This is a genomic window from Flavilitoribacter nigricans DSM 23189 = NBRC 102662 (genome assembly GCF_002646595.1).
Lineage (GTDB): Bacteria > Bacteroidota > Bacteroidia > Chitinophagales > Saprospiraceae > Flavilitoribacter > Flavilitoribacter nigricans.
In genome coordinates this window covers 1-57,633 of the sequence record NZ_PDUD01000058.1, presented here as the reverse complement: position 1 = coordinate 57,633, position 57,633 = coordinate 1, and the positions used below count along the sequence as shown (strand labels likewise).

The window sequence follows — 57,633 nt, the reverse complement described above, 5'->3', positions numbered from 1 at the left end:
AAATTATCAAACTCTCAACGCAAAAGATTGGAAAGGATAATTGCTAAAAATGGATTCAAAATTTATAATAAATAAAATTATGCATAACATCCACTAGTCGCTCAGCCTTCTTTGAAGCTTCGGCCGATCGTCTAGCCAACCGTTGTCGGTCATTAGGAATGAAAAATAAAAGAGGCATGTTCAAAGCAAAATTAATTGAAAACAAAAAGTACTACAGGTTAAGAAGTAAACAACTAGTTCTGATGCTCCTCCCCTCCATTCCAATTGGGTTAATTGTAAATTTCTATCAAATCCCGATTTGGGTGACAGTTCTAATGATAGGACTTTATATTGTAGCCATTATTCTAATGGCAAGAAATCAAAAACAGATTACTGCTAATCTTGGAAACAAGATTATAGAAATTGATGAAGAAGCAATAAGAATTAAATCAAAAAAAGGAGTGGAAGATGAGTTAATCAGTTTAAATGAAGTTGAAAAGATAATTTTGAAAGACGAATACTCCATGCCTCAAGGAACGATTAGAGAAGTGGGGCAAGAGTTAACTGGAAAAACAAAACAAAACTATTTGATTATTTACCAAGATAGCCGGAAAAGACAATTGGATTTTGAAGTTGATTCTTATTTTATGGTAAATCAGTTGAACAAATTGATTGAAATCTGGAAAATGAAAGGCTACAACATTGAGCGGGTAAATCAAAAATAAAAACGAAGCTACAACACATCGCTATCCGCCCAGCCTCCGCTGATCGTCTAGCGAAACGTTCAACGTAATTAGAAAAAGAGCATGTATTGGACCAAAGAGCTTTACAGCGTTAATTTAACCGAAGAAGAGTTCGAATCAAGGCTCGAAAAATTGATAGTGCTTCAAGAAAAAAATTCTTTAAAAACGCATGTTTTTACTTCAAAAAGCGGGTCTGATGAGACAGTAAGGGGAGAATTGACAAAAAATGGCTTTACGATTTGGAGAACAAACAGAACTTGGAATGGGATGCTATATCCGATCTTCAAAGGTGGTCGCTTAAAGGTCAATGGAATAAACCTACTAGAGATAAAAGTCCAATTCAATCCTTTCGCAGAAGTTTTGGTAGTCATCTTTGGGATTTTGCTTGCTTACGGGATAACGACCGAAATAGTCATCCAAGAAAACAATGAATTTAAACCTCTTTTTCTGAGAATATTGGTCGGAGTATTCTTGTTTTTTATTTTTCAATCAGTACCGCTAATTAGTTTTTATAATTTGAAAAGACTAACTATGAAAGGGATGAAAGAGTATCTTAACTTGACAAAGGTTGAATTAAAAAAGAGAAAATTACGTTGAACACCACCTATGCGATCAGCCTCCGCTTTGGCTCCGGCCGATCGCATAGCCCACCGTAGCACATTAAAAAAATGACAGAAAGCAAATTCATAGACTATTGGAATAAAGAATTTCCAGAATCGTTACCAATCAATCACGAATTGAAATGGATATATCTCGACAGATGGTTTAGAATTCATAGTTTGCCTGAGTCAAAACGATATGCGGAATCTGCGGACGAGTACAAAATCATACTTGATCGACAAAACCAATTGATAAATGACCTGATTGGAGAAGAATCAGAAATAGCAATTTCTTTCGGACTTTATACAAACGATATAACCAATGACAATTACAAAGAACTAACTGACTTTGGCAAATTTCTAAAAGTCTTAACGATTGACTTACACAAGGAAAGACCTGAAGAATATGAAGATGAAATGTACTTGGATATTTATGTCAAAACTGAAAATTGGAAAAACGGCAACAGAGATGAAATTCTCAAAGCAATTGCTGATGATGAAATAAGAGCAATGTTTGTCAGTCCTTCGAAGAAATGTGTCATAGCACCTTATGACGGTGGAGTTGATGTTATTGTTGACTCGACCGAAAAGAGAGACAGACTTAAAGCTAAATTCAGGGATTGGCTTTCTGACAGAGAAGATGGAATGTAAAAGAAAAAATTAAACGTACTACAACATCGGCTATAGCAAATACGGGCTGATTGCTTTATAATTAAGATATTACAACTAAATAAATTTACGGTAGGCGGACAAGAAAGCGGTTTCAAAATCCCGCACTTACCGTAGCCAGGGCCGTAATCATAGAATAGATGATAGGCATATTAAAAATTGGAAATTGGAAAACTGAAATTGGTAAAATTCAAATTCTACCAATTTTAGACACTCATCTTATAGAAGAAGAGCTGAGATTAATATTCGAAGTCTACAAAGAAGATGAAGATGACTTTGGAATAGATTTTACCCTCAGTCACATTAAAATGCCAAAAGAAATTCACTACCAAAATGATTATGACGGAGAATATGAGTTAAATAAATCAGAAATCGGATTTAATGTAATTTGGTACAATGAGGTTGAATATGAAATCAATGAGTTAAAATTGAGTTTCCAGGCAGATGAAAAAAGGCTAACTGGGACCGGAAGAGCAGAAAACAAAAACGGTGAATTGGACTTTAAATTTGACAGTGAATATGAAATAGAAGAATTGCAAATATGGAAGTTAGACGCTAAGACAAAAAAAGAAAGACAAACCCAAAATTTAGAAAGACTCATTGATTTACTCCAACAGTTGGGTGATGAAAAAAAATGTACTGCTTATAAAAATGCAGTGCCATTTGTTCATATTCCTGAGGAATTGATTGCACAATGGGATGGTTTACATCAACCAGAAAAGAAATATTTTGATGAGTACTATACGAAAAATGAAAAGGAGAAATTAGAAAGATTTAATGACCAAATAAACAACACATATAAATTATTTGGCAGTAATAAATATGTAAGGATAAGGATGTAAAAAATATGGCAACCCGGCGAGGTCATTATTTTTGAAGTGACCAAACTTTAAAAACATGATCTTATGCCCGAGTTGCCAGAGCATAAAGATAGTCAAGAATGGCAAGACTTACTATGGCAAACAGAACCACAAGTGCAAAGACTGCGGTCGCCAGTTTGTGCTCAACAATAATCATAATATTCCAGAAGATCAACGTAAGATGATTCAAAAAGCCCTAAATGAACGGATCAGTTTACTGGGAATATGTCGAGTATTCAACGTCAGCCTACCCTGGCTACTAAATTTTGCCGAATCGGTCTGGAACGCTGTACCGATCAATATTGGGTTGAGTGACTGGTGGCTAAAGCAGCTACGACCTAAAAAAGCACAATTGATTGTTTTACAACTAGATGAAGCCTGGTCTTTTGTCGGTTGTAAAAAACAAAAGCGATGGATCTGGGTAGTATTTGATCCGGTAAATCGCTTAGTAGTTGCCTTCCATATCGGCAATCGAGGCGAAGAAAGTGCCAAGGCTTTGTGGCGTAAAGTTCCGGCCGCCTATAAGGGCAACTGTCTTTTTGCTACCGATTATTGGGATGCCTACAAATCCATCGTTCCAGCCAAAAATCATCTAGAGGGTAAAGAGTTTACCTACATTGTTGAAGGATTTTGGACCGGAATGAGGGCTAGAGTATCCCGGCTAGTTAGAAAAAGTGTGGCTTTCTCAAAAGTAGATCGCAATCATTTTCTGGCCATCCGATATTATTTCTATCAATTTAATTTGGCCAGTTTGGGCCGATTACCAAATCAAGCGGTCATCCTTACAAGTTGATTACCGCCAATTATTTAAAAATAAATTACCTGATGTGCCTGAAATTTTCAAAGTCCAAGAATGGCATATAATAATGGATGAGGCAAATAAATTGTTAAAAGAAATAGAAACTATGTGGAACAAAGTGTAGCTGACCACACTAGCTTGTTACGCGGTCAGGGCGGCAGCTGTACAGGTCGTTAGGCACAAGCAGAAAGAAAGAAAAAATGAAAATCGTAATAGCCACAATACTGATGATAAATTCAGTTTTCCTTTTCGGACAAGAATTGGAAACTGATACCACATGGATAGAATCAGAAGCAAAATCGTTATTTTCAGAAGCGGATGAATTAACTAGCATCGTTTATTATCACTTAGAATTAGATTACCTGATCGAGAATTTAGATACGCTAACCGAAAAGGGGAAAATCAAAAAAGAAGTTTATTTAGAACAAAAAGAGGATTTGTTGAGAAGAGCACTTTTTAATTACGAGCAGATGACTTCCAAATATCCAACCTCTTCTTTATACCACAAAGCACTAAATAACCGAGGAATAATCGAGTTTGAATTTAAGATGTATGAGAGGGCGAAAAAATCGTTTTTGGAGATTTTGAATAGCGATGTTGATGGTAAAGAGGAAGTAAGAGTAGGTTTTGGGTTAATGGCTGAACCATATGCAAATTATCGAAACCGGGCAGCTGAAATGCTTTACGAAATCGAATTTGCTCAGGGGAATTACGAAGAGGCGAAAAAAATTTTAGAAGAGTCCACAAAGTATAAATACTATCATTGGTGCGGGAATGCTCACGAAGAAAAAGAATTTTGGTTAGCCTACCAAAGAAGCAAGATTGAATCAAAGCTTGGAAATTTTGAAGAAGCGAGGAAATTGATGATTCCTCATTTATTCAGTCAGAGAATTATGAAAGACCAAGAATTGGCTCAATACTGCTTGAATTTGCTTTTCCATATATACACTAAGGAAGAATTGATTGACGAATTTAAAACGGGAATCAACAATTATTATTCAAGAAAGATTAGACCTGATTCGGATTATTTAGATTACTTCATTAATTTTTTGGGTGAGGAACTGGAAGTTGATATTTACATGCCTGAAAATAGAGATGAAGAACCTAATATGATTCGGGATAAAGTTGAAAATCAATGGATTTATTATTTAATAAAATCAGAAAACTAAAAGAAGCCTGTGCCTAATCGAGTAGACGTCCCCAGCCATAGTTAACCGGGGTGCGCCTCTCACACTATCGTATTCCGACATTCCATGTACGGGACAGGCAGTACGGATCTCGTATACGGCTGTTCCCGGAACAATTCATCATTTATTGTGGACCTTTTCCTCCGAGGATTTTCCGAATTTGACTTTGAGTTTGTATTCCAGGAATGGAATGTAGCCACGTTCCCGTAGTCGGTCCTTGGTCACGGTAGTACCCATGATTGGGCTACAAGCGATGGACGCAACATAAAATGCCAAAGTCGAGCTGAATAAAAGCCAGAAAAAAGAGAGAGACAAAAAAATCCACCCTTTACCCACCAAAGGATTCCTACTTTTCAATCTACATAAGGTACAATGCCTTCAGCCTTACTTTGTAGGACTTTCCTCTACTCCGAAAACGATAGCCATGCGAACAGTACTGCTATTTCTGGTTTGCACACTATTTTTCGCCCATCAGCTGCCTGGCCAAACCCTGGAGTGGATCGATGGCTTTATAAAAAACGATCCAGCTCCGAAAAACGAAGAAGGTATAGCATTCGGCTATATACAAGTCCCCGAAGATCACGGTCGACCGGATGGAAAAAAATTCAAGCTGGCCTTCGCCGTACTCAGGGCTAAAGCAGCGGACGCCCGACCCGATCCCGTGCTTTACCTTTCCGGTGGCCCCGGTATTGGAGCGCTCCAGAATATTGCCAAATGGGAAAATCATTTTTTGCGCCGGGAGCGCGATATCATTTTGGTCGATTTCCGGGGAATCGGCTATTCCGAACCCAAATTTTGCCCGGAATTGAATGCAAACCTGTGGTTACTATTTGCCGGTAACTACGTTACTCCGGAGATAGAAAGAGCGGTAAAGGCAGGATGGTTTGAAGCATGCTTTGAACGATTGCGGGCTTTGGGATGGGATCTCCACCAATTCCGGTCGGCCGCAGTAGTACAGGATCTGGAATTACTGCGGGAGCAGTTGGGCTACGAGCAGTGGAATGTACTGAGTGTTTCCTACGGGACGCGCACGGCACAAACCTATCTGCGGGACGCCCCGGATGCGCTGAGAGCCGTGATCCTCGATTCTACTTTCCCGATGGGAGATCAGCAATACCATCCATTACGGGGCTATCTGCAGTCCTTGACTGCCTTTTTCGATGCGTGTGCAGGCAATGCAGCCTGCCGGGAGCGATTCCCTGACCTGCAATCGCGGTTCTATACCATCACGGGCAGTTTAAAAGAACAGCCGATCGCTTTGAAAGATCCCGCTTATCCCGGCGGCATGTTCCATGTCAATCTACAAGACATGCATCTCCTATTTTTTCAATTTCTGAAAAACAGCTCCAATTACCCGGCCCTACCCTATCTGATCGAAGCCATGGCCACGGGTAACACCGCAGTCTTCAACAATATGATGACCCTGGCGGCAGGACAGAATAGCCGGGTGTCCATGGCAACGGGGGTTCTGGTCAGCAAAAATGACCAATACTCTCCTCCGCCCCAGCCGACGATCTCCGAAAAAGATCCCTTGAAATATGCCCTGAACTATTTTGACGGAGAGTACGAGGTACTTGAAGGCATGGACTTCCTGGAGTTCGACAGTCTGGAAAGTCTGCCAGTACAAAGTATGGTCAATACCCTGATCCTGGCCGGCGCACTCGACCCGGCTACCCCGGCGATGTACGGGGCATCCGTACACGAGCGACTGGAAAACAGCCAATTCCTCCACTTTCCCGGCATAGGCCATGGCGTATCCCGGGCGGGGGAATGCATCCCCCAATTACTGCTGCAGTTCCTCCAATCGCCGGAGCGGGCGCTGGAGACCAGCTGTCGGGATCAGATAGCGGCCAGGTCTATTCCCTTTATCGGCAACCTCTACGAAAATGTAAAGGTCGGTACCCTTATCCGGCAGGCCGCTATAGAGAAGCGAGTCCAGGTATTGTTGCCGATCGGATTGGTGGTCCTTTGCTGGATCGCCTCCCTATTCCAATGGTGGCGGGAGAGAAAAGCTACTCCCATTAGTCTCAAGCGTTATCAACTGAGTCAGCGGGTAGCTACTACTTTAGGAGTAGTCCTGATAGCGGGCACCGGATGGTTGATCTACCAGACCAGTTCGCTCAGTCAACTCCTGGTCCTATTAGGCCTGGTGGGCGGTGCCCAGTATTTTTACTACCTCTCCTATTTGTTTTTGTTGACTCTAATCTTAAGCCTATTCTACCTGATCAAGAGTTGGAAATACCAGCAAAGCATGCTTACGAAGGCTTTTTCGATCATTTTCATATCGTCTTTAGGAGCCTTTGGGAGCATATTGATCGTGTACGATCTATTCCCAAAGTAAAGTTTGCTTTTCAAAGGAGGAGAAGTGAACTATTCCAACAATAGATCCACTTTGATCTTCCGGATCACCGGATTAAGGATCACCGGGTATTACTTCGGAGCTGATCCAGACAAACGGCTCCGACCAACCTTTGTTAAAAAATAATGATCTAATAATAAAGACGGCCTCCCGGCTTTAAAAAAGAGTTCCTATTTCGCGCTAACTGAAACCTGAATACCTATGAAGCCCTTGCTCTCTGTGATCTGCTGGCTGATCCCACTGGTGCTCTACGCACAAGCCAGCTATACCATCAGCGGCTACGTGGAAGATGCCGAATCCGGTGAAAAGCTGATCGCCGCCAACGTATACGACGAAAAAAGCGGTCAGGGCGTAGTGACCAACACCTACGGATTTTTCAGTCTCACCCTGCCGGCCGACAGTATCACGCTCACCGTTTCCTACATTGGCTATTCCTCCAGGACCATTCCCGTACAGCTGACGGCCAACCGGGAGCTGATCGTAGCACTCTCCCCGAGCGTTTCGCTGGAAGTCGTGGAAGTAAGCTCCGACCGGTTCGAGAAGATCGAAGAGAGCAGTCAGATGAGCCGCATTGAAGTGCCCGTAGAGCAGATCAAGCGGATTCCCGCCCTGCTGGGAGAAGTTGACATACTAAAGACCCTACAATTGTTGCCGGGCGTACAGTCAGGTGGGGAAGGTCAGACCGGTTTGTACGTACGCGGTGGTAGTCCGGACCAGAACCTGATCCTGCTGGACGGCGTACCCATTTACAACGCCAGTCATTTGCTGGGCATTTTCTCCGTCTTCAACGCCGACGCCATCCGCAACGTTACCCTGACCAAAGGCGGCTTTCCAGCGAGGTACGGGGGCCGGCTTTCTTCCGTACTGGAGATCAATATGAAAGAAGGCAACCTGCAGGAGTTCCACGGTGAAGGCTCCATTGGCCTGATCACCTCCAAACTCACGCTGGAAGCTCCCATCGTCAAAGGGAAGACATCCTTTTTGATCTCCGGTAGACGGACCTACGCCGACCTCATCTTTTCGCCCATTATCAAGGCCACAGCCGCCGAAGACCAGGAGGTCAGTCTCCGACTGTTCTTTTACGATCTGAACGCCAAGGTACAGCATAAGATCAACAACAAGCACCGCTTATTCGCCTCTACCTATCTGGGCTCCGACGTATTTAGCAATGACATAGAAGACGAGCTCAACCGCATTACCGGCGGCATTGACTGGGGCAATCTCGTTTCCTCCCTACGCTGGAATTATCAGATCACCCCCAAGCTGTTTGCCAATACGACCCTGACTTACAGCAATTACGAGATCGATATCCTGGCCGGCTACGAATACCTCGATGACGAAGAGCCCGAGCGTTTCGCCGCCAAGTATTTTTCCGGCATTGAAGACGTTGGCACCCGGGTAGACCTGGACTACATTCCCTCGCCCCGTCACTACATTCGTATGGGGGCAAGCGCTACCGCCCACCGCTACCGCCCGGGAGCCTTATCGTTCAAGGCCGACTTTGCCGACGAGTTCAATCTCGATACCCTGATCGGTTCAAAAACGGCCTATTCCACCGAATACTCGGCCTACGTGGAAGACGATCTGCAGCTCGGTGCGCTGAAAGCCAATATTGGTCTGCACGCCTCCGCCTTCAAAGTAGACCGGCAGTGGTACAGCTCCATTCAGCCGCGGCTAAGCCTGCGTTACTTACTGCACGATCATCTTTCCCTCAAAGCATCCTTCAGCACCATGACCCAGTACATCAACCTGTTGACCAGCGAAAGTTTCAGTCTACCCACCGATCTGTGGGTGCCCAGCACCGCCCGAATTCGCCCCCAACAAGCCTGGCAGGCGGCCCTGGGAGCGGCCCGCACCCTGCAGGATAAATTTGAAGTGAGTGTAGAAGCTTACTACAAAAAAATGTCGAATGTACTATCCTACAAAGAAGGTGCTTCCTTTTTATTCGGCTACGACTCCGACTGGCAGGATAAGGTAACCCAGGGGCAGGGAGAGGCTTACGGCTTAGAATTCTTCTTTCAGAAGAAAAAAGGTCGCACTACCGGCTGGTTGGGCTACACCCTGAGCTGGAACCACCGGCAATTTGACGACATCAACAGCGGGCAGTCCTACCCTTTCCGGTACGACCGCCGGCACGACATTTCTTTGGTCGTCAACCACGATCTCTCCGACAAAGTAAAGTTTTCCGCCGCCTGGGTATACGGCACGGGCAATGCCATTTCCCTGAACACCTTCCGCTATCCCCGTCAGGCCAACAAATTCACTTTTGACGGACGGACCTCTGTCTGGTTTCGAGAAATAGAAGCCGGTACCGGAAAAAATGCCTTCCGGATGACCGATTACCACCGGCTCGATCTCAGTGTAGCCTTTCACAAACAAAAGCGACACTGGGAGAGAACCTGGACCATAGGTCTGTACAATGCCTATTATCACCGCAACCCCTATTTTGTGGTGGTCACCGAAGACAGCGGATCCGATCCCTTATCCGAGCTTGAGCGGCGCAAATTCCAGGAGATCAGCATATTGCCCATTATACCTTCCGTATCCTACGGCTTTAAATTTTAAAATACCCTCAGATGAAAAACCGAATCATCCTCTGGTGCTTAATCCTGGTCATCATCAGTCAGTATAGCTGTAAAGACTTCTCACAGATCGTAGAGATCGACATTCCCGAGCACGAGCCCAAACTAGCCACGCTACTGACCGCTACCAGTCTGGACAGCGCGTTGAACGTACTGGTGAGCAATAGTCTGGGCATTCTGGAAAGTCGGGACACCCAGCCCATTAAAGACGCCCGGGTAAGCCTGTTGCGCAACGGCCATCCAATTGCCGAGGGTATATACCGGGAAGGCACCTATTACTACGAGCTGTTCACCAACGCTCCTTTAGGTACCGCTGCAGCCACCTACCGGCTGGAAATGTCCGCTCCGGACTTCCCCCCTATTTACGCCGAGCAGAAAATGCCCGCAGCCGTACCCATACTTTCCGCCCGGATTGAACTGGACGGCACGATAGATGCGGAAGGACGCCGGGCGGACGAAGTGATCCTTGAATTTCAGGACCCCGCAGGCAGCACCGACTACTACGCGGTGGCTATGCAAGGCCTGCGGCGACTGAGTGCAGAAGAAGACAGTTTATATACGGCCGGCACCGTTGCGCTCCATTCCAATGATCCTTCCTATGGATTTGTCCGCAATTTCCCCTACAATCTGATTTTTTCCGATGCCGCTTTCGATGGTCAAAAGGTTCGGATCAGTGTCTATTCTTACGATCATCTGGGGGAGTTTTCCGGGCAGTTGAGACTCTATCATCTCAGTCGGGACGTCTACCTCTATCACCGTTCGCTCGATCTGTACGAAGAAGCTATAGACAACCCTTTTGCCGAGCCGGTGAATGTGCATCGCAATATTGAAAACGGCTATGGGTTGTTTGGTGTATCGTCGGTGAGTGAGGTGGTATTAGAGGAGTGAGGAATCAAAACTATAGATAGAAGATTTGGAAAATATGTAAGGAAGCGCTATCCAAATTTAAAGTGAAGTAAACCGTATATAAGATGAGGCTCTATTTTCTGATAATTTTTATAAAAAAAAATTATCTTTCGCTAACATAAGAATATTTGAAGAAGATATATTAGATCATTTCAAGGACACAATTTCTACTTACAGTAAGGCGTAATCTATACCATAAACAGCGTACAAGTCATTTAATGATTATTTATGAATAAAGCTCTTATGATGAAAAAGAACCATCTAATCCGCCTTAATTTGGTACAAAAACCAAGGACAAAACAAGAAATTGCTCTTATTCTCCAAATTAGTTATTCTACTCTTTCTAGGAGAATTAACAAAGCTGGAGTTCCTCGCCATCCACGCTTACTTTTACCAAAGGAACAAGAGTCCCTACTAGAATTATTTGGATTTAATGTCAACTGGGTAAATCCAGAAAATATCATGCAGTAGTTATTATTCTACTACACAGAATTTTTTCTGGTAAAGCGGTCCAATGCCATGGATTGACCGTACATGAACGAAATTGAACAACAATGAATTACATATTTTATTTATTTTAAATAAAATAAACATATACTTGTAATTCACCGTTTTTAATTTCTTTAAAAAAAAATTTTATGAAAAACTTCTTGAAAGGTTTAGCCTTACTCCTGGTTTTCGCCATGGCTTTGACCCTTAACCACCAAATGGACGTAACCGAAGCTCACGCCAGAATGTGTGATTCTATTGCCGGGGAAGGTTATTATTCAACCGGTGAGCACGAACTGAATGGTTCATGCTACAATGCCTGTGTAGGTATTCAGCCGAATTGTTATATCAGTTGTGATTACAACTATTGGTGCTCTGGTTGCCCTTCTGGCTGCTCGTGATCATCCCGGGTTTAAAGACTTTGAATGATTATTGCTCCTACGAAGACTAGTCAATCTAATCTTCAAAATTGAGTGCATGTTATTGAAAAAAGTAGAGACTCAGGAGTGAATTAAGTTATCTCCTGCAAAAGTTTCTATTACCTGAAACTTAGTCTCTACTTTTTCAAAGAAAGATTTTACACTAACGTTCAAACAGCGTTAGTACGAAAGCAATTTGAGAACACTATACTCAGCACAAAATGCTATGGGGGCTTTCCCAAACCATTCGTAGCATAAAGTTCAAGCATTGGTCTTAACAAAAGAGTTAATAAATATGATTCGACTCCCTAACTTTATTCTTCTGATCGTATTGATCAGCATTTTGGCTTGCCAGTCCGACTCAGCAGTTCCTCAAGGACTTTCTTCTCCAGTCAGAATTGAGATCGATATTCGAGACACTACATCGTATTTTGTACCTAAAACGCACCATTTCATTAAGCTTGAGTCCAACGAAAGTTCATTAATTGAAAATATTCGATTCGTAAAAAAGGAGAACGATCGCATCTGGATCTTGGATGATAAGAGAAGTGCAATCCTAACTTTTGACCATGAGGGGAAATTTCTTTTTCGCATAGAAAGTTTGGGGAAAGGCCCCGGAGAATATTTATATCTTGATGATTTTGATGTTTACGAAGACAAGATCTATTTGCTATCTGGATATCAACGAAAGTTGTTGATCTTCAATGAAGATGGTAACTTCATTTCAGAGCGGTCCATTCCGGAAGAAGGTGATTTCAAAGCAATTGAGGTAATCAATCCGAATAAATTTATTATGACCGGAGGGAATCATAAGGAAGCTGGATATGATCTAATATACATTACAGACAGCACTTTTACAACCTTAAATAGTGGAGTCCCCGCCAATGAATATGGCGTACAGACTGCTTTAAAATCTAATGGAGTTTCTACAGCAGTCGATGGGAAAACTTATTATTTCACTTATGGTGCCGGTCCAATTTATGCAATCGACTTGGTTAGTAATGAAATAAGTCCTGCTTTTGTGCCTGACTTTGGAAAACTAACTTTTACCGAAAACGAAGTGCAAAATCGCACAGGTATGGAGGTAGGGCAACTTTATTTCGAGAGTAAGAAAGTAAGGAATAATCTCTTTTACGAGTTGGATGATTCTTACGTTATGCACTGCTATTTTTACCCATTTCAACCACGGAGTAGTATAGTTGTCATCAACAAGCAGAACCAGCATGAGATTCAGCACAACTCCCTCGGGCTCTTGGTCAATGATTTCCTGTTCCAAGTAGAAAAGCCATTTTCAAAAATAGACCACGAGTTCCTGGTGTATCCTGTAGAATCAACTGATGCTACACTGGCTGATCTTGCATCCTATAAGCAAGGATTGCCATTCGGTAAATCAAATAATATCCAGGATTTTACCCAGAGCCCATCGGACAATCCTACTCTATTGTTTTTTTCTCCATGATTGTTGTTTTTCATCTAGTATTATTTTGGGCGTGTGCTTTGTAATGATGGAGCTGCAAACACCATTATTGGGTTTGTAAACTGGCTGCTTTCCGACTCTTACCTTTCCCGAATAGGGTAGATAAAGGCCCCAAAATTAGCTTTGCTTAAACAAAAACAGACTAGTTTCATCCCGAAGAACAGACTACAACCATACACTAAGTAATCATTTTTTTAGAACACATCGCAATCTTAAGATTGCGTGATAAGCCATTGACAAATGAAAAAATGGGATACAATTTGGCTCGTTGCCTTTATTGTTTTGGGCTTTGTCTCAATACGCAGTGTATTACAGCACCGCAATGTGCAGAAGGCTTTCATACATAACGCTGATCAACTCGAAGAGACAAGAAATGTTTTGGCAGAAATGCAAAAATACTACGAGGGGCTAGCCATCAATCGAACCCGGCTAGAAGGAATAAAGGTTGATGATATACTGTTGTACGATTCCAGTATGATCTCGGTTGATCGAATTAGAGATGGAAAACTCTATTTCTATTATCGAGAGCAAAACTGCGATGATTGTGTGATGAATGCTCAGAATCATATCAACTCCTTACCTGAAGATTATCTAAAGCTGGTAAATGTCATTTATGAAACGGATAATCCAAGAAAATACCTTATCAGTACTTCTGGCTTTGAAAGCCCAAAATACTACACCAATGCAGGCGGAAGGTTTGGTCTGGCCGCTAATGAAGCATTCTTTTTTCAAGTAGACCGCAATGGTGATATCAGTGAAGCATTCTATCCGTCCCGTTTTAACCCAGAATTGTTAGGTCGATATCTTCGAGTTCTCTTTTCCGAAAAGCAAATTGCAAATGCCGGGCCTAATGCGGTATCTTTATAATTCTTCGAAACAGAGATTTATCCGAAGCGGATGAAAATAGGATGGCGGAAGCTTTTCCCTTGATGCTTTTTTCCGGTATAAGTCCAAATGTCCTGCTATCTATTGATTCAGAACGATTGTCACCCAAGACGAAATACAAGTCTGTTGAGTTGTTATTGTTTATTTTTCCATTTTTCTGTTTTTCAGAAATTACAATCGGACCGAAGTTATCTCGCGTCCAATTGGGGTGTAGCGTGCCCGGCCAGCCCTTTGCACCAGGATCGCCAGCATCTATTGAAGGGTGGATCGAATCGCATTCTGCAAGTTCTTGAAAGGTACTAGCCTCAACCGGAGTCAAATTTAATAGAAAGCACTGTCGTTTTTTATCCCAGATTTTCCTTTGATTCTGTAATTCTTGAAAGAGTTTTGATTCCACGCGGCAAAATAGCCTGAAGAAACTTTTACCAGTCTCTGGCATCTGTAGTTTTGATCCATTTACAAATACGGTACCGTCTATCATTTGTAAAGTGTCTCCAGGCAGTCCAATTAACCGTTTCACCAGTAACTCATTCTGTCTTACCGGGTCATCGAAAATGATGATATCCATCCTTTGAATGTTATCGTAGCCAGTGAGCCTGCGGTAAAAAGATCGAGAGTAAAGCGTTGGATTCGTTGCTGTGTTTTTATGGGCATAAGAATCAGGTTGAAGAGCTTGCAGCCAGGGTACATCGGAGATTCCATTAGGTAGCACAGGCCCATACGCTAATTTATTCACGACTATGTAATCGCCCGTCTGCACAGTGTTTTCCATAGAAGCTGTAGGTACACGGCAAATTTCGAAGACAAACATCCGCAGTAAAATGGCAACCATGAATACGTTCAATACCATTAGAATTTGTCGGAATATTTTCAGCCACTTCTGGCTTGCAATTTTTTTTAAATAGACGTAAAATATCCCATGAATTGATAAATAAATAATAAAACCAATCGATAACCACCAAAGTCCAAAGCAGGATGGAAGAAGTGACACAGCGGAGATAAGAACAAGTTTTCCTTTATTAGGCATTTTCGTAGCGTATTTTTTCTATTCAATTTCACTTTTCCTGTATTTCTGCCAAAGGCCGGTCGTGGACAAAATCGTACATACAGAGTCGGCGAATCTGGTAATATCGTTCGATTATATCCAATAGTGCACCATAATAGTCCAGGACGGCCTCTTCACGTTGCTTAGCCGCCAGGCTAATATCAGTGAAGGATGCATTCCCGGCCAGGAACTGAAGTCGGGTAATATTTAGAATTTCAACAGCCGTCCTGCTATTCTCTTCTTGTATTTTCAAAGATTGTTTTAGGAGCGTAAAATCTGTAGCGAGGTCGAATGCTTCTCTACTAAGATCAATGCGTTCTTGTTGTTGTCTCAATTTTTCTTGCTCAAAACCTTCGGTTGCGATCTTCTTTTCCAAGCTATATTTTTTGTATCCGGTAAGCGGCATTCTGACTCTAGCCCGAAAGATTTCCCGATCCAGTAGCGGATCAAAAAGATTGCCTACTGTAGGAGCGGAGCTATTAAGACCTAAGGAAATTTGTAGATCTAAAGTAATATCCTGATTTTTTTGAGCTTTGGCCAGAGTCGCATTAGCCTCAGCTGTTCTTCGTTGAAAATTAGCAGTATAAAAGTCATTCCTCACGACGTACTCCATGGCGTCCGCTACAGAGATAGTGATTTCCTGCAGAGGGCTGGGTTTTTCCAATTTAAGCATATAGTTCTCCCTAGGTAATCCGATAAAGTCGGATAACGCTAACTGAGCTTGGCGCCAAGCTAAGACCATCCGGTTATAGTGAAGGTTATTATTTTTTTGGTTGAGTGAAAGCCGCAGTAACTCCGATTGACTACCCTGGCCAATAGCAAAAAGTCGCTCTTTGATGATCATCAAAGAATCTGTTTCACGCATCTCATTTGAGGCCAGTTGAACTCTCTCCTGAGCCATAAAACAGTTTCTAAAAAGAATTACTGCATTTAGAATAATATCCTCTCGGGTACGAGCATAACGTTCCTGAAATTCTGCATACAACAATGCCAAACGCTCCTTTCGCCATTTTAACTCGTTAAAAGAAAAAAGAGGTTGGGTATAGGTAATAGATACCGGATTGAAAAAATAAGTGCGTTGGTAATCAAATTGGTCGGTTTCAAATACATCGAGGCGCTCGAGATGAGAGCCCAGAGCAAGGGTACCAGCAGTCTTTTCCAACTGGATATTGAGTTCCACCCCAATGCCATTATACATGCTGGATTGATTAACAAAGGCATCAGATCCATCGGGCAAAGGTCTTGCTTCTATTGAGCGATTTAGGTTAGGAAGAGTAGCATTCAAAAACAATTGAGGGCGAAAGGCCATCCTGGAGTGTTCAAAGGCGAACTGTTGTTCGATGGTTTCCGATCTGGCTATTTTCAGATCTATTGCCTGTTCTATCGCCTGCGTAAGGACCCTTTCCAGGTCTAAGTACAAAGTATCCTGGGCTAAAAGGTAAAAGTTTGATGAGGCAATAAAAAAGATCAAAAGTGAGAGAGATTTCATGAGTAGCGCTTTGTAATTGGTTAGAGATGGTCAAATTTTTGAGGCATTTCGATCCACAGATACTCTGATGTCTTTTACTCATCTAATCCTCTGGAGGAAATGCTTTTTTCGAGAGTACTATATCATACAACAGCGGTACCATAAATAGACTTGCCAAAGTGCCTATAATCATTCCTCCGATAAGACCTATGGCCAATGGACGCTGTAACATACTTCCCAAGTCATTTCCAAAAAGAAAAGGGAGCGAAGCCAAGATGGTAGTTAGTGAAGTCATAGTAATAGCATTTATTCTTTTGAGTCCTCCCATATGAATAGCGCTTTTGCTATCCATACCCTGCCGTCGCAAACGATTTATAGTATCTATTTTCACGATGGAATCATTAATAACCACGCCCACAGTGACGATCATTCCGGTCAAAGACATGATATTAATCGATTGCTCAAAGATCCAGAGTAATACAATAGATCCTGCTAAGCCTAATGGAATTTCGGAAAGGACAACTAATGGTTGCAGAAAGGATTCAAACTGGGCCGTCAATAAAAAGTAAAGCAACAATATGCTGAACCCTAAGATAATAGTCAGCTCCCTACGCAGTCCTTGGTTATACTGTTTGTTACTGTAGACTTCAAGTTCAACTCCCGGATATTGATGCGTTAATTCCATTATTTTCTTTTCCACCTGCTCAGGAAAGTCGGTTACAAGCTCCAAGGGCAGGTAGGGGCCTTTTCGAGAAGCAAAATACTTTTGCGGAGAACGTGTTTTTCTGATTCGAATGAGATGGCGCAAAGGTATAGGCAAGCCATTCTGATTCAGGATAGTAGCAGTACTGTTGATCTCATCTATAGAATAGTCTTCGCTTTTTATGACTACTGGTAAAGAATACTGAAAACTTCGGATTTCTGTTAACTGGTAATAATTAAGCAGCCTTGAAAGCTCAGCGCGTAATATCTCGTAATTTACCTGATATTGAATTAGCTTTTCTGGTATAGGTTCAATCAGGTAAGACGGACTATAAAGCATCCCCTTTGCATCATTTACACCAGGTAAGGATTTAATGTTGTTGAATAATCCCTGATAGACATCAGATTGATCCAAATCCTCTACTCCGGGAAAGTAGCATCGTACGGAAAACCCGGTATGGGAAGAAGGAAATAACAGCTCAAAAGCTGTCCTTTCCGCGCTGAAAGTAATAGAAGCTGTTTCATAACGATCTGCCAACTCGCGAGCTAATAAATTTTGGATATCTGATGCTGCTCCATCCGGGGGGAGTTCGATATAAAGCGAGGCACTGTTTAGGCTTCCCTGATACGTCGTATTCAGCAAGAACTGACTTATCCCCAAGTGTGCTTGCCAGTATATATCCAGAGAATCGAATAGGGTTGTTATGCGCTGAGCCGCAACCGCCGGCTGTAAACCGGCGCCCCATTCAATTTCTGCTTCAAATGCTCGTTCGGGTAAAGTAGGAAATCTGGTTTTAGCCAACCCTTGAAATATTATAGCCGATAAGGACAAAAAAAGAACAATGATTACAAAGCTCAATTTTTTATGTTTAAATATGATGCGGAATCCCCGATCATATCCATTGAGTAACATTCGCGACAACGCACTATTTTGTTGAGGAAATGTAATATTCTGGTTTTGCATCAATACATAATACAAAACCGGAAGAAGAATAATCGACACTAAATAAGAGATCAGTAGGCTAATACTTATGGCCAATGCCTGGTCCAAAAAAAGGGCTCCGGTAATCCCGCTTAAGAATATCAATGGAAAAAATATGCTACAAGTAGTTAGCATCGAAGTTAGCAGCGGACGGATCATCTCGTTGGTTCCCTGTACACAGGCTTGAGCTAATGATTGCTCCTGATTCCAACTAAGGCTAATATTGTCCAAGACGATGATACCATTGTCAATCATCAAGCCGAGGCCAAGCAGTAAGCCAGATAGTGATATCATATTTATTGACATGTCTCCGAGCCTGAAAAATAAAAAGGAAAGCAAGAGACTAACCGGGACGACTATACCAATGAGGGTCGGAATCTGCCACCTGGGATAAAATAAAAAGACGATGCCTACTGCTAATACGCAGGCGAGCATCAGGCTACTGGTCAAATTCCATAATGTTGCCTGGAGTAGAGTTGTCTGATCCCGACTAATTCTAAGTTGGAACCTCGACTCCTCCTGCATGATTTGCTCCTGAATGGTCTGTAACCTCTGCTTCAAAGTTTTAAGTGAAGCATTGGGAGATTTTACTACCGCCAAACTGATGGCCCGACGGCCATTTTCGTAAAAGGCGCTGACACTGGTCTGATCTTCTAAGGAGACCTCAGCCACATCATCTATCTTAAATAAGCGATCACCTACCTGGAAGGTTGTGTTCCTTATATCGGCGATCTGAGTTATAGGTTTACCGATCCGCACCTGATATTGATATGCCCTTTCTTTTATGGTAATTGACCCCAGTACAAGGTTATTGGATTCGATAGCTGCCTGCAAGTCCAATTGATTAATTCCAAGGCTAGCCATAACTTCAGGGTACGACTGGATTACCAGATGTTGGTCCGTTAAACCATGCATGTCCAAAAAAGCGATCTCAGGGAGTTGTTCCAAACGGGGACGAAGTACTTTTCTGGCATATTCTGACAACTCAGCTAGCGATCCAGGTTCTTTGCCGGAGTGATAAGCCAGAGAAAGATAAAAAACCGGGAGATCGGTAGCCCGGGTCTTAACCGCTCTAGGTCTGCTGACGGTTGGAGGAAGATCATTCATACTTAGATCGATCAGTTCATTTAGCTCAATAAAGACCTTATCCATATTTAAACCGTAATCAAATCGAAGCCTGATCTCTCCTGATCCCCAACTGGCAGTAGAAGACATGTCTTCCAGGCCGGAGATCGACAGCAAGCCGCTACGTAGAGTAGACAGCACCTGTTGTTCCACTCCAGCCGGGCTTTCATTGGGAACATCGACAAGAATAATTACTTCCGGTATAGCAATATCTGGTAATAAGGAAATTTTCAATTGTCGCAAAGCCAAAATTGCCAGTAAAAGTACTCCCAGAAATAATGCAATAACACTAACCGGGCGGTTTACGAGGAAGCGGATCATAGGCTACTTTTGATTTTGGAGTGCCGCTGAATTTTTGAACTGAAAAACAAAGGCAAGAGCAAGCAAATACCAAAAAGAGAAAAAATAAGCCCTCCAATTGTACAAATTGCTAAAGCGTACCAAAAAGCCTCGTCTCTGTCGAACAATACAAATGGTAAAAGGCCAAGAATGGTAGATACTGCTGTGAGAATTATCGGTATAATCTTGAGGTTAAAAGCTTTAATGTAGGCCCTAGTAGAACCATCCACACTGTTATGTTTTTTTATATTATTGTAGTCGTTAATAATAAATATCGCAGCATTAACGCTTAGTCCTGCAACCAGCAGAAAGGAAGTAAAGCCTCCAAGGTCAAAATTAAAGTCTAGCCAATAGCTTGTTAAAAATATTCCGATAAAGGCAGGAGGGATTGATATGAGCGGAATAAATGCCTGCCGTACCGAATTAAAGAGTATAGCCGAAACAAAAAAGATCATTAACAATGCTCCACCGATCACAAGAGCCAGCTGTTGGTAGTTGTTATTCCACCAATTAGCTGGATTACTATCCTGGAGATAATATCCAGGAGGTAATTTACCCGAAAGGTCATCCAACATGAGCAGCTTAACTAATTCTTCTTGCCGTTTATGCCCAATGAAATCATACTCAATAAAAAGTTGGTATTGCTGATTAATTCGACTAACGCCTAGATTACCTGATCTCTTTTGTAAGTTGGAGAAAATATGCTGTTTGAAATACCGGACACTATCTAGGAAGCGGGGTGCATTTAGCACCTCCCACAGTTGAGTTTTTTGGGGCTCTCGACTTTCCAGTCTAATCGGAATACTTACATGTTGTCCCTGCACATAACCAACTGCTCCCGTTTCCATGTCCGTTTCAAACCATGAGCGACCTAACTTCTTAACTGTTAGGGCGTTTATCATGGGGAACATTTTTTTATTGAAAACTACCTCGTAATATGCGTTCCGCGGGGTATAATCGTTTTTTCGATCATTTATGAACACTTCCTGGATACGCATATTTTCCAGGAGCTCTTCTCTTACCATTTCCGCGATTTGCCAAAGTTGGTTATAATTATAACCCAACAGGCGCAAATGTGTGGAAAGTCTACGATCCTTTAGTTCGTTATTGAATCCCGGGCCGACACCAAAAATTGCGAGATCACCCGCACCGGTACGAATAGCTTTTGTTTCCAGCATTCTTTGTAACTGATAAGGGAAAGCACCTTCTACGTAATTAGGTTTGAAAAAGATTTCTATGGACGCATCGGTAGAATTACCTATTGTTGAATGGAACTTCTCTATTCCCTCGAATTGAATCAAAAAACGCTCAAAATCCCTTATCAGCTCATCCATTTGTTCTAACGTTCCGCCAAATGGTAGCTTTGCACGAACAAAGAGAATAGTTTCTTTCTCTTCTATAGGCATCATCTTAAATCTTTCCCCAGCTTGGAAGAACAATCTCAAAGCGCCCCCAAAGTAGAGGGAAAGATTCGGATGAATTTTCTTACCATAATACCCATCCATTACTTTGTTATAGAGTGCTGGAATGTTTCCCTGAGCTTCCCAACGTACGGGCAATAAAAATAGTGGCACCCCAAAACTTAACACCATGATGACCATTGGAAGCCAACGATATCTGGAGATCCAAACGATATACCTTTCTAAAAGCCCATTCCACCTTACAATCCTTCTTAGATTTTTGATTGAATAAGGGAAAACCAGGCGGGATCTTATAATAGCAGGAATAAAAAACAGTGCCACCAGCAAGGAGACACCAATATTGATAAAAAATACCCAGGCAAAATCAGTCAAATGTTCCCTATATTCAGGAGAAATGAAAAATACTATAGACAGAGCCCCCACGGTTGTTAAGGTAGCAGCTAGTAAAGCCAAAAATATACGCTCTCCCTTTTGATTATAGAGGTGATCTGTAGCGATGATTAGGTTATCTAAAACAATTCCCAGAGATAAAGTCAAGCCGGCCAACGAATATAGATGCAACTCCAATCCAACTAGATGATAGAGCAAAACAGCCACTAATAGTGTCACTGTAAATCCCGCCCAAACCGGCATCCATATCTTCGATTTACGGTAAATGATGACCATGCATATCAGCAGAATAAATAATGCAAATGCTATTCTTTTCAGAATGGTCGCCAATTGTTTTTGTAAGAAATTACTTCGATCCGTTGATAATATCAGTTCCACCTGCCCTGCCAGTGCCTTCTCAGCGATAGTCATTTTTTGTTTTACCTTTCGGGCCAATTCGATCTGGTTACCCTGAGCAGCCGAATGGATGACAAGATTTACACTGTTTTCCCCGTTAATTCTATACTGATAGTTACTTTTTTGCGGACGTAAATGAATCTCTCCCAAGTCCTTAAGCAGCACTACCCTTCCATTTGAAAGACGGAACTTTAGCTGTTTTAGTTGTTCTATATAGTTAAGCGGATCCCCTCTAACCCCTACTCTAATTGCAATCAACTGATGACTTTCCGGGTCGGTAGTCATGCCAAGATCAAAGCTTGAATTCCAACTTTGAATATTTTGCCTGATAATATCATAATCGAGATCATAGATACTCAGCAGGTTATCTTCCAACTCGATCACTATTTCATTGCTTAACAGTCCAGAGATACTCACATTTCGAATATCCTCGATTCCTGCTAATTCCTGTGTGATTTTCCGATCAATAATCGACTTTAGTAATTCTGGTGGTAAATCACTTATTAGATTATAAACTAACAGAACCGGATCTGAATTATATTGGCTTAAGTACGAAATACGAGGATAGGTTACTGCGTCAGGAAAGGTTGCTTGAAGCTGGCGGACAGTAGTAGCAATTTGCAATCGCATATCCTCCATACTAACGGATCGATCGAACACCACCGACACTTGCCCAGCTCCATTGCGAGAATAAGATTCAAGCTCTATTATGTTTTCCAGACGGCTGAACGCGCTTTCTAAAACTGACGTAACTTCTCTTTCCACCAATTCTGAGCTAGCTCCTCTATAGTTGAAAGAAACAGATAGACTTTGAGTAATAGGAGAAGGATAAAGTTTGAGTTTTAATTGGCAAATCAGTAATAGCCCTGTCAGTGAGGCAAGAACGAATAAAATACGCATTTGAAAAGGAGCATACCTCATTGGATGTCAGCTGAAATTTTAGCTTTTCAGAAAAATAAAACGGTCACACGGTTTCTATTAAGATGGAAAGAAGCTGTATTCCTTATGAAAATTACTCCACTGCCAACGGCAGTTCCGGCAATAATCCAGTAGAAATAGAATCCAGAGATACGGATTCCAGATTAGCCAGATCAAATGTATTACTGATGATGATTGTATCGCCGGTATTTAGTTCAGATTCACCGATTGCATATTCAGTAGTATTTTCGTGGGCTATTTGTACATAATTCCAATGAGCTTTACCATTCTTGTAGAGAAAGGCAGCCAGTTTCCCCTGGCGGTCCACAACCGCTGTTTTAGGTATGATGAAAAAGTTTGGCAGATTTTGTGCTAACTGAATCCTTATTTTCATACCATTCAAAAGACCGCGGAATGATCCATTTAGTTCCGCCCTAACCCGGATCATTCCATTTGCGTCCACTTTGGGATTTATACTCTTTACTACCCCGTTTATTTTTCGTTCAGGATCAGATAGAGGAAATGCCGTAATACTACTTCCGATCTTGGCAGATGCCAGTTCTGTTTCCAGAATAGGAAATTGTACTTCCAACTTATGGTCATCGATAATGGTACAAAGCTTGCCGAAATTGGTAGTAGGATTACCGGCCTGAGCTTCAAGGTCTGCTACGACGCCGGATAATGGTGCACGAATGCTCATTCTGCTAAGTTGGTGTTCAGCCATCTGCAGTTGGAGCTTCAGGTTAGGAAGATTACTTTCAATTTGAATATTCCTCCATAGTTTCTGGTCAATGGTAAGACTATCTTCAAGTTTATACCCTAGAGACAGCATTTTTGCCTCGAGTTGTATACGAGCTTTTAGAATCTGTTGTTGGAGTAGATCCCTTTCATTCTGAAATTTGAAGCTATCTAATTGGGCTAGCAGGCTGCCACGTTTAACCCTTTGACCAGTTTGGATCAAAATCTTTTCAATTATTCCATCCACTGGAAATACTACTTCCGATTGGGCAACAGCCTTCACGATACCTTGACTGATTATCTCTTTTTTGAATATCCCCTTTGTAAGGATCATTCCCGATACAGGAGTAGGTTGTTCGGTTGTAGCGGTTATTGATTGGATTGGATTTACTGCTTCGTCTGTGCTACTACTTTTTTTACAAGCGTAAAAGAATAGCAGCGGTAGCATTGAAAGCAAGAATCTACAGATCTTACTTGAATTTTCTTTTAACATCATCGAGAGGAACATTTGGTTCAGCGGATACAGAGTTAGAGGAGCTATCAGTTATTGCTTTCGAGTAAATTTATTTAACAGAACATTTTAAATATACAGTTTTTACAGTGATTAAATAAATCTTATAAATAAATTATTATTCTTGACCAGGAATATACGGCAGTTCAGCTATTCCAACATGAATGGAATGTCTTTTCCCCCACTATAATGTTTCTCTATTTCACGGATGACCGCTTTGACACGTTCTATCTATCAAGTAGACAGCCCCAGCCGGCGATCTCCGAAAAAGATCCCTTGAAATATGCCTTGAACTATTTTGACGGGGAGTACGAGATACTCGCAAGCATGGACTTCCTGGAGTTCGACAGTCTGGAAAGTCAGCCAGTACACAGCACCGTCAATACCCTGATCCTGGCCGGCGCGCTCGACCCGGCCACCCCGTCGATGTACGGGGCATCCGTACACGAGCGACTGGGAAACAGCCAATTCTTCCACTTTCCCGGCATAGGCCATGGCGTATCCCGGGCGGGGGAACGCATCCCCGAATTACTGCTGCAGTTCCTCCAATCGCCGGAGGGGGCGCTGGAGACCAGCTGTCGGGATCAGATAGCGGCCAGAGCTATTCCCTTTATCGGCAACCTCTACGAAAATGTAAAGGTCGGCATCCTTATCCGGCAGGCCGCTATAGAGAATCGAGTCCGGGTATTGTTGCCAATCGGATTGCTGGTCCTTTGCTGGATCGCCTCCCTATTCCAATGGTGGCGGAGGAGAAAAGCTACCCCCATTAGCCTCAAGCGTTATCAACTGAGTCAGCGGGTAGCTTCCACCTTAGGAGTAGTCCTGATAGCGGGCACCGGATGGTTAATCTACCAAACCAGTTCGCTCAGTCAACTCCTGGTCCTGTTAGGCCTGGTGGGAGGTGCCCAGTATTTTTACTACCTCTCCTATTTATTTTTGTTGATTCTAATCTTAAGTCTATTCTACCTGATCAAGAGTTGGAAATACCAGCAAAGCATGCTTACGAAGGCTTTTTCGATCATTTTCATATCGTCTTTAGGAGCCTTTGGGAGCATATTGCTCGTGTTCGATCTTTTTCCCAATTGAGTGCTCCAATTTGGGAAACTTTAGCAGGATAGCTGTTGAGATCCCCCTCAACACCTTCTCAACAGTCACCCAACAATAGTAATTGGTGAAGCAGACCTCATTGGATGAAGAGAATAACCAAGCAAAATTTTGAATTGGTGTATAGCCATCATTACAACGGTCTGGTTCCTAAGCATCCTTTTACCGTGACGGTAAACGTATACCGTAATATTGAAAACGGCTATGGGCTGTTTGGTGTATCGTCGGTGAGTGAGGTGGTATTAGAGGAGTGAGGAACCGGGATCTGAGCGGCAGCCTGGAAACTATGTAGATAAAGACTATAAAGATCATCAATAAATGGAGCCTTGTGAAGTTTCCAGGTGCTGAGATATCGATGTGGACAGCAGATTCATTGAATTCACAATCAGCTCATTAAATTTTAGTTGGACACTGTAATGCCCCCACATGAAAGTTTATTCTCCTTCACTTTCTTTTTCCTCTATTTCGCGGATGATCGATTCGACGCGTTCTATGGGCATATCGGCAAGTTCGGCGATCTCCTCTATGGGAAAGCCCTTTGCCCAAGCCCGGGTGACGACCTTGCGTTCCTTTTGCTCGATACCTTGCTCAATGCCCCTTTCTAAACCTTGTTCGATGCCTTGTTCGATGCCTTGTTCGAAACCTTGTTCTTTAGCGTCATTGATTATAGCCTCTCTGATACCCATAGTTGTCCTTGATTTTGTAATCTGTTGAATTTCCTTTTCAAATTTATGCAAAAAATCGCTTTTTTCAAATGGTAGGTAGGCTCCAATAAAGTCCAATAGATGGCGGATCTTCTTCCGCGCCACACCCTGCTGGAACAAATAACGAACTAGCGCTAATTTGATCTGAAATCGATTCAGATCGGTACCGCGGCGTAATTCCAATTCCCGACGAGCCACTTCCAGCACCCAGCCAAAAAGTTCATTGGAACGGTGTAGTTCTTCGTGAGGATAATCCATCAGGATAAAAGTCCGGAAGCGGTACAAGATTTCTGTACCAAAGAAACTGGATCTATATTCAGAAAAATGAAACCGGCGGTCGGTATCGGTATAAAGTACCAAAGCGGTAACCGGCCGCTGATAGCGGTCCTGAATACGGTAAGCATATTCAAACATCCGTCGAGGAAAATTTGGATCAGAATACCCCTGGACTTCTACGTGTACCAAAAACCAGGATTCCTGTCCATCCAGTAGCCAGGCTTTAAAGAGTTTATCGGCACGTCGTGCCGGCGAAGCAGAAGCAGGAACAAGTTGTTCCAATTCCTTATCCAGGAAAACGAATCCTTTAGATAAGTCGAACTGTTCCAGGTATTCGGCAAAGAAGAAACGGACGAATTCCTCGGCCAGATCTTCGATGATACCTTTCCACAAAGTATCCTTTCTAATCATGGAGCGCGTTGTTTGTCGGAAACTAAACAACTTCAGGATTAAAACAAAATATTTCGTAAATAAATTGTTATGTTTCAATTATACCAGACCATAAAGAACGATCGGGAAAGGATTTCCGCTTACCGAGCTGATTGCTCGCTCAACTACCGATGGGATTTCGAAACCCAAGGAGGCCAGGTGGTGGTTACTAGAATCATTAGAGTATGATTCGATGTGGACCGTCAGCCGCATATCCCCCACACACTGCGCACAGGGGCAGGCTATGAGGATTTCACCAGGGATCACCTAAAACGGATAAACGCTGTAGCCCGGAGAAGGTAGGCAACACAGATGCTCAGTCGTGCGATAAAATAGAAAGTACTATACTTCAAAGAAACTTCGTCATCAACTCCACCTAAAACAACAACTTCTCGACCTGGATCACCCAATCAAAAGCAGGAAAGTAAAACTGTTCACCGGCTCGTAAAATCTGCCTGTGAGTATATTTTCCGGATATCGGTTGCTCGTAGATCTCCATACAAGACTCCGGAATGTTAAATATCCAGACCATGGGGATCTTGGCGGTAGCATAGGCAGGCAATTTAATTTCCCGATCATACTCTAGGGACGAGTCAGCCACTTCGATCAGCAGGATCACCGCTTCCGCTCCGGGGTGCTTATCCCGGTAGAAGTCATCCTGCCACGATAACACGCTCAGGTCCGGTTCGGGTTCAGAGTGGTGATCGAGGATAATAGGGCTTTGCACCCGCACGATCGCTTTCTCATAGAGATGGTGGGCCAGGTAATTATTTATCCGATCCACCAGAGCAGCATGTTGATTTCCAATTGGACTCATTTCCAGGATCTCGCCATTGATCAATTCCACATGCTCATCCTCCGTAAGAATACCGGCTACAAACATCTGCTGGTACTCTTCGACATCTAACAATCGCTTTTTTACAGAAACAGTCATATTGAAAACCTTTGCTTCTCTAAAATTAGCACTTTTACGGCAACCAATCTCCGAATGGTTAAAAATACGGCCGTAAAAAACTTTTGGCAGGATCGATTCCCTCGGTGGAATTAGATAGTAAGTAAATGAATGAGAACAGCACAGTGCCAATCTTCCAAAGGCACTGTGCTAATTACAAATTCGCGATCACGCCGCCTTACTGTTTTCCTCATTTTCCCAGGGCGGCTGTGCATCAGCATCCGTTATTTCCGGAGTGCCCGTATCAATTTGCTCCGGTTCCGGCAGCTGCACATTTTTCCAGGCGTGGTACTGCGCATCCCCGTTGAAGATATCCTGCAGGTAGATCGGCGGCAGGCTTTCCGCCACCAGGGCCAGTTGCTCGCGATCAGCCGCCGACAGCGTTTCGAAACCAAAGGAAGCCACGTAGTAGTTACCGAAATCATTAGAGCGCGGTTCGGGGTGGACCGTCAGTCGGATATCCGTGAGGCCGGCATCCTCGTAGTAAAGATCGCCGAGAATGAGTTGCAGCTGATCGACGCTGTAGCCGTGGAAAAGCAGGGAGCACAGGTGACCGGCCTGATTGATAAAGAAAAGTTCTGCCCACTTGCGGCGGGAGTAACCGAGGATCTCGTCGGTGAAGATGCGGTGCGCCAGAGGGATCAGGGTGAAGGCCTGTCCTTTGGGAGTGATGTCGGCCTCTCCGTTGAAGTTGAGTTTTCCGTTTTTGGCGTCAAAGCGATACTTGCGCGGAAAGCCGGGCAGGTATTTGATCTCGGGGAGATCGATCAGGTTTTTGACGTCGGTTAGGGGTTGAAGGGTTTGATTTTTCATAGAGCACGTTTTTGGACCAGGATTTGCCGGATTTTAGGATGGCCGGGATGGGCTGTTTACTCCAAAAATCGGCAAAATCTGGTGTGGTTAAAAATGAATTAGGATATGGATTGGTCAGACGCTGCAATAGCGCTTTGCCCGACCGGTTTGGCAATATTGTTGTGCATCAGGTAGGAGTAGATGCACCAGCCGTTGATGGCCCGGGAGTGCTTGCGTTCCCGCCAAATGGCGCGTTGGATCTCCTGCTCGGTGGCTTCGTAGCCCCGGCACTGGAGGAAATATCTGGCTTCTTCTTTGATGGTTCTTTTTTTCATGGTTGGGTGGTTGGGTGGTTTGATGGTTTGATTGTTTGATTGTTGGATGGCTGGATGGTTTGATGGTTTGATGGTTTTATGGCTGGATGGTGGGCGAAAGGTTAAAAGGGTAGAAAGGATAAATCGATGTTTTCGCGGATCTCCGGCTCGGGAAGATTGGAACGAAAGAACAGGATGTGGTCGCTGATGTGGTAGAGGTCGGTGCAGCCGGCGATCTCTGTGGGGAAAGTAGAGGTGGTTTTGTGTGAACGGGGACTACTACCTTTCTGCCCTACCCTTGCGGCTCCATTCTGGGTGGACCTCTCCCCCGAGGGGAGAACAGCGACCCAGAAATTTTGGGGTAAGCGGTACAGGTCAAAGTGGGGGGCCAGTTCCAGTGCTTCCAGGATAGCTTTTTGCCGGGTTTCGGCGGCATCTTCTTTCGCGCCCCGGGCTTCGCGACGCTCCCAGTCCTGGGCGGCAAGTTGAGGGATCCGGCTGTCTTGATCAGCCTTGGTGGTGGGGGTAAATGTTTTCATCAGAGTGAACTTTAAGTGCTTAAATATTATACTACAATATACAACTTTAACGACTGATATTCAATTATTTACACTCTTTTTTACCATAAAAAATTGATTTATTTTTAGATTAAAAAAATTAGTTTTAACTATCATTTTTTCGTATATTCAGTAATGCGAAAGAGTACTAGAACCGGGAGTAACCTCCCAGAAAATGGTTGAATGGTTTGATGGCTTTATGGTTGGTACTGTTTCAGCCATTAAGTCATAAAACAATCGAACCATCAAACCATCGCGCCCTGATAAAAAGAACCTCACACTATCTTTAAGTATGAAACTATTGATCACCGGTAGCCGGGCCGTCGCGGAGAATGAAGCTAATTTTACGCGGCTCGCTGATGAGATAAAAAGTAGATATCCGAACGTATCAGCATTGTTGCACGGCGGCGCCCGCGGAGCGGATCAACTGGCGGCTCGCTTTGCCCAGATAAACGGGCTGGCGGTACAAGTAATCCGGCCGGACTATAGAAACTACCCCGAAAAACTGGCGCCTCTACTGCGCAACACCGAGCTGGTCGCTCTGGCGGATGCGGTGATCGCTTTCTACGGCCCCAAAGGCAAGGTCGGTGGCACCTATGACACGGTGAAAAAGGCGCTGGCGAAGAACCTGCCGGTGACGGAATTGTTTGCGGATGGGTCCGTTCGGCATACGCCGGCGGGGTTGAGGTTGTTTTGAGGATGGACGGTCGAAGGTTGATGGTCGAAGGTCGAAGGCGGACGGCTGATGGTAGACGGTGGTGGTGGACCAACCTGGGTGCCCTTTATAAAGGCCGCAAGACGGTGCATTTGGATGGTAGACGGTTGATGGTGGACGGAACTTACGATAAATAGCTACTGCAAGGAAAGATGCTCCAACCATATGGTTCGGTATCAGACTTGACCTCATACGGGATGATCTTTACGCGGTGCGCAAGATCATGTGCACCAACCCGGTACGCCCACCTGCGCGCAAAGCCGCCAAACGCGAAGGCACTGCATATAAAAGGCGGAACCGGAGGACTGCGCAATCCTGTACATAGAGGGTAGTAGGATCTGGTCACACTCCTACCCTATTTTGGGTAGTCACTTTTGCGCAGCCCGGAGTGGAGCCTATCTTGCAGGGACGAGGGTTTGGGCGGTGGGGGTGCTGGGGGGATTGAAGGTAATATGGCAAAGAGGCCATGGTGAATTTCCTGGAAGGGATTAAACATTACAAAATAGAATTGCGAAGACTGCCGACGTTAAATCTTCGTATTGTGGAAGGTATTCCTTTTACACGCAAACCAATTCCTGAAATGCAGGACTTAAGTATAGATTATTTATAGTCAAATAATAATTAAAATCAATGACGTAACATATAGATTCTTAATTCGTTAAAATATTAATAAATAGCTACTTAAACAAACCCTGGAACACAATGTATCTAAGCCCTAACGCCATGCAGGATTGTATTTCATTAAATGCAATTATCCTTGACATTTGTATCGATGCCATTGAAAAGGTTCAAGAGGAAGTCGAAATCAACTGTCCACAAATTCAGATAGTAGGTACTGCTACAAACTTAAAGGAAGGTCTGGGTTTAATTCGTCAAGAGCTTCCCCAAATTGTTTTTTCAGAAATCACATTGCCCGGATTGAATAGTTTAATAGGTGCTGGAGGAACTTTTTTCCCATCTTGTCATACTATATTGATGTCTTCTTGTCCTGACAGAGCTTTGGATGCCAATAAATATCAGGCTGCTGGTTTTCTCATTAAACCTTTAAAAAAAGTAGAACTAATAACTGCAGTTCGCTATGCGGAAATTAGGATAATAGCCAATAACCACAGGAAGTCTGAAATTATAGCAACCAATAATAAACAGATAATTCCTCCCGGAGAATTGATCGGAGTACCCACTGTAGAAGGCTTTGAGTTCATACACATCAACCAATTGATTCGACTGGAGGGCATGCAGAAATATACCCAGATCATTACCAGGCAACGTTCGGATCTTATCAGTACAAATAATATCGGAGAATTTTGTAAGCTACTACATCCATTTCACTTCTTTAGTCCGCACAAATCACATTTGATCAACCTGGTGCATGTTAAAAAGTATTACAAGGATGGTACGATCCAAATGTCCGATGGATCTCTGGTTCCGGTTGCCAAGCGCAGAAAGACCGAATTCCTGAATACGATGCTGCTTTTACGATAAAACCGGTTTTGGACCGATAATTCCCTCAATCTTCCCGTTAATCGGTTTTCCCTTGTTTTAGGATTCCATTTTCCGCAAATTATTCTTTGAATAGCATTTCAATGCTTTGAAAACCGCATTGTCCGCTGCAGTTTCCGTATGAACAGCCTCAGATCATATCCTGAGGCATAGTTAACAATTCATGAAGATAGAGCGAATTCATATTTCCTCCGAAGGCACTGGGGAGTATGGACCAATCGAAGCATTTATTTCAGATGTAGTTGTGGTCTTTGACGATCAGGTCAAGTATGCAGCATCCTTCCTTTCTTATGGAAAGATCAAGATGCTGATCCGGGAAAACCGCCTGGCGGGAAAATGCTTGTCAGGTAAGTATTTCTGGATGAAAAATATGGTGCTCATTGACCGGTGTAAACGTGAGGATATTGAATTAGTGATCCAGGACCTACTGGATGAGGGAGACTTCAAAGCAGTTTTCAGGAAATTGTAAATTATTTATGGAGATGATTATTGGCATGGCTCTGACATTAATGGCGAATCAATTGAAAAACTACCTGATCGTGCAGGATGCCAGTTGGGATAGTACATTTCATGTATTACTGGAAGATGCCAATAAGATTGCTACGGATAACACCGGCAACTATTCGAACCACATATTCCTGAGCCTGATCCGCATTGAAGAAGAAAGGACCTTAAAGAATAGTGGATCTTACCGGGCTACCGGTTTAAATGGGAAAACGATCTATAAGAATCCGGAACTCTACCTGAATCTTTACCTGCTGGTATGTGCCAATTTCGTGGATTACGCCAATGCCCTGAATAACCTTTCCGAAAGTCTGGCTTTCTTCCAGGCCAAAGATTCTTTTACCGCCGCTAATACACCTGATCCGATTTTTGACGGTATGGAGCCGGAAGAGAAGGCCGGGTTTCAACTCAATCTGGAATTGCATTCCCTCAGCTATGAGCAAACCAACTATCTGTGGTCAACTTTTGGTGGAAAACAGCTACCCCATTTTGTGTTAAAGGCAAGATTGGTGACTATCCGGCCTAGATTGATTCATTATCAGGGTCCACTGGTCTCCGCGCTGCAATCCCAAGAAACAATAAGCTAATTGGTATGGCCTTTTCGAGCATATATAAAACTCTATTTGAAGTTCGCGTGATCCACTCCTACTACCTGGAGGATCCAGTAGCTTACTGGTCGTTGACCTCTCTCGAAGAGCGAAACCGGGAGCTGGAGCGCCTGGGCTATAATATTTCTCGCGATCTGCAATTTCTTCCGGCAGGCGGATCGACACAGGTACTACGGGATCAGCGTATGCGATTTTTTCCGTCAGCCTACGGATTTAAAGTAGCCGTGGAAACCCAGGAAAAAAAGGTAGGTATGAATAAGCGATACCTTCCGGTGATTCCGATCGATGAGTCCTTCCGGTTGTATTTCAGGATCAGGATCAGGAATCCTTATTTTAACAATATCTCCAATGTAAGATTGACACCCAATATTCGGGGAAATCACTTATTCAGTAATCTGACCGACGCATTATCTTATCCCTCCCTCCATCCGGCCATCTCGGGTCACAATCAAGAAAGAGCATACGAAATGGGGGAGTTGTCTGTAGATGGAGCAGATCTATACCAGGCTTTTCAGCACACCGAAGTCGCCCCTCCCGCCGCAAATATCTGGGAGCCCGTCACCGATTTTCACTATCTGAACTCCTCCGGTCGCTATTTGGTCCCGGCGCAGTTCCACTATTTACCAAGACCCGTTTCAGCCCATCAACCGGTGACTTTTTTAAAGGCCGTTTTGGAAGACCCTATCGGCACCCAAGTAGCTACTACAGAAATATCAAACCCTGATGGATTACGTCAGATCAACCTAAATTTTGATGATGTAACACCTGGCGATTACACCCTAAAAATAAGTAATTCCAGTACACAACTGGACCAGTATACAATTACTATCTCTTCGGATGCTTACCATTTGTCGGATTGGGCGATGATCGAGATCGGGCACCGCAATAGCCTGGGCGATTTCCGATTGCTGGAAACACCAGACGGCTATTTGAAATTCAACGGATCGAATCTGGATACGCCGGTTTTCGAGGTTAGGATCGGCAGTCGGCTGACAAATTGGGAATACATCCCCTTTGAAGATCAAATTCTCACTCCTCACAGCGATAATTCTTCTTCGATCACCACAGTAGGTAGTAGGTTATTTACCAAATCCCCACGGGGATTGAGTCACTTCCCGCAGCCGATCGCTTTTAAGGAAGACGGTACAAACGATCAGATATACCTTCCAAATCCGGGAAAGCCATACGTTCAGGCCTCCGATCCGGAACAATATATTTCAATCATTCAATTACCTGAATTAAATATTTAATGTCATGCCAAGCACTTATAGGACACCAGGTGTCTATGTAGAAGAGATAGCGAAATTTCCGCCTTCTATCGCTCCGGTAGCGACGGCGATTCCCGCCTTCATCAGTTATACTCAAAAAGCTACTAGGATCAATGCCGGTGATTTACATCTCGTACCGACGCCGGTGTCTTCGATGCTTGAGTACGACAAGTTCTTCGGTGGTGCACCTAACCGCCTGATCAATGCCATTCACCTGGATGCCAACAATGCTTTTGAAAAGGCGGACATAAGTTCCAACTATCATTCGTATGATTCACTGCGTTCCTACTTTCAGAACGGAGGGGGGCGCTGCTATATCATCTCTATCGGTAAGTATGAAGACAATCAGAATAAACGAGTTGATTATTTGGCCGGACTAGCCGCTTTGCGAAAGAAAGATGAACCTACCCTGATCGTATTGCCAGATGCAGTAGGAATATCTCCGGGTACCGATCTGTACGAAGTGCAAAGCCAGGCATTGCTACAATGTGGAGAATTAAAGGACCGCTTTTGCATTCTTGATTGTCGGGAGCGTTCCAGCGACCCATCGTTTGACTGGATCGCGGGCCATGCTGAATTTCGGGATATGATAGGCATGTCCAATCTTAAATATGGAGCGGCCTACACCCCACATTTACTAGTCAATGTGGATATCCCGGTGACCTACGACCTGATCAAGGACAAGATATTCCGCGGAGGAGTGCAGCTTACCCTGCCTAACCTTACCAACGATGGCAACATCTTGACCAACGTCCTACCGGGACTCAGTGCATTATCCGAGGATCGCGCCGACTACTTTTCACCCGGGCTGAACAGTTTGAAAGGGTCGGAACTTTCGGTCGAGCTTGCATTCAGGGTGCTGGTAGATACTTTCAAAACAACCAATGATGATGCGAATTTTGCGGCGATCATCGGAAAAATGTATCAAATTCTGGAGGTAGTGGATACCTGGGCCGCTAATGTAACCTTCACCAGCCTGAAAAACGATATCCTGAATTTAATCGATGCCGGACAACCCTTATACGAGGCGCTCGATCTATTGGTCAAATATGAGAAAGGCGCGGAAAGTGAGCTCCAGAACGAGCCTGCCGGAACTTACACTTATTATACCAATCCCCCCACCATTACCACCACACAATGGGGCAATATCGACATCAGTATTATCCCGCCAGAACCGACGATATACTCTGGAGGCAGTGATGATGAGGAGCGTAGAACAAAAGCATTACCCTACCTGGAACAACTATTCGTACAGATAACGGCCGGTCTAAATACCATCTTGCAATACGCGGCAGCTTACGAAAAAGAGCTTAATCATACTCTCTATAATGACCATGTAGTGTATAAAAATTTGGTAGACAGCCTGCGGGAGCAGCTTTACCAACAGCCGCCCAGTGGTGCAGTAGCCGGGATCTACGCCCGGGTCGATAATGAGCGGGGCGTCTGGAAATCTCCCGCCAATGTTAGCATGCTCGGCGTCAAAGGCCTTACGGAAGTGATAGATCTTCCCATTCAGGACGGGCTGAATGTCGATCCGCTGGCCGGCAAGTCCATCAATGCGATCCGTGCTTTCACCGGTAAAGGCATTCTGGTTTGGGGCGGTCGCACGCTGGCCGGCAATGACAACGAATGGCGTTATATCTCTGTGCGCCGATTCTTCAATATGGCCGAGGAATCGATCAAAAAGGCTACAGAGAGTTTCGTCTTTGAACCCAACGACGCCAATACCTGGGTAAGGGTACGGGCCATGATCGAGAACTTCTTAATTCTTCAATGGCGCGCTGGAGCATTGGCCGGGTCTAAACCTGAACAGGCCTTTTACGTCCACGTCGGTATCCCACATACAATGACCGCGCAGGATGTCCTGGAGGGGCGAATGATCGTGGAGATCGGGATGGCCGTAGTCCGGCCGGCGGAATTCATCATATTGCGGTTCTCACATAAAATGCAGGAGTCCTGATCATCGTATTAGAGTGCTTTTGCAACTTCATTTCTTAAACACATTTAAATAAAAATAATCATGCCGAATTATCCATTAACGAATTTCCACTTTCGGGTAGACTGGGGTGGTTCCAATGCCGGTTTTCAGGAGGTCTCCGGCCTGGGGAGTGGAAGTTATGAGGAAGTCAAATATCGCGACGGGATAAGTCCGGAGAGCAATGACCTCAAGTTCCCCGGTCGGAAAACTTTTACGGACATCAACCTGAAGCGGGGTACGTTCCAGGGCGATAATGAATTTTATGAATGGTGGAACCAGAATGATCCCGGAGAACCGGCGCAAAGGGATATTGTGATCAGCTTGCTAAATAAGGATCACGAGCCGGTAGTGGTCTGGAAGGTCCTGGGTGCGTGGGTAAAGGAAATAAAATCCACAACCTTGAATGCAGACTCCAATGAGGTCGCCGTGGAAGAAATGGTTATCGCCCATCAAGGCTGTGAAATTCAAAACGATTAAGAATGCCGCCACTCCCACCACTTGGCTTTCAGTTCTCCGTTCGGTTTGAGGGTATCACAGATTCGGATGTGGATACCCGCTTCCAAAAGGTACAGGGCCTGGAAGGCAGGGTAACACTGAGAGCCTACCGGGAAGGTGGGCAGAACCGGTCCACCTATCACCTTCCCGAATCTGTGGAGCATGCTCCGCTGGTACTCAGCCGGGGGGCAAGCGTCGATTCAAAAGTTACCCGATGGTGCCTCAATGCCATCGAAGACTTTGAGTTTGTTCCGGTCAATATCATGATCACCCTGCTGAATAATCGGCAGCAGCCGCTACTTTGTTGGTACGTGATCAATGCCATTCCACAACAATTGAAATTTGGAGAATTGGACGCGGGAAGCAGCCAGGTTTTCATTGAGACTATTACCCTGGAGTACGAACATTTTAAGACCATACTGGAGCCGCAACGCCGTCGGCAGTGATCGATCGATTGCGATGAGTGGTCATACGTTCTTGATCTTAATGGATTTCCACTTAAGATTATCCCCCGGCAAGCCATACTTAAACTAAATGTAAGAATATGCCAATCCAAATCAAGGAATTATTAGTGCGTACCATAGTGGCGCCAAAACCAGAGCCAGAAAAAAAGAAGCGTAATGCCGGGAGGCTGGCAATACCGGATAAGCAAGCTCTCATAACCGAATGCGTAGAACAGGTCATTAAACAACTTAATTATCAGCAGGAGAGATGACTTTCGAAAGCCCGAATATCGGAAAACTGGAAAAACTCAAGATTATTGCCATCGATGACAGCACCGGGCAGATCAAGCTGTTAAGAGGTTGTGTAATGGTCAATCCAGCTAGCTTTAAGGAAAGCTATGAGTGGCATTACAATAAGGACCAGGCTTCCGGTACTACCGGATCAGATCCCAAATTTATCAAAAAGATCGATGATGAATTCAGTATTCCGGTCTTCTTCGACAGCACCGGTACGATGCCGCCGACGATCTTACCATTCGATATCAGCGAACCGATAAACAACCTGACCGAGTTGCTTCCTTTCGATGTCGAGATCAACCCGAACACTATTATTCCGGCGGCTGCACAATTACAATTGTTTCTGGCCGTAACCGGAAATTTCATTGGGAAAATTCACCGGCCCTTCAAGGTGGCTGTTTATTGGGGAGCCTACTTTCGCATCGGTTTTTTAAAATCGCTGGATGTTGACTATACCCTCTTCAGTCCCAGTGGAGCCGCTAAACGTATCGAAGGCACCGCTACTTTTATCAGCGCGGAAGATACGATTAAGGAACTGGCTAAGAGCATGATCAGCTCCCCGGATCTTTCCCATCACCGCGTAGTCAAAGAAGGAGATACCCTATTGCTGCTTTGCGAAGAGATCTACGGCGATGCCTCCCTACATCAGGAGGTAGCCCGGCATAACGGATTGACCAGCTTCAGAACGCTCCGGGTGGGCAGTAAGCTGGCTTTTCCTCCAATTGAGAAATAATGGTTAAAGGCAAAAGACATATCCCGTCAAAAGGCCGCCAGAACCTGGTGACTTTTTCTATTCTCATCAACGGTGAACGGGTGAGTCGTACTCAACATATACTGAAACTGGCGGTACATAAGGCCGTGAACCGGATTGCAACGGCCATACTACAGATCAGGGACGGAGCTGTAGCCGACCAGGATTTTGCATGGAGTAGTAGTGAATTATTTGTGCCGGGCCATGAGATAACTATCCGGGCCGGTTACCGAAATCAGGAAGAAGTGCTATTTCAGGGCATCATTGTACGGCACGCCGTACGCCTTTGGCGAACTGGCCAAACGGTACTCGATATCACGGCCAAAGATAAGGCTGCCCAGATGATCATGGGGCGCAGAAACACCATTTTTGAAAATATGCGGGATAGCGAAGCATTTGAGGAGATCGCCGGGCGCTACGAGCTGGGCATTGAGACCGAGCTGTCCAATACGGTACACGAGCAATTAGTGCAATACCAGTCTTCGGACTGGGACTTTCTGGTATGCCGGGCAGAAGCCGGCGGTATGGTGGTGATCAATTCCGATAACCGCCTGGTGATCAAACGGCCGGTCATGGCCGAAGAACCCGTGCTTAGTTTGGTGTACGGTGCTACTATTTTTGAAACCGAAGGAGTAATCGATGTTCGCGAACAATTCGGTGAGGTGTACGCCAATTCCTGGGATCCAGCCACCCAGAAGCCTCTGGCTATCGGAGCTGAGCAGCAACCAGTCATCGAGGCTGGTAATTTACCGTATTCTGATCTAGCAGAAAAGCTAGGCTCTAACGACTGGCAACTTTATCACAGCGGGGTTCTGGACGAACCGGAACTGCAGTCCTGGGCGGAGGGCGTACAACAGCGAAGCCGCCTGGCTAAGATCCGGGGACAGGTCTGCTGTCAGGGAACGGTGGATGTTTTACCGGGCGATACCGTTGAGTTGCGCGGACTGGGAGACCGGATGAACGGTTTGGCCTACGTATCGGGAGTACAGCACAAACTTGGGGACGGTAACTGGCTTACCTATCTGACCCTCGGCCTGGAAAACACCACACATCATGCCCTCAAAAAAGACGTATCAGCTCCGGCGGCTGCCGGACTGTTACCCAGCGTATCCGGGTTGCATACCGGCATCGTCACTCAACTGGCCGGCGATCCAGCCGGAGAAGATCGCATTCAGATCCGCCTGCCCATGATCAGCAACGGGGAGAACGGTATGTGGGCCCGACTGGCTACCCTGGACGCAGGGAAGGATCGGGGAACATTTTTTCTGCCGGAGATCGGCGATGAAGTCCTGGTCAGCTTTCTCAATGATGACCCCCGGCAGCCGGTCATTCTCGGGATGTTGCACAGTAGTGCTAAACCAGCTCCCCTAGCTGCCTCGGATGACAATCACGTGAAAGGATTCATTTCCCGTTCAGGTATTCGGTTGCTGTTCAACGATGAGGATACAACACTCCAGCTGGATACGCCGCAGGGAAAAAAACTGGTGCTTGACGAAAATAAAGGAGCGATCACTCTCGAAGATGAATACGGTAACAAAATTGCCATGGATAGCTCCGGTATCCGGATCGAAAGCGGAAAAGATTTGATGATCAAAGCCGTAGGTGATGTCGCAGTCGAAGGGCTGAATGTTGATGCAAAGGCTTCGGCTGCGCTGAGAGTTACCGGATCGATCTCCGCCGAAATATCCGCCAGTGGAAATACAGTAGTGAAGGGATCATTGGTACAGATAAACTGATAAGCATTATGCCGCCAGCAGCCAGAATAAGTGATATGCATACCTGCCCCCTGGTCAACCCGGGAGCCAACCCGCACGTAGGCGGGCCGGTAATCGGTCCCGGAGTGCCTACGGTACTCATCGGTGGGCAGCCCGCCGCCGTACTCGGTGATCTGGTGAGTTGCGCGGGCCCACCGGATAGTATCATTCAGGGATCGACGACGGTCATGATCGGCGGCAAACCGGCCGCCAGAATGGGCGATGTAACAGCCCACGGCGGCTCCCTGGTGGCCGGATTACCAAACGTACAAATCGGAGGATGAAACATGGATCAGGAACCAAAATTTTTAGGTAGAGGCTGGGCTTTTCCACCTGGTTTTTCCCAGATCGGGAAGGAGGCGGACATGGTATTCGGTGTGGAAGATATCAATCAGAGTTTGCATATCCTGATGTCGACCCAACTGGGGGAACGGGTGATGCTCTCCGATTACGGCTGCAATACCGAGTATCTCGTCTTCGAACCTTTGAGTTTGAGTACCCAGACGCTGATCTCAAAAAAAATTGAGGCTGCCGTAGCCTTGTACGAAGCCCGCATTATCCTCGAAAGGATCGATTATGATATGGACCGGATCGCTGAGGGGTTGGTATTGATTCACCTGTATTACAAAGTGGTGCAGACCAATACCCGCTTCAACTTTGTGTATCCATTTTACTTGAATGAAGGTACCGAGGTGTCGGCCCTGCTGCCTGTTTCATCCAAGCCCTGAACATGCCAAATCAAGAAAAAAAATATCGCATTTTCCGAGACGGCACCAGTCAGCAGCAACGCTGGAAGTTCGCCCTTGATCCCGCTTCCGTCTGGGTAGATGAGCGCAGCTTTGCCGACTTGGTGGAAGAAATGCGTTGTCTGGCACCCCAGATCGCCTATTACAATGACCAAAATCAGCTGCAGGGGGACTGGACCGGTTTGTTACCCCCCCAAGCCGAAATTAATGCAATGCTGGAAAGGGCGGAACTGGAGCAAGACCTGGCACCCCAATTGGCCCTGCTTGTCACTTTTCTGCGACTGTTCCGCCACGCTCAGGACGATCTCAACGGCATTACCGAAAGGCATCTGGATTTCTATTACCAGGATATCCTGCAAATTAAACACCAGCCGCCATCTCCTGATCAGGTTCACGTGCTGTTTGAGCTGGCCCGGAATATTCTCCAGGAAAGGATTGGCGAGGGAGCTTTGCTCAAAGGCGGTAAGGACGTTGAGGATAAGATTCGTTATTATGCTTTAGAAAAGGAGATAGTTGTCCATCCGGCCCGCGTAAACCGTCTGATGAGTGCTTGTATAGATACCCGGTGGAGTAACCGTATTTTTAGTGCCCAGGTGGCCAATTCTGCTGACGGTCTGGGTGCAGCCCTACCGGAGCATCAGCCCTCCTGGGCACCATTAGGCGAAAGCCAGTTCGGCAAGGTTGAAACAGCACGCAGTATGCAAGCCGCATCGGTGGGTTTTGCCCTCAGCGGACCGACGCTGTGGTTGACCGGCGGAAAACGTTCGGGTATGATTGAATTGTTTACCAACCTAGATCATGACCTTTCTGATAGCGATCTGGCCGACGCATTTCGCCTTTGGTTCAGCACGGAAAAGGGATGGCTGGAAGCTAAACCGGTGTATACCAAAAAGGGAAGTGATAACAGCATTCGCATCAACTGGTCGCTAACGGAAAAAGAACCGGCCATCGCGCCCTTGCCCTCCGGTACGGACGGAGCGATCTGGGCCGGTACCGCTCCGGTGGTTAAAGTGGTGCTGAATCATGCTGCACCGAACTATCAATACCGCAATTTCAGCCAGTTGCAAGTCACTCACCTGCGATTGGCGGTGGAAGTAGAAGGACTGAAAAATCTAGCACTCAGCAACGACCTGGCCGGCATCAGCGCTGAAAAGAGTTTTTTACCGTTTGGTCCGCAACCTTCGATCGGATCTTCTTTCTACATCGGCAGTGAAGAACTCGCGGGCAAGCGGATCAATTCCCTGACCGTTAATTGGCAATGGGCTAATTTGCCGGTGGGAAGCAATGGATTTGCCGATCACTATGCTGCTTACGCCGGAGCCTTATCCAACGCTTCTTTCCAGGCCGATGTCTCGGTTTTCACCGATACCGGATGGATCAATGGTCCTACCGTACCTTTGTTTCAAGCCCTTAGCGGTCAGCTGCAGCGGCAACCTTATAACCAGTCTGTTTACAACGGTAATTTTCGGGTAGTTGATCCGGAAAAAGTAGCCCGCCTGTCGATTAGCGGTACTGATTTCGGGCACCGGACCTTTTCGGAGCGCTACACGGAAATTGCGTTGAGTATTGCCAATACGAGCACCTTTCAGGATCTGCCCAACCCGCCGTACACCCCTACCATCAAGTCTTTCAGCTTGAGTTATACTGCCTCGGCGCAGATCATTTTCCCGTCACAACCGGGAACGCACCGTTTTTTTCATCTAGAGCCCTTCGGGCACTTTACCGCCGGTGCGGGCAGCGCGCCCTCCATTGTGCCGAAGATACCTAACGGCAGTCTTTATATCGGCCTAGAGGGGCTGACCGCGCCGCGCCTCTTAAACTTCTTATTCCAATGTGTGGAGGGCAGCAGCGATCCGGATCGGGCGCTGAGCGCTAAGGACCTTCATTGGGATTACCTTTCGGGCAATGATTGGATACCGATTCTTTCCGACAAAATATTACAGGATGATACCCTTGGCCTGCAGCAGGCGGGCATCATACAATTGCGCGTGGACCAGGCCGAAGTGAACGGCACCAGAATGCCCGTCGGCCCGGCCTGGCTTCGCCTTTCGACCGGACTAGATACGGATTTGGCCCCGGAAGGAGCAGCCCGCGTGCAAATGTTAGCCCTGAATGCCGTAAAAGCCACCCTCGAGGAGACACTGAATCATTTAGAACACCTCAAATCACCCTTGCCCGCCGAAACGATCCGACGCTTACAATCCCCGAAACCATCCATTAAGCGAACCGCACAGCCGTTCCCTTCTTTCGCAGGCCGAAGCCCCGAAGGCCAAAAGGCTTATTATCGCCGGGTCAGCGAACGCCTTCGCCATAAACAGCGGGCCATTACTACCTGGGATCACGAACGGATCGTGTTGCAGGCTTTTCCGGAGATCTACAAGGTCAAATGCCTCGCTCATACCTGGGACGGCAGGGCCTGTGCCCCCGGACGTGTGAGCCTGGTGGTCATCCCCCAGATAGACCTCAAAAGCAGTGGAAACCTGTTTGAACCCAAGGCCGGGCCGGCCCTGCGGGAACGGATCCGGCTTTATCTAACGGAATTGATCCCGAGCCTTTTTGTAGAGGTAGCCATCGTCAATCCCTGCTACGAGCCGCTGCGGGTTTGTGCCAAGATCAAATTCCGGCCCGGTTATGATCCTGTATTCTATTTAAATGAATTGGATCTCGGCCTGCAACGACTGTTGGCACCCTGGGCCTTTGCCGAGGAAGAAGAGATCACGATCGGTGGTCGGATATTCGGTTCTACGATCGTTAAGTTTATGGAAAAACAACCTTATGTGGACTATATCCGGGATTTTCAACTGTTGCACTATCCCTGCCGCCCCTGTATCGGAGAAATGTCGGTCTGGAACGGCGCGGAGCATCTGACTGATGATTTCGTGGTGTATCCGCTGAAGGCGGATCCAGTAGTGGCTTCATCGCCGGTATCGGTCCTGGTATCGGCTGAAGAGCATAAATTATCTGAGGTCGATGAGAGCTGTACCGCACCCACGGTTTCGAGCTGTGGTATCGGAAATATGAGCATTGAACAAGATTTTAAAGCACAATAAAAAGATAGCATTATGGCATGTAATTGTATAGCCCGCGATATTCTGAAAGGCTACTTCGAACAGTGCAGTACCCCAACGGAGGAAAATTTTCACGAGTGGATCGATGCCTTCTTTCACCCCTGTGAAGATGACACGATCTGTAATAACCTGACGCTGAAGGGGACGGATGGGTTTGATCAGACTGGTGAAACGGCTACGCTGTTTCTCGGGGATGAGCATCATTCTATTGAGAGCGAACATGGTAAAGGCGTAACGATCAATACCTTCGGGGCCGATGATGCGGTGTTTATTGAACAGATTTCCGGTAATGTAGGGATCGGGACCACTTCTCCGGCCAAGAAGTTGGATGTGAATGGGGATGCTATGGTGCAGGGAGAGCTTTGCGCGGATTCGCTGGATATTAGTGGGAATGTTAATATTCAGGGTACAATAACGGCCACTTCGTTGAATATTGCAGGAAGCGGACTTGTACCTATAGGGGTTATCCTCATGTGGTTCGGCAATACCGTTCCTGCAGGATGGGCAATATGCGATGGGACAAATGGTACTCCTGATTTACGGGGAAGATTTATCGTGGGTCAGACTAATGCGGATCAAAATGATCATGGATATACAAATTCAGAAAAAAACAGATCAGAATATCTTACTATAGGAGCAAGTGGAGGAAAAAATAAAGTAAAACTTACAGCGAGTCAATCAGGTGTTCAAAAGCATAAACACTATATAGATCTGAAGACTTATGAGGAAGGGGATCATACTCATGCATCACTAGGATCCGAAGGCGTTAAAGATCCCAATACATTCGATTTTTTGGTCCCAACTTTTAGTGAGGGTGATCCTTATACTGGGACAGGTCCGGCAGGTAAACACGATCACATTGTTAGGGGCGATTCTAATAATTCGACCGAAAAGGATGCCGTGGATGAACACGAAAACCTTCCTCCGTATTTCTCTATCCGCTTTATAATGAAGCTTTCCTAAATGAGGCAATAATTCGACACATGCTGGACTTTCCCACCATATCCCAAAATGCACCACGCTTCAAAAGCCAGGATTATGCCCTGCTCCGCGAACAAGGCATCATCGAACTCCAGGCCATGGCCGGCAACATCTGGACCGACTACAACCTCCACGATCCCGGCATCACCCTGCTGGAAGCCCTGCTCTACGCCATCACCGATCTTGGCTACCGGCTGGATCACTCCATTCCGGTATTGCTGGCGAGCCATCCGGACGGGCGCATTGCCTTGGACGACCATTTTCACCGTGCTAAAGAAATTCTGCCCAACTGCCCGTATACACCGCAGGACTACTGGAAATACTTCCTGGATATTCCCGGCCTGCGCAATGTATTGCTGGAACGGGCCGTAGATCTGTGTCCGATCCTGTATTGCCGGACCGAAGAGAAGAAAGGCGGTACGCCTAGCTGCGAAAGTCCTTTCTACAGCCTGTCCTTCAACCGCGATCAAACCGTAGCGGATTGGGAGGTCACCGACTGGCAAAAACAACACCCGAATGGCCTCTACTGCATCAGCCTGATCCTGGAGCCGGAAGTGGAATGGGATCTACCCAATCCGCCTCCGGTCATCGACTTGGGCGGCGGCAGGGCTATCAGTCAAATACAAGTAAGCGGCCAGAGTTTTCAAGTCATCACCTATTTACCCCACTGGCAAGATCTGAATTTAGCGATCCTGGGTGACCCAGATAATCAAATCGAGTCGATTGAATTAGTTCGGGAACCCGAACCGGCCACGGCAGGAACCCGTACGGTGTATGCAGCCGAAGTGGCGATACAGTTTAGCGCCGGCAAAGAAGTGGTCCGTTTTCCGGTTACTATGCAGGTCCGGGCCGAAGTTCCGCTCCGAACACCGCGACCGGTACCGGGTCGTATCGTTGCCCGTTCCGCTCCTCCCTTGCGCCTGGAAAAAGCGGCAAGTACCGGCCGAAGTCTGCGGGCAGTTTTGATCAATGTACTAACTGCGGTGCGACCAAACGGTCTGTTTCCGGTTTTTCAGCGCAGCGTCATTCGGGCCAGTGAGGTCATCCGGCAGGTAAAAGGTACCTACTGCGCCAAACGCAATCTCTGTGAAGATATCGAACGCGTAAAACTCTGTCGCCCGCAGGAGGTAGTCGTAAAAGCAGCTATCGAACTGGAGACCAGCGCCGATCCCGAACGCACTGTGGCTCAACTGCTCTGTGAGATCGATCAGTACTTGTCACCCGCAGTCCGGTTCCATACGCTGGATGAGTTACTGGCCGAAGAAATGCCGGTGGAGGAAATATTCGAAGGGCCCCTGCTCCGGCACGGGTTCATCAAGGATGAAGAGGCGGTCCGTCTGAAAAGGCGGACGGCCGTCTACAACTCCGATCTGATCCGGATCATGGCCTGTACTTCCGGCGTATTGGCGATTCGGGAGCTTTTAACCTGTTCCTTCATCGGCCTGGAAGAGGTGGTCACCGATGAGGCAAATTGCTTCCAACTGGCCGGTAAGGGTTGTTACTATTTTCGGCTTGACCCGGATCGTTGTCTGGATGACGACAATCTCTGTTGTTTTCAGGGAGGCGTACTCGTAACACTGGATCAATCACTGGTCAAAGCCCACTACCGCAAAATCAAGGCCCAACTACCCGGGCGCATACCGCAGGATGATGGGCTGAGCTTGCCGAAGGGGAAAGTCATGGATCTCGGACACTGGCCTTCTGTCCAGAGTGATCTGCCGCGCTTGTACGGCATCGGGGCGGCGGGCCTCCCGACCACCGCCACTGCCTTTCAGCAGGGGCGGGCCCGGCAGCTCAAAGGATATCTGATGTTCTTTGAGCAAATGATGGCGAACTACCTGTCTCAACTGAGCCATATCGGTAGTTTGTTCTCCATGGAAGCGGATGTATTTCGCACCTATTTTTTTCAGGATCTGTACGAACTGCCGAAGATCGGCCCGCTCTTCAAAGCACAGGTAGACAGCGGCCAAAGCTGGGAAGATTTCCTGGCCGATCACCAAAACGACTATATCCAGGCGCTCGAAAAAGCAACGGAAAACCTGCCGCGTTTCCTGGAGCGGAGGAATCGTTTTCTGGACCACTTGCTGGCCCGGGTGGGGGAAGACGTGCTCCACTACGAAAATTGGGTCCGCAATTACTACCGGGGCGATCCGGAATTTATCCTGCAGGAACTGATCCGCGTTAAGCAGCGGCTCATGGCTTTTTATCCGGGCTTCAGCAGCCCGCGGGCCACGGCGCTGCATTACTGTAAAAAACGCAAGGACGGTAGCCCGGATGTATGGGATACGGACAATATTTCGGGCTACTTGCAACGGGTTTGTGCCAAGGTGGGTTTGTACAATTGTCGGCGACGGAACCTCTGCCACGAGTCGGTTTTTCCGGATGTTTTCGAGATCTTCGATGAAACCGACACTGATGGGATCACAGAATGGTGGTTCCGCCTGCGGGATGAGGACGGTACAATATTGATGACGGCATCCGACCGTTACACAGTCTATAACGACTTGATCAATGCACTAAAAACCGTAGCTCAGTTGGGCATGTACCGGGATAATTACCTGATCAAGATCTCGAATGCCGGTCGTTATTATTTCGTACTGCGGGATGGAACGGATACCCTGGCCCGGAGAATTCCCGGATTTCCAACGCTGGAAAAAGCAGAGGCTACCATTGCCCGGATCATGGAGATGCTGTGGGAAAGATTCAACGGAGAGGGTATTCATTTGGTGGAACACATCTTACTGCGACCGCGCACTCGGAACTATACTTTACTGCAACCTTTTCTTTGCGATGCGGAGCAGCGTCGAAAGGTGCGGATGATCAAAGACCCTTATTCCTTTGTTATGACCCTGGTGCTGCCTTCCAGTTACGAGCGGGATTTTTCCGACACCACCAGTCCAGCGCAACCCACAGAGTGCTCGCCTCGTCTGCGCGACCTCGCTTACCGACAAGTGGTTGAAACCGTAATCCGGGAAGAAGCGCCTGCTCACATCTTTTTGCGGGTCTTCTGGCTGGACCGAGATACCTCCGGGTCGGATGATCCTGCCTTTCTTTCACTCAATCGGTTTGAAAAACTATACCGGGAGTGGCTGGAAGATCTGGATCAGGACTCGGCCGTTTTGCAGCCATCCAATGATGCGTTGGTTGAATTTTTGAATCAATTATTACCGGTTCCGAGGCGGCCAGCCTGAGGTACTGGAAATTTTCATAGCAATGCAACACCAGATCCAAAAGCAGATACTCGAAGTAGTCGTCCGGGAGTCCGGGCGGGCCGAAGCCGTGTCGGCTAAAGTAACCGATCTGTTTAATTACCAGGTGTTGCCGCAGCTGGAACGCCTTTTTGACGAATTAGGCCTGGATGATGAGCTCATCGTGATCGATCGGTTGGAAATAGAAACTGCAGTCAATGATGAACGATCCCTGGCCCGGCAATTGCCCAACCGTATGCTGTCGGCTATCGAGCAAGCCTTGAAAAAAGAGCTGAAGTACATTCCGGAGGTAAGCGATAAACCGGTTCGAGAAAACCCCAAACAGCATTTGACGAAACCGGTAGCCCTACTGCGGGTATTTACCTATTTTCTGGAAACGGGAACATTCCCCTGGTGGTACGCCGAGGAGGCATTCCATGATTTCGAAGCCGAACTCATCGAAGAAGGGAATATAAAAGAAGTAATAGCTATCATACAAGCCCGAATGACCAGACCACAATGTATGCGGCGATTGATTCATCAGTGCTCCAATACCGTCATCCAGGCGGTGCTACAAGAAGATATACCGCTTAGCAACCGGTCCGTTTGGGATCATCCTCTGCAAGACAGGCAGCCGGAAGTCTTCCGCCGGCAATTACTGGAATGGGCTTTCGGAACAGCCCGGAGCAATCGGCAAATGGACGACCTGCTTGCTGTACTTGATGCCGTTCCGGAACAAGAGAACCATGATACCGAAGACTGGTCATTGCCGGAAATGTCGTCATCGTCCCGGGAAGTTCCATTACGGCCGCCGGCAACGGACGAATACTATATCCATAATGCGGGATTGGTCCTTTTGGCCCATATGCTGGAAGTCTTTTTGGAACATTTCGGTCTGGTACGGGACGGCCACTTTGTCGCCCCCACCGCTCAGGAGCGCGCCATACACCTGCTGGAATACCTGGCCAGCGGTCGCCAGCAGGTAGCCGAACCCGAACAGCTCTTCCATAAATTCCTTTGCGCCCGCCCCCTGAACGCTCCTGTCGCCCGTCGGGTGGCCCTAAGTGATGCAGAGAAAGACGAGGCGGAAAATCTGCTGGGTACCATCCTGCAGCACTGGCCGAAAATGCAAAGTACCGATCTCGAAACACTTCGCAGCAGTTTCCTACAGCGCCCGGGTAAACTCTACCGCAAGCAGGGCGCCTGGCGCATCCGGGTAGAACGGGAGACGATTGATATTTTACTGGACTTTCTGCCCTGGTCGATTGCGGTGGTGCATTTGCCGTGGCTGGACGGGGTGGTTTGGGTGGAGTGGTAAACTGCAAACCATGAAAGAGGTTAATACGCAAATTGAGGATACGCGGTCGGCTGTGGTGCCATTTCTTACCGACAAAGAGCTGGTCGAAACAGGACCGGAAAGTTTTCTGGCAGCGGATTTTTTTGGTAAGGAAATATTCGGAGAAAGATCTTTTTTTAAAGGGGACCCTCCACTGTCCAGACAATCCCGTCTAATTCAGAAAATTAAACATCGGGAGGATGTCGTTGGAGCTTATTTCGATCATCTCTTTATCAATAAATATGTTTTACGCTCGAATTGGCAATCCTTTTATGCCAGGTACTTCTTTCGAAAATATGGTATTGGCGGCATCGGGCACGAATCCTTGAGCTGGCGTGAATTTAAGGAACAATATGTGACTTCTGCCGGCCTATTCCAATACGAAGTTATCGTTCCTTTTTTGCCTGGTATAGGTTCGGAATTCGAAAATAGAGCCGGCCGCTCAGAAGAAATGGAAGTCGATACAGACCAGGCAGTTACACCGCAAGAGGAGCAGGAAGTAGTGCTTGCCGGGCCTCCTGTAGGGCAAGCAGTGCGGGATCCGGAGGCTGAGATGATCCGGGCAACGGAAAGTGGCAATGAAACCCAACTAGCTGATGATAAAGTATCTTCATACCCGGAAAATTCGGTGAATGAACAGGCCCAGGATAAAACATCGGTTGCGGATCGGGTAGGTCAGGAGCCCAAAACCTATACCCCGGAAGAAATAAGGAACTTGTTTAAGACCCGGAACCCGGGGATAACCGACAGCGAACTCAGTCGCTGGATCGACAAATGGATAAAAATGGGCTGGGAACCCGGCGATGCGATCCCGGATATCCGGGAGATCCAGATACAGCTCGGTGAGGGTTATTATTACCGAAAGAAAGTCGAGGCGCTTTACATTACCGCCTACTCTTACGATGAAGCTTATGCTTACGCCCGGAAAAATGATATCAACGGGTTTTGGTTCTGGATCAATCCGATTACCGGGAAAAAGGGAAGCCAGATCCAACAAATCGGATCGATAAAGAAATACAATAAGAACGCGCACCGCTTTTCTTCGGATCTGGTGGATAAGCTGGATCAGGTGGCTGCCGACCCTAAACTAAAAGATGCGGCACTCGAGGAAAATTCCCTGGATGATGCCTTTAGCGAATTGGTGAAGGCGGCCCAACGAAAACTGCAGGAAGCCGATTTGCTACCCAAGAATTACCAATATATGGGTATGTATACCCCAGACACCGTTGCCGCGGTGCAAAAATTTGTTCTACGAAAACAAAAGGAAGCGGAGCGTGAAATTGCGCAAAAACGAAAGGAAGCAGAGCACCTGGCCTCCGAACAAGCCAAACGTTGGACTCCCCTTATTCATGGTTATTTTGATGATGGTGAATATGAAGCTGCGCTGCAGGTCATACAGGATCGTGACATAAAGGACAATTTACTTTTGCTGAAAGCCATAATGAAGGAATACCGTGAACAGTTCGGTCAGAACCTATTGCGGGAATTCACTTCGTTCGGGCGTTTGAGTGAGAAACAGGAAAGAGAAGCCGAAGGGATACTGCTTAAAGCCTCAACCATTATCGAAAAAATCGAAGTACACGTCAATCTACATTCCAGTACTTTGTCATTGTTCGCGGCAACGCCTGTTTTCGTAGAAGATGAAACACCAATCATCAACCTGTTGAACGAATCACTGAGTAAGGCAGATCTGGAATTATTACGATCGAGGCCCGATTTTATCAAAGTCTCAGTAAAGAACTGGATTGACGAAGATGAGTATTTCAAGATCCGGATGAAACTCGGTCCGCTGGAGGGCGATGATCCAATTCCAGCCGGAGAGAGAACTTCTCCCAGTATTATCAGAGAACACATCAAAGATCAAAAGGGCTTTTGGGATGATGATGAAAGAGGCGTATACAATGTATTACTGGAGTTGTCTCCGCGCCGCCGGGCGATTTTAATAGCCGATATGTTTGTTAAAAAAGAGTTAGACTTTTTGGAGGTAAGTGAGAAGCTCCAACTCTTAAAGCTGGTTCTGAATGACGAAGGAAAAATTATTTCCGAATCGGAATCATTCATGCAACGATTGAAGATCGAGGAGGACCTGTCCGCCACTGATGAAGACGGCATCACCAGGCTTTTCGAGCTGATCGTACTGGAGAAGGAACGGATCACGGAAGTCCTTAAAAATACCGATGACCCTGCGAAGCAGGAAGCAATCCGGGCGGAACTGCAGGCCCTGGAAAATATTTCAAAAGATAAGGAAACGCTAAGGATCCTCAAAGGAGAGGTGCAGTCTACGGAGATTGCTGATTATTATGCGATTACCGGGGATAACTTACCGGAGGAAGCCAAGCAGCGAATGATCGGCGCGGGCGGTGACTACAAAGAATGGCTGGCCGGCTACCAGAAGATGGCGGGTATTGAAGATGAAGCGGCATTTTCCGCTTGGTTGGAGGATGCGGAAGTCAGTAGCTCAATCTCCGGATTTGCGGAAAAAATGGCACTTAAGGAACACGATTCCAACACTGTAGTACGTCGTAATTCGAGAGATACTTACGTGGTCGAGTTATCTGAAAAAGGAAAGCTGAGGAAGCAGGCTATCATAGCGGGCCTCAAAAAGAGAGATGCGAATACCTTACTAGAGGTGAAGTTGATCAGTCAATTCGGTGAGAATACGGAAGTAGAGAATATTTACAGTACGATGCTGGGGCTTAGCGCGGAGGAACGCAAACAACAGTTCAGTGACAACCGAGACTTTCTCTTACTGGTAAATGATCGATTGGATGATGATGAAAAAAAGATCTTCTACGAACTCGCTACCCGGGAAGATGATCAAGAGCTTTCGGACAAGATAGTGGACCTGGCCTTGGAAGGAGCCGGAACGGAAGAAAAAATACTCGATCTGTACGCCGAAAACCTATCGCCGGCGCAACGGAAGCAATTTCGGTTGGGCTATTATCTGAGCAGCACAAAAACCGGAAAAGAGAGCTATTCTCCGGAAGAACAACAGGCGCTTGAACTATTCGAGAATTACCAAAAAAGATTGCTTGATACCACCATTATAGGCAATCCGTTTTCCGGCCTTTATCTTACGGTCACGGAATTGGAGGAGGAGGAATACATTGCCCATCTTGACAAGCTGCTGGGCGTACCCACTTCCGATGAATATGAAACACCGGAAGGTCGAAGACTAATTGCCGATATACTTAAGTTGAGGGTGGAAGAAAAGATAAAACATCGTGATAAATTCTTCAATGGAGATGCTTATGCCGATTCGGGGGGATGGGAAGACAATCGGTACGAAAGCTTTAATAGAATTTACAAGGGTCTGGGCCCGGAAGTTACGCAAGGTGATATTGCAAAGCTTATTACTACCTACGAGAACTTTAATAAAAGCAGAGAGGAATTTCTAGCGGATGTAGAGAAAACCGTTAATATTGTCAGTACGGTAGCGGCTATTGTCGCGGCAGTTATTGCCACCGTACTGACCGAGGGGGCGGCATCTCCCTGGTTAGCGTCCTTGATCGTATCTGCTAGCAGCCTTGCCGGTACTACTATTCCTAAATTGACGGCGGGAACCTGGACTCCCAGCGAATTCGGAGAAGATCTGGTCACTGAAATAATTGGCCTGGGCGTCGGTGCAAAATTAAAATTGCTTAAAGGTTTGGGGGAAGGATTGACGGCTTCGAAAGCCGTAGCCAAGGCCGCTGAAGAATTGATCGAAGAGGCAGCTGACCCCAAGAAGCACAGCCTGATCAAAGGACTCCTGAAAGATTTTATAGAGGGTGAGATCGAGTCAATCGCCACGGAAGGCGTCTTAACCATCAAGGATCTGATTTTTCTGGATCAGACCCAATACGACATCCTGAAGCAGCACGGCGAGGCACTGCTGAGTTGGGAAACCCATGTCGGTAGCCTCCCTTTCGGAACCGCTTTTGGTGCCACTTTTCAGAAAAGCGTGGACCAACAGACTCACCAGGAAGGGACACATCAGGAAAATGCGCACTCCAAGCAACAGACCGAACAATATATTCCCCGACAGGACAATGCAGATATACTGATCGAACAAACCACGGTCAAAGAGCACCATTACAAAGTAGTTGACAGTGATGGGGAAACGCCTGTTGATAAATCACCAACGGATACCAAGAAAAAAGAAAGCCTTGCCCCGCAATCCGTTTTGGGAGTGACGCTAGCCAATCGACTCGATGGGTTCAGCGCTAAAAGCAAGAAAATTTATCAGCAGTTATTCGCTCAAAAACTGAAATACCGAAAGGTCGACGGCGAAATCCTGTTTTACAGCAATAATGGAGAGGTGATCGGGAAATTAAATCCGGAGGGATTTGTCGCTGAAAAATTCATTACGCCGGACATGGACGTGGATAAGCAGAAGACCCTTTTTACTCTGGAGAGTGGACATATTCTGGTGGAAATAGAGGGCGAATATGCTTTCCATCTTGGTTTTGAACATGGCCGAACGCTTGATGCTTCTGAAGTTAATCAGTACTATAAGCAGATGGGTAAGCATGAGCCTTATCGCCAAAATGCCCCCGTTATTGATCGAATATTGGTAAAGGGGGAAAAGGTCTACATCATAGAGTACGAAAAGGGAGGTGTCCCAAATCCGGGCGGCTGGGGGTCAATGAAAATGTATGATTCGATCAAAGAGATCAGAGATGATCTGGCTATTCTTCCCGAGTGGAAAGATCCGGACAAGGGGAGACTGGTCATCCGGGAATACGAAGTTATTAATCCGTTGCGAGTTAGAGACGGCGTCGTGGGATCGATCCTAGAAACGGGCGGCACATCAGCAGAGCATGTAAAATGGGGCGACGGCCACCAATACGAGATCCTGGATAATCTGCGGGGAGAGAAATGGCGGGATTATTTTAAGGAGCCAAAAGTGCATGAAATTGAGTTGGGAACTCCCAATGTAAATGATCAAAATAATCGAAAAGAGGCAGGGACACTAGGGAAAGATAGTGCGATTTATCCGGATGTACAGGATAAGATTACATCATCAGAAAATCGAAACAATTTTAATGATGTCAGCGGGATCAGAGAAGCGCTTGAAATCAATCAGAAAATCCTGAAGGATGGCGGGCACGACGTAAATCTTTTGGAAGAGAGCCTCCGGATCGTGGATGAACGAACCTTGACTTATTTTGACGGAAATCCCAGTGAATTGGCAGCCGTACTCGACAAGGCCAAACATCGCAATGATCTGGAAGTAGTCGGGCTAAAGCATATTTTGGACCAGGCGGCTAATACCTCTTTGGATGTTTCCCGTTCGCGAGCGGAGATCATTGCTTCGATAGAAGCATTACTATCGGAAATGGGAAATGATTTGACCGGCAAAAGACTAACTGTTCGGAGAATTGTTTCGGAATATGCGGCCGAAATGGCCATGGGATTTAACCCCCAACCACTTGATTTTATCGTAACCGGCAGAAAGGGGGATCAAGTGCTTAGAACCGGCTTCCAGAACCTGATCGATTTTCTTTCGATTAAGGAGATCACTAGTGTAAAAACGAGTCTTAGTAAGAATTACCTGGAAGAATACTTTAAGCAATATCGAAAGATGGTGCTTAAGGGAGATAAAATACAAGAAAAATTGTCGAAAACTATTGACAAGGCCGGCAAGGATAACAGTGGAGGATATGAAATACCCTTACCCGATTTGACCAACCCGGATGTGATATCCGAAGAAGCAGTGATGCGGATACCTGATGATCAAGTGCCCGAGTTTAGAAGCTACCTGGCGGAAAAAATGAAATATGACAAAGAATTTTTAAGTGAAAATGAATTCAGAGATAAGTATGCCTTACCCCGGCACTTTACTGATCTGGGGCTGAAAAATTATACGGAAAGAAGAATTAAGGGTATTGGAATTACCTCCAAAGATCTGGAAGGTTTCATCAATCGATATTAAAAAGCATACAAAATGGAGGTTAACATTACTAAGCGTATCGTGGAAGATAAATTCTCGGCGTTACGGCAACATGAATATGATTGGGATGATGCAATCACCGACTGTTTACGGGAGCATTTGACCGATACCAAGAAAAAAAAACTGAGTAATTGGGAGTTCTTTTTAATTAAGCTCGCCCTCATTCCTCATATCTACCCTCATTTTTTTGATGAACTTTTGCCGCAAATGGGCAATCACCCCCAAATCGGCGGCCTGCGCGGCAAAAAACACCGCGGCTTCCTGCCGACCGGAGAAACCGCTCTGTTTCTGCTGGCGGGAGATGACCTATACCAGCGCTTCAAAGCCCAACAACTCTTCGACCCCGACCACTATTTCGCCAAAAACCGCATCCTCTGGTTAGCTCCTCCCGAAAAGAACGAACCCCGCATGAGCGGCCAGCTCATCCTCAATCCCAAATACGTAGAACTGTTCACTACCGGGAAGGCGTACAAGCCGGATTTCAGCCTGAATTTTCCCGCCGAAGAGCTGCACACCAATCTAGATTGGGCGGACCTGGTATTGACTCGCGATACTGTGGTTCAACTCGATGAGATCAAGGCCTGGTTACAACATCGTGCCGTCATCATGCAGGATTGGGGGATGCACCGGCTACTGAAACCTGGCTACCGGGCCCTTTTTCATGGACCGCCCGGTACGGGTAAAACGCTTACAGCCTCCATTTTGGGAAAAATCATCAGTCAACACGTATTTCGGATCGACCTCTCCATGATCGTTTCCAAATACATTGGCGAAACGGAAAAAAACCTGGCCAATCTGTTTGCCGAAGCGGAGCAGACCAACTGGATCCTCTTCTTCGACGAAGCCGACGCCTTGTTCGGCAAGCGTACCGATGTGCGGGACGCCCACGACAAATACGCCAATCAGGAGGTCGCCTATCTCTTGCAGCGGATCGAGCATTACGACGGCCTGGTTATTTTAGCCTCGAACTTTAAAAGTAATATTGACGAGGCCTTTTTGCGGCGGTTTCAATCGATCATTTACTTTCCGAAGCCGGGTTCCGGTGAGCGACTGATGCTTTGGCAAAACAGTTTCCCAAAGCAGGTGTCTTTAGCTAAAGACATTGATCTGCCGCAAATTGCCCAAAAATATGAGTTATCCGGTTCGGAGATCGTCAATGTGGTGCAGTTTTGTTGCCTTCGGGCCGCAGATAAAGATCATCCTTTAGTAGAATCAATTGATATACTAGATGGGATAAGTAAGGAGTATAGAAAATATTCTAAGAAGATCCTTCACTAATACAATTTATATTCATAATAACTATTAAGTGATATAAACTTTGAGATGGCAAGAAAGCACTTCTATTCTACACCAATTCTCAAAGATCCATCAGGTTAAAAAATGCAGCGTAAGTAAGGTCTGCTTTTTAGACACACTGATGCATCTATCGAGCGCCCTATGATCTCCTCGCCGCTCATAGTTTGTATTTCAATAAGCTGTTGAATCAAAGTAATTCCCTGAATTTCGAAGGCGTTGTATCGACAACCCAACATCAAATTCCTATTGCTCCATTTGCAGGATGATGAAAACTAAAGTAACCCAACTCCAATCGTCCCGCTGTGAGAAGGCCTGGGTCTCCTCAGCCCCTTCCGCAAAATATTAAAACAAAAAAAACACAATAACAAAATATAGTTCTGCTCCGGAGGGGCCAGGTGTAAGCAAGAGCCCCAGATTTTGAAGAACGGAGATTAGTCGACAACTTGGTTGGTATTAATCCAGTAGATGATGAGTTTAGGCTCTATCGGTAACCAAGGAACACCAAAGCGCTCTTCTTCGGCGGCTATTCAAAGTTGGCATTGAGACCGGCACCAATTTGTAGTATGGTACCGCAAAATCCGTTTTTTGCGGAAAAGCTCCTCCAGACGTTACACCGCACCCATCTGCTGATAAAATTGGATGGATATGAAAAAAGAATCGAAACCAAAGTACAGCAAGCCCTCCGATCACCGTGATTCCGGTAGTAAATTATTTGGTCGCATCCCGATTCCCTCCTTTGGCAGGAAAGACCGGATCCCCGTCCGCAAGGCGGGAGACCCGTCCGGTGGACGATGGACCGCCCGACATTTACTCTGGTTAGCCGGGGCGAGTCTGCTGGTATTGATCTTCCTGCAAAAATGCAAAAGTGTCGCAACCGCTAAAGCAAAAGCAGAACTAATAGAACAAGCCTACGACAATATCCTTTTTCGCCACCAGGATTGTGACTATCTGGTTTACGAGGCAACGAGCATGTGCGGGCATCCATTGGTTCTCACCCGCGATTACCGGGAGTATCAGGAAGCCGAAGCTCGGCGGGACCAGTCGACAGAAGGCGTGCAGGAAGATAGTCAAACCAAAAACTATATCCGGCAACGGCCAAAGATCAATCTGGACCGGCTGGTGTATTTTGAAAAACTAACCCGGGGCCGGGCGCGCCTGGTATACGATAACGGGGCCTGCGAGATCTCCGAGCTGGATGACCTCTTGTTCAATATTCAGGAAGCTGAGTTGTGTGCACGCTTTCCGGGCATCCCCCAAAACGGAGAGGTAAATGAATTTGTCAACCTGCTGTATATCGAATCTTTCGACAAGGTCCGTTGCGAAGGAAAGGAATTGTACCGGGCCCAGTTGGGCGTATCCCATTCCAGTTGCGCGGTCCTTCGAACCATCCGGGATTGTGGAGTCGGGCTCTTCAGTGTGTACGTCTACCGCAATCTTCGGAAAAAGCTGGAAGCACTGAATCCGCATGTGGATTTTAAATATCGGCGGACGCTGGAGTTGGTGGGGTGTGAGTGTTGATGTGGAAACGTGGAAACGTGGAACTCCTCAGAATAGTGGACAGTGAATTGGGCTAGGTTGTCTGTTTTAGTTGAGTTAATCGATAATACATTTCTTTCGGAGAAATACCCCCTATACCAGAATGGATACGTCTGGT

44 protein-coding genes are annotated in these 57,633 nt (G+C 45.9%); 34 read left to right on the top strand and 10 right to left on the bottom strand.

All coding sequences use genetic code 11. The features are described from left to right. Positions 1-176 precede the first annotated feature (176 nt). The 13 genes from CRP01_RS38060 (at position 177) to CRP01_RS38005 (ending at position 13,935) form a co-directional block, all read left to right on the top strand. Positions 177-704: a hypothetical protein gene (locus CRP01_RS38060; RefSeq protein WP_099155350.1), complete on the top strand. Its 528-nt coding sequence runs from the start codon at positions 177-179 to the stop codon at positions 702-704. 81 nt (positions 705-785) lie between these two features. Continuing rightward, entirely contained in the window at positions 786-1,319 is a 534-nt protein-coding gene (locus tag CRP01_RS38055) for a hypothetical protein (RefSeq protein ID WP_099155349.1), read from the top strand. A gap of 71 nt (positions 1,320-1,390) precedes the next feature. Next, complete coding sequence (locus tag CRP01_RS38050) at positions 1,391-1,972, top strand: DUF3885 domain-containing protein (RefSeq protein WP_099155348.1); 582 nt, start codon at positions 1,391-1,393, stop codon at positions 1,970-1,972. Between the two features lie 158 nt (positions 1,973-2,130). Continuing rightward, positions 2,131-2,832, top strand: coding sequence for a hypothetical protein (locus tag CRP01_RS38045; RefSeq protein ID WP_099155347.1), 702 nt, complete (start codon positions 2,131-2,133; stop codon positions 2,830-2,832). Between the two features lie 55 nt (positions 2,833-2,887). Beyond that, positions 2,888-3,643, top strand: coding sequence for an IS1 family transposase (locus CRP01_RS38040; protein WP_099155346.1), 756 nt, complete (start codon positions 2,888-2,890; stop codon positions 3,641-3,643). A gap of 206 nt (positions 3,644-3,849) precedes the next feature. Then, a complete protein-coding gene (locus CRP01_RS38035; protein ID WP_099155345.1) occupies positions 3,850-4,818 on the top strand; it encodes a tetratricopeptide repeat protein in 969 nt (322 codons plus the stop codon). Positions 4,819-5,260: 442 nt separating this feature from the next. Next, a complete protein-coding gene (locus CRP01_RS38030; RefSeq protein ID WP_099155344.1) occupies positions 5,261-7,177 on the top strand; it encodes an alpha/beta fold hydrolase in 1,917 nt (638 codons plus the stop codon). Positions 7,178-7,396: 219 nt separating this feature from the next. After that, a complete protein-coding gene (locus tag CRP01_RS38025; RefSeq protein ID WP_099155343.1) occupies positions 7,397-9,760 on the top strand; it encodes a TonB-dependent receptor in 2,364 nt (787 codons plus the stop codon). 11 nt (positions 9,761-9,771) lie between these two features. Next, the gene (locus CRP01_RS38020) at positions 9,772-10,665 is read left to right on the top strand and encodes a DUF4249 domain-containing protein (RefSeq protein WP_099155342.1); all 894 of its coding nucleotides are present in this window, start codon (positions 9,772-9,774) and stop codon (positions 10,663-10,665) included. Positions 10,666-10,911: 246 nt separating this feature from the next. Beyond that, positions 10,912-11,154, top strand: coding sequence for a hypothetical protein (locus CRP01_RS38015; RefSeq protein ID WP_099155341.1), 243 nt, complete (start codon positions 10,912-10,914; stop codon positions 11,152-11,154). Between the two features lie 167 nt (positions 11,155-11,321). Then, on the top strand, positions 11,322-11,573 hold the full coding sequence (locus CRP01_RS42060; RefSeq protein ID WP_143473723.1) for a hypothetical protein: 252 nt from the start codon (positions 11,322-11,324) through the stop codon (positions 11,571-11,573). 313 nt (positions 11,574-11,886) lie between these two features. After that, positions 11,887-13,050, top strand: coding sequence for a 6-bladed beta-propeller (locus CRP01_RS38010; protein ID WP_099155340.1), 1,164 nt, complete (start codon positions 11,887-11,889; stop codon positions 13,048-13,050). Between the two features lie 258 nt (positions 13,051-13,308). Then, positions 13,309-13,935, top strand: a complete 627-nt coding sequence (locus CRP01_RS38005; protein ID WP_099155339.1) for a hypothetical protein — start codon at positions 13,309-13,311, stop codon at positions 13,933-13,935. On the opposite strand, the gene lepB is transcribed toward CRP01_RS38005, so the two are convergent. From lepB to CRP01_RS37980, 5 genes are all read right to left on the bottom strand, one after another. Continuing rightward, entirely contained in the window at positions 13,916-14,980 is a 1,065-nt protein-coding gene (lepB, locus tag CRP01_RS38000) for a signal peptidase I (protein ID WP_099155338.1), read from the bottom strand. The two genes, CRP01_RS38005 and lepB, sit on opposite strands and share 20 nt — an antisense overlap. A 28-nt stretch (positions 14,981-15,008) precedes the next feature. Further along, on the bottom strand, positions 15,009-16,487 hold the full coding sequence (locus CRP01_RS37995; protein ID WP_099155337.1) for a TolC family protein: 1,479 nt from the start codon (positions 16,485-16,487) through the stop codon (positions 15,009-15,011). Between the two features lie 82 nt (positions 16,488-16,569). Beyond that, a complete protein-coding gene (locus tag CRP01_RS37990; RefSeq protein ID WP_099155336.1) occupies positions 16,570-19,596 on the bottom strand; it encodes an efflux RND transporter permease subunit in 3,027 nt (1,008 codons plus the stop codon). Continuing rightward, positions 19,593-22,742 (bottom strand): efflux RND transporter permease subunit, encoded by a 3,150-nt coding sequence (locus CRP01_RS37985; RefSeq protein ID WP_099155335.1) that lies wholly within the window; start codon positions 22,740-22,742, stop codon positions 19,593-19,595. The genes CRP01_RS37990 and CRP01_RS37985 overlap by 4 nt, the downstream gene beginning before the upstream one ends. 91 nt (positions 22,743-22,833) lie before the next feature. Continuing rightward, positions 22,834-23,973: an efflux RND transporter periplasmic adaptor subunit gene (locus tag CRP01_RS37980; protein ID WP_170110727.1), complete on the bottom strand. Its 1,140-nt coding sequence runs from the start codon at positions 23,971-23,973 to the stop codon at positions 22,834-22,836. A gap of 291 nt (positions 23,974-24,264) precedes the next feature. Between CRP01_RS37980 and CRP01_RS37975 the strand changes: the two genes are divergently transcribed. Then, the gene (locus CRP01_RS37975) at positions 24,265-25,074 is read left to right on the top strand and encodes an alpha/beta hydrolase (protein ID WP_170110726.1); all 810 of its coding nucleotides are present in this window, start codon (positions 24,265-24,267) and stop codon (positions 25,072-25,074) included. Between the two features lie 452 nt (positions 25,075-25,526). Here the strand turns inward: CRP01_RS37975 and CRP01_RS37970 are convergent, their stop codons facing one another. From CRP01_RS37970 to CRP01_RS37950, 5 genes are all read right to left on the bottom strand, one after another. Then, the gene (locus CRP01_RS37970) at positions 25,527-26,483 is read right to left on the bottom strand and encodes an RpnC/YadD family protein (protein ID WP_099155332.1); all 957 of its coding nucleotides are present in this window, start codon (positions 26,481-26,483) and stop codon (positions 25,527-25,529) included. 394 nt (positions 26,484-26,877) lie between these two features. Next, positions 26,878-27,435 (bottom strand): Uma2 family endonuclease, encoded by a 558-nt coding sequence (locus tag CRP01_RS37965; protein ID WP_099155331.1) that lies wholly within the window; start codon positions 27,433-27,435, stop codon positions 26,878-26,880. 186 nt (positions 27,436-27,621) lie between these two features. Next, a complete protein-coding gene (locus CRP01_RS37960; protein WP_099155330.1) occupies positions 27,622-28,266 on the bottom strand; it encodes a hypothetical protein in 645 nt (214 codons plus the stop codon). A gap of 98 nt (positions 28,267-28,364) precedes the next feature. Next, on the bottom strand, positions 28,365-28,580 hold the full coding sequence (locus tag CRP01_RS37955; RefSeq protein WP_099155329.1) for a hypothetical protein: 216 nt from the start codon (positions 28,578-28,580) through the stop codon (positions 28,365-28,367). A gap of 101 nt (positions 28,581-28,681) precedes the next feature. Then, complete coding sequence (locus tag CRP01_RS37950; RefSeq protein ID WP_099155328.1) at positions 28,682-29,098, bottom strand: hypothetical protein; 417 nt, start codon at positions 29,096-29,098, stop codon at positions 28,682-28,684. Positions 29,099-29,408: 310 nt separating this feature from the next. Between CRP01_RS37950 and CRP01_RS37945 the strand changes: the two genes are divergently transcribed. The 20 genes from CRP01_RS37945 (at position 29,409) to CRP01_RS37855 (ending at position 57,497) form a co-directional block, all read left to right on the top strand. After that, positions 29,409-29,813: a DUF2493 domain-containing protein gene (locus tag CRP01_RS37945; RefSeq protein ID WP_099155327.1), complete on the top strand. Its 405-nt coding sequence runs from the start codon at positions 29,409-29,411 to the stop codon at positions 29,811-29,813. A 720-nt stretch (positions 29,814-30,533) separates the two neighbouring features. Further along, positions 30,534-31,313, top strand: a complete 780-nt coding sequence (locus CRP01_RS37940; protein ID WP_099155326.1) for a LytR/AlgR family response regulator transcription factor — start codon at positions 30,534-30,536, stop codon at positions 31,311-31,313. A gap of 181 nt (positions 31,314-31,494) precedes the next feature. After that, entirely contained in the window at positions 31,495-31,800 is a 306-nt protein-coding gene (locus CRP01_RS37935) for a hypothetical protein (RefSeq protein WP_099155325.1), read from the top strand. Between the two features lie 7 nt (positions 31,801-31,807). Next, positions 31,808-32,422, top strand: a complete 615-nt coding sequence (locus CRP01_RS37930; RefSeq protein ID WP_170110725.1) for a DUF4255 domain-containing protein — start codon at positions 31,808-31,810, stop codon at positions 32,420-32,422. A 377-nt stretch (positions 32,423-32,799) separates the two neighbouring features. Beyond that, positions 32,800-33,693, top strand: coding sequence for a hypothetical protein (locus tag CRP01_RS37925; protein ID WP_143473722.1), 894 nt, complete (start codon positions 32,800-32,802; stop codon positions 33,691-33,693). A gap of 4 nt (positions 33,694-33,697) precedes the next feature. Continuing rightward, complete coding sequence (locus CRP01_RS37920; protein ID WP_099155322.1) at positions 33,698-35,671, top strand: phage tail sheath family protein; 1,974 nt, start codon at positions 33,698-33,700, stop codon at positions 35,669-35,671. A 60-nt stretch (positions 35,672-35,731) separates the two neighbouring features. After that, a complete protein-coding gene (locus tag CRP01_RS37915; RefSeq protein ID WP_099155321.1) occupies positions 35,732-36,166 on the top strand; it encodes a phage tail protein in 435 nt (144 codons plus the stop codon). Between the two features lie 2 nt (positions 36,167-36,168). Continuing rightward, the gene (locus CRP01_RS37910) at positions 36,169-36,630 is read left to right on the top strand and encodes a phage tail protein (RefSeq protein WP_099155320.1); all 462 of its coding nucleotides are present in this window, start codon (positions 36,169-36,171) and stop codon (positions 36,628-36,630) included. Positions 36,631-36,728: 98 nt separating this feature from the next. Further along, positions 36,729-36,899: a DUF5908 family protein gene (locus CRP01_RS43560; RefSeq protein WP_222845917.1), complete on the top strand. Its 171-nt coding sequence runs from the start codon at positions 36,729-36,731 to the stop codon at positions 36,897-36,899. After that, entirely contained in the window at positions 36,896-37,657 is a 762-nt protein-coding gene (locus CRP01_RS37905; RefSeq protein WP_099155319.1) for a CIS tube protein, read from the top strand. Before CRP01_RS43560 ends, CRP01_RS37905 begins: the two co-directional genes overlap by 4 nt. Continuing rightward, entirely contained in the window at positions 37,657-39,411 is a 1,755-nt protein-coding gene (gene vgrG / locus CRP01_RS37900; RefSeq protein WP_099155318.1) for a type VI secretion system tip protein VgrG, read from the top strand. The genes CRP01_RS37905 and vgrG overlap by 1 nt, the downstream gene beginning before the upstream one ends. 8 nt (positions 39,412-39,419) lie before the next feature. Beyond that, positions 39,420-39,713: a PAAR domain-containing protein gene (locus tag CRP01_RS37895; protein ID WP_099155317.1), complete on the top strand. Its 294-nt coding sequence runs from the start codon at positions 39,420-39,422 to the stop codon at positions 39,711-39,713. 3 nt (positions 39,714-39,716) lie between these two features. Beyond that, entirely contained in the window at positions 39,717-40,157 is a 441-nt protein-coding gene (locus CRP01_RS37890; protein WP_099155316.1) for a GPW/gp25 family protein, read from the top strand. A gap of 2 nt (positions 40,158-40,159) precedes the next feature. Continuing rightward, positions 40,160-43,225 carry a baseplate J/gp47 family protein gene (locus tag CRP01_RS37885; RefSeq protein ID WP_099155315.1) on the top strand — a complete coding sequence of 1,022 codons (3,066 nt, stop codon included), beginning with the start codon at positions 40,160-40,162 and terminating at the stop codon, positions 43,223-43,225. Between the two features lie 12 nt (positions 43,226-43,237). Continuing rightward, positions 43,238-44,206: a tail fiber protein gene (locus CRP01_RS37880; protein ID WP_099155314.1), complete on the top strand. Its 969-nt coding sequence runs from the start codon at positions 43,238-43,240 to the stop codon at positions 44,204-44,206. A 20-nt stretch (positions 44,207-44,226) separates the two neighbouring features. Next, a complete protein-coding gene (locus CRP01_RS37875) occupies positions 44,227-47,415 on the top strand; it encodes a hypothetical protein (RefSeq protein ID WP_099155313.1) in 3,189 nt (1,062 codons plus the stop codon). A 22-nt stretch (positions 47,416-47,437) separates the two neighbouring features. Continuing rightward, the gene (locus CRP01_RS37870) at positions 47,438-48,730 is read left to right on the top strand and encodes a contractile injection system tape measure protein (protein WP_099155312.1); all 1,293 of its coding nucleotides are present in this window, start codon (positions 47,438-47,440) and stop codon (positions 48,728-48,730) included. Between the two features lie 10 nt (positions 48,731-48,740). Then, positions 48,741-54,665 (top strand): hypothetical protein, encoded by a 5,925-nt coding sequence (locus CRP01_RS37865; protein ID WP_099155311.1) that lies wholly within the window; start codon positions 48,741-48,743, stop codon positions 54,663-54,665. Between the two features lie 12 nt (positions 54,666-54,677). Further along, positions 54,678-55,961, top strand: coding sequence for an ATP-binding protein (locus CRP01_RS37860; protein WP_099155310.1), 1,284 nt, complete (start codon positions 54,678-54,680; stop codon positions 55,959-55,961). A gap of 663 nt (positions 55,962-56,624) precedes the next feature. Next, positions 56,625-57,497, top strand: a complete 873-nt coding sequence (locus tag CRP01_RS37855; RefSeq protein WP_099155309.1) for a hypothetical protein — start codon at positions 56,625-56,627, stop codon at positions 57,495-57,497. The last annotated feature ends 136 nt before the right edge of the window (positions 57,498-57,633 follow it).

Excerpts from the sequence above, each read along its gene's own strand:
- CRP01_RS38060 (WP_099155350.1), top strand. The coding sequence starts at position 177 with ATGTTCAAAGCAAAATTAATTGAAAACAAAAAGTACTACAGGTTAAGA.
- CRP01_RS38055 (WP_099155349.1), top strand. The coding sequence starts at position 786 with ATGTATTGGACCAAAGAGCTTTACAGCGTTAATTTAACCGAAGAAGAG.
- CRP01_RS38050 (WP_099155348.1), top strand. The coding sequence starts at position 1,391 with ATGACAGAAAGCAAATTCATAGACTATTGGAATAAAGAATTTCCAGAA.
- CRP01_RS38045 (WP_099155347.1), top strand. The coding sequence starts at position 2,131 with ATGATAGGCATATTAAAAATTGGAAATTGGAAAACTGAAATTGGTAAA.
- CRP01_RS38040 (WP_099155346.1), top strand. The coding sequence starts at position 2,888 with ATGATCTTATGCCCGAGTTGCCAGAGCATAAAGATAGTCAAGAATGGC.
- CRP01_RS38035 (WP_099155345.1), top strand. The coding sequence starts at position 3,850 with ATGAAAATCGTAATAGCCACAATACTGATGATAAATTCAGTTTTCCTT.
- CRP01_RS38030 (WP_099155344.1), top strand. The coding sequence starts at position 5,261 with ATGCGAACAGTACTGCTATTTCTGGTTTGCACACTATTTTTCGCCCAT.
- CRP01_RS38025 (WP_099155343.1), top strand. The coding sequence starts at position 7,397 with ATGAAGCCCTTGCTCTCTGTGATCTGCTGGCTGATCCCACTGGTGCTC.
- CRP01_RS38020 (WP_099155342.1), top strand. The coding sequence starts at position 9,772 with ATGAAAAACCGAATCATCCTCTGGTGCTTAATCCTGGTCATCATCAGT.
- CRP01_RS38015 (WP_099155341.1), top strand. The coding sequence starts at position 10,912 with ATGAATAAAGCTCTTATGATGAAAAAGAACCATCTAATCCGCCTTAAT.
- CRP01_RS42060 (WP_143473723.1), top strand. The coding sequence starts at position 11,322 with ATGAAAAACTTCTTGAAAGGTTTAGCCTTACTCCTGGTTTTCGCCATG.
- CRP01_RS38010 (WP_099155340.1), top strand. The coding sequence starts at position 11,887 with ATGATTCGACTCCCTAACTTTATTCTTCTGATCGTATTGATCAGCATT.
- CRP01_RS38005 (WP_099155339.1), top strand. The coding sequence starts at position 13,309 with ATGAAAAAATGGGATACAATTTGGCTCGTTGCCTTTATTGTTTTGGGC.
- lepB (WP_099155338.1), bottom strand. The coding sequence starts at position 14,980 with ATGCCTAATAAAGGAAAACTTGTTCTTATCTCCGCTGTGTCACTTCTT.
- CRP01_RS37995 (WP_099155337.1), bottom strand. The coding sequence starts at position 16,487 with ATGAAATCTCTCTCACTTTTGATCTTTTTTATTGCCTCATCAAACTTT.
- CRP01_RS37990 (WP_099155336.1), bottom strand. The coding sequence starts at position 19,596 with ATGATCCGCTTCCTCGTAAACCGCCCGGTTAGTGTTATTGCATTATTT.
- CRP01_RS37985 (WP_099155335.1), bottom strand. The coding sequence starts at position 22,742 with ATGAGGTATGCTCCTTTTCAAATGCGTATTTTATTCGTTCTTGCCTCA.
- CRP01_RS37980 (WP_170110727.1), bottom strand. The coding sequence starts at position 23,973 with ATGATGTTAAAAGAAAATTCAAGTAAGATCTGTAGATTCTTGCTTTCA.
- CRP01_RS37970 (WP_099155332.1), bottom strand. The coding sequence starts at position 26,483 with ATGATTAGAAAGGATACTTTGTGGAAAGGTATCATCGAAGATCTGGCC.
- CRP01_RS37965 (WP_099155331.1), bottom strand. The coding sequence starts at position 27,435 with ATGACTGTTTCTGTAAAAAAGCGATTGTTAGATGTCGAAGAGTACCAG.
- CRP01_RS37960 (WP_099155330.1), bottom strand. The coding sequence starts at position 28,266 with ATGAAAAATCAAACCCTTCAACCCCTAACCGACGTCAAAAACCTGATC.
- CRP01_RS37955 (WP_099155329.1), bottom strand. The coding sequence starts at position 28,580 with ATGAAAAAAAGAACCATCAAAGAAGAAGCCAGATATTTCCTCCAGTGC.
- CRP01_RS37950 (WP_099155328.1), bottom strand. The coding sequence starts at position 29,098 with ATGAAAACATTTACCCCCACCACCAAGGCTGATCAAGACAGCCGGATC.
- CRP01_RS37945 (WP_099155327.1), top strand. The coding sequence starts at position 29,409 with ATGAAACTATTGATCACCGGTAGCCGGGCCGTCGCGGAGAATGAAGCT.
- CRP01_RS37940 (WP_099155326.1), top strand. The coding sequence starts at position 30,534 with ATGTATCTAAGCCCTAACGCCATGCAGGATTGTATTTCATTAAATGCA.
- CRP01_RS37935 (WP_099155325.1), top strand. The coding sequence starts at position 31,495 with ATGAAGATAGAGCGAATTCATATTTCCTCCGAAGGCACTGGGGAGTAT.
- CRP01_RS37930 (WP_170110725.1), top strand. The coding sequence starts at position 31,808 with ATGGAGATGATTATTGGCATGGCTCTGACATTAATGGCGAATCAATTG.
- CRP01_RS37920 (WP_099155322.1), top strand. The coding sequence starts at position 33,698 with ATGCCAAGCACTTATAGGACACCAGGTGTCTATGTAGAAGAGATAGCG.
- CRP01_RS37915 (WP_099155321.1), top strand. The coding sequence starts at position 35,732 with ATGCCGAATTATCCATTAACGAATTTCCACTTTCGGGTAGACTGGGGT.
- CRP01_RS37910 (WP_099155320.1), top strand. The coding sequence starts at position 36,169 with ATGCCGCCACTCCCACCACTTGGCTTTCAGTTCTCCGTTCGGTTTGAG.
- CRP01_RS43560 (WP_222845917.1), top strand. The coding sequence starts at position 36,729 with ATGCCAATCCAAATCAAGGAATTATTAGTGCGTACCATAGTGGCGCCA.
- CRP01_RS37905 (WP_099155319.1), top strand. The coding sequence starts at position 36,896 with ATGACTTTCGAAAGCCCGAATATCGGAAAACTGGAAAAACTCAAGATT.
- vgrG (WP_099155318.1), top strand. The coding sequence starts at position 37,657 with ATGGTTAAAGGCAAAAGACATATCCCGTCAAAAGGCCGCCAGAACCTG.
- CRP01_RS37895 (WP_099155317.1), top strand. The coding sequence starts at position 39,420 with ATGCCGCCAGCAGCCAGAATAAGTGATATGCATACCTGCCCCCTGGTC.
- CRP01_RS37890 (WP_099155316.1), top strand. The coding sequence starts at position 39,717 with ATGGATCAGGAACCAAAATTTTTAGGTAGAGGCTGGGCTTTTCCACCT.
- CRP01_RS37885 (WP_099155315.1), top strand. The coding sequence starts at position 40,160 with ATGCCAAATCAAGAAAAAAAATATCGCATTTTCCGAGACGGCACCAGT.
- CRP01_RS37880 (WP_099155314.1), top strand. The coding sequence starts at position 43,238 with ATGGCATGTAATTGTATAGCCCGCGATATTCTGAAAGGCTACTTCGAA.
- CRP01_RS37875 (WP_099155313.1), top strand. The coding sequence starts at position 44,227 with ATGCTGGACTTTCCCACCATATCCCAAAATGCACCACGCTTCAAAAGC.
- CRP01_RS37870 (WP_099155312.1), top strand. The coding sequence starts at position 47,438 with ATGCAACACCAGATCCAAAAGCAGATACTCGAAGTAGTCGTCCGGGAG.
- CRP01_RS37865 (WP_099155311.1), top strand. The coding sequence starts at position 48,741 with ATGAAAGAGGTTAATACGCAAATTGAGGATACGCGGTCGGCTGTGGTG.
- CRP01_RS37860 (WP_099155310.1), top strand. The coding sequence starts at position 54,678 with ATGGAGGTTAACATTACTAAGCGTATCGTGGAAGATAAATTCTCGGCG.
- CRP01_RS37855 (WP_099155309.1), top strand. The coding sequence starts at position 56,625 with ATGAAAAAAGAATCGAAACCAAAGTACAGCAAGCCCTCCGATCACCGT.